Below are 44,711 nucleotides of genomic sequence, written 5' to 3'. Positions count from 1 at the left end.
CCCACCAAGTGGACGCCGTAGTCTTGGATAAGACGGGGACCCTGACCCAGGGCCAGCCCCAAGTGACCGATGTCCTGCCTCTGACAGGCTGGACGCCAGATCAGTTACTAGCCTTGGCGGCTGCAGCTGAAGTTAACTCTGAGCACCCACTAGGCCAGGCCATTGTGGCCGGTGCCCGTGAGCGGGAGCTGGTTTTGCCTGAAGTGACCAACTTCCAGTCCTTAACTGGATATGGGATTCGGGTCCTAAATGGCAAGAACTTCTATTTCTTAGGCAATCGACGCATGATGCAAGAAATTGGCCTGGACTTGAGCCGGGCAGAAGAGCTAGCCGCAACTTTGGCGGCTGGGGGTAAGACGCCAATTTATGTAGGTAATAGAGAAGAAATTATAGGCCTGATTGCGGTGGCCGATCCGCTCAAGGCGACCAGTCCGGAGGCTGTCCGCCGCCTCAAGGCCATGGGCTTGCAGGTCATTATGTTGACGGGCGACAATGCTAAGACGGCGCAGGCTTTGGCTGCAGAAGCTGGCATTGACCAAGTTATTAGCGACGTTCTGCCTGCGGACAAGGCCCAGGTAGTGGCTGATTTGCAGGCTAAGGGCCTCAAGGTAGCCATGGTAGGAGACGGCATCAATGACGCGCCTGCTCTGGCCCAGGCTGATGTGGGCTTGGCCATTGGCCGGGGGACGGACGTGGCCATTGAGTCGGCTGACATGGTCCTCATGGGATCTGACTTGACCAGCGTGGCGACCGCCATCAAGCTTAGTCAGGCCACCATCCGCAATATTAAAGAGAACCTATTCTGGGCATTTGCCTACAATGTGCTAGGCATCCCGGTAGCCATGGGAGTCTTGCACCTCTTTGGCGGGCCACTCCTCAACCCCATGTTGGCGGGCGCAGCCATGAGCTTCAGCTCCGTCTCAGTCATCCTTAATGCCTTGCGCCTACGTCGTTTCAAGGCATAGGGAGTATATGATGGAAAGAACTTATCTTGTAGAAGCCATGAAGTGTGCTGGCTGCGCCAAGAATATTGAGAACCTACTTAGCCAGGTAGCCGGCGTCCAAGCCGTAAGCACTGATCTGGCCAGCAAAAGCGTGACCATCACCGGTCAGGTAGACCAAGCCAGCTTGCAAGAAGCCTTGGCGCAAACTAAATATGTCCTGGCTACTAAGTAGTTGGGTTAAGGAAGAAGACTAGCTCTATGTTGGGGCTGGTCTTTTTTTCTTGGGTTTGATGGAGGAAGGGAGCCCGACCTTGGGAGCTAGTGGTCCACTCTGGAGAGTGGACCACTAGCTGGGATGAAAAGGCTGGGAAAGGGCCGGAAATCGGGGAAAGTGCCTGAGCCAGTGGACCACTTTGGAGAGTGGACCACTAGCTGGGGCGAAAAGGCCTGAAAAAGGCCGGAAACCGGAGGAAGAGGCGGAGCCAGTGGACCACTTTGGAGAGTGGACCACTAGCTGGGATGAAAAGCCCGGAAAATGGCTGGAAACCTGGGAAAGTGTCAGAGCCAGTGGACCACTTTGAAGAGTGGACCACTGGCTGGGGCGGCTTGCCTTTCTTGGCCTTACTTAGCCTATTCTTCTAATAACAAGACCTAGGTTTATATGATTCTCAATAAAAAGTGCATATTCCTTGCTTTACTATCTAAGAGGTCTATAATGGTAGATAGATAGGGAAATCCTATCAAAAAGTAAAGGAGTGTTTGATTATGTCAACCGTTCAACGTCTTAACGAAATCACAGCCAACTTAGGTGTTTTATATGCGAAATTGCATCAACACCACTTCTATGTAAAAGGCCAGGAATTCTACAAATTGCACGAACTTTTCGAAACGCAATATAACGAAGTTCACGAACAATTTGACGAAGTTGCAGAACGCATCCTGATGATTGGCGGCAAGCCAGTCTCAACTTTAGGTGAATTCTTAGCCTTGGCAACTATCAAGGAAGCACCATACACGACTGAAAAAACAGGCCGTCAAATGGTCGAAGAAACAGTTGCTGACTTCGAGCTTTTCCGCACTCAATTAGAAGCAGCTATCCATTCTGACATCGACGAAGTCAGCCAAGACCTCTTGATTGGTATGAAAGCTGTCTACGACAAGCACTTGTGGACCATGAAGTCTTACTTGGGCTAAAAAATATCAAATGAAGGAGTTGGGAGCCGTCTTCCGGCTCCTTTTTTTGCGCTTATTTTTGGCTAATGGCCCTATGATTTTTATCACTTTTATGTTAGTCTAAACGAGACCCAGTTCTCGGGACTGGATAAGTTTAGATTAAGATAATGAGGAAGTTCTATGTCACCTACCCATACACACCACAAATCCCAACCCATCCGCCAGACCCTAAGTTTGATTAGGCGCCATGCCTTGGTCCTACTGTCCATGGGGACGGCCCTGCAATTCCTAGTCAGTGGGCTAGGGGCCGGGCTGCTGGTCTATCTCTTCCGGCTGGCTCTGATAGCTGCCGACCAGACCAATCTGGATAAGAACAATATTAATCATCTGCTGGCTAACCCGCTCAGCATGGGCATTCTGCTGGTCCTGGGGGCGGTCTTTGCCTTGCTCTTCTACCTGGAACTGTCGGCCATAGCCTATGTGATTGATGCCTGTCGCCAGGGCAAACGCCTGTCCTATCGAGGCTTGCTGACCCATTCCCTGGGCCGGCTCAAATCCTTGACCGGGTTGGACTTTGTTAGTTTTTTTGGCTATTTGCTCATTACCTTGCCAGTCAGTGGCTTGGTCCTCGAGTCCAGTCTGACGGAGGGCATTTATGTGCCGGAATTCATTACGGGTGAATTGATGAAGACCCCCATGGGGACGGTTATGGTGGGGCTGGTTTTTCTAGTCCTATCCTATCTCAACCTGCGTCTGATTTACACGGTTCCCCTCATGGTCATTGGCGACCAGGCCTTCTCCCAATCGCTCAAAATGAGTTGGCAGGCCACGCGTCAGGGCAAGCGCAAGCTAGTGGGCGCCTTGTTGGGCTTTGAATTGGTGCTGGCCCTCGTCAGCTTCCTCGTCATGGCCCTTGGCATTGCCTTGGCCTTCCTCATTTATGCCAAGGGGGACAATCTCTGGTTCCAGGCCGGCGTCCTGACCCTCTATCGGGGCGTCAACTTCGCCTTTGGCCTCTTCACCAAGGTGGGCGTCATGTCCATTCTCCTGATTTTCCTGGGGCGGCCTTTGGAAAGTCAGCCTTACTTGCTAGCCCAGGCCAAGGGCAAACGTGGTTGGCGCTTCTACCTCTTGCTCGTCTTGCTGGGCGCCATGGCCTATGGCTCGGCGGCCTTTGAAGTCTTTAGCAGTGGACTTAACACTAAACAGCAGGTTGTGGCCCACCGGGGCTATGTGGCCGAGGGAGTGGAGAATACCATTCCAGCCCTGGAAGCGGCGGCTGCCCAAGGGGTAGACCAGGTGGAGATGGATATTCTGCTGACCAAGGATTTGCAGTTTGTGGTCATGCACGACTACAACCTCAAGCGCCTGGCCGGCCTTGACCGCCGGGTTCAAGACATGACCCTGGCGGAAGTGGAGGGCTTGACCGTGCACCAGGACGGCCTGGAGGCCACCATTCCTTCCTTTGACGCCTATGTCAAACGAGCCAAAGAACTGGGCGTCAAGCTCCTAGTCGAGCTCAAGCCTCACGGGGGCGAGCCTGACAATTACGCTCAAATCTTTATCGACAAGATGCGTCAGCTGGGTGTGGAGACCCAGTATAAGACCATGTCCTTAGACCTCAAGGTCATGGAAGAAATTGAGCGGCTAGCGCCAGAAATCGAGACCGGCTATGTTATTCCCATCCAGCTAGGAGGCTTTGGCGACAATCAGGTAGACTTCTTCGTCATCGAAGACTTCTCCTATCAGGACTACTTGGCTGACCAGGCCCACGACCAGGGCAAGGCCATCTATGTCTGGACCATTAATGACAATGAGAAAATCCGCAAATACCTGCAAAAACCGGTCGATGCCATCATTACGGACCAGCCGGATCAAGTGGCCAGCATCAGACAAAAACTCCAGTCCTTTGAGGGCAACTACTTGGACTACCTGCTCCAGTTGGCTACGGGTAACTAGCGGGACTGGCTCAGGCTAACTAGCTCGCTTGGCATGGACTCACTAGCTGGATTGACTCGGGCTAACTCTTTTCCTAGTTAAGCCAATTGAAGTACACCTAAAAGAGGCCCCAGGGCCTCTTTTTTTACAGGCTTAAGTCGGCCATTTGTAGGGAATTTGTTACAGACACTGGGGGGGTATTCATGTTACAATAAGGGGTGCAAGTATTGTATAGCCGATTAGGACCAAAGGAGGGAGGCAAGGGATGAAACGGATTGCCATATTAAACACAGGGGGAACCATCTCCATGAGCGAGGACCAGACCACTGGTAAGGTCTCGCCATCTTCCACCAATCCGCTCAGCCAGGAAGGCAATCTCTTCCGTTCCTTGGCTGACCTAACCATCATTGACTTCTTCCACCTGCCGTCACCCCATGTGACGCCCCAACATATGTTGGAGCTTAAGAACTGGATTGAAGCCCACCAGGCCGATTTCGACGGGGTGGTCATCACCCACGGGACTGACACCCTGGAAGAGACGGCCTATTTCCTGGAGTTGACTCTGAATCTGGACATCCCGGTCATCATTACCGGAGCCATGCGTTCCAGCAATGAGATGGGCTCGGATGGCCTAGCCAATTTGCGGTCGGCCATTGTCACTGCCGTTGCCGACCAGTCGCGGGGCAAGGGGGTCATGGTAGTCATGAACGAGGAAATTCACACGGCCACCTATGTGACCAAGACCCACACCACCAATGTGGCTACCTTCCAGACGCCAACCTTTGGCCCAAATGGGATTGTGTCTAAGAACCAGGTCCTCTACTTCCAGAAGTTGATTCATACCGAGCACTATGAGCTCCAAAGCCTAACCAAGCAAGTAGCCCTGCTCAAGGCTTACTCGGGCATGACGGCTGATTTGTTTGACCACATTGTGGACTCAGGCGCCTATGATGGTCTGGTCATTGAAGGCTTAGGGGCAGGTAACCTGCCACCTGCTAGCTTAGCTGGCCTTAAGAAGGTGCTGGCGGCTGGCCTGCCCGTGGTCATGGTGTCGCGGGCCTTCAACGGCATTACGGAAGATGTTTATGACTATGAAGGGGGCGGCAAGCAGCTGCGCCAAGCCGGGGTCATCTTCACTCAGGGCTTGAGCGGGGTCAAGGCTCGCATCAAGTTGCTGGTCTTGCTTAACAGCCAGACGCCGGTTAATATCGCCCAGGCCTTTCATTTAGGGGCAAAATAAGTGAAAAATTATCAAAAAAGGGATGCCAAGGCGCCGTTTTTTTGATAAACTAATAGGGACAGTTAGAATGAGTAGAAAGGTGACCCATATGAGTCAAGTAACCCATATTGGATTAAGCTTCTTCGGCTACAATCGTAGTCAGGTAGAACGCGTCATTGAATCCAAGGATCAGCGGATTAGTGAGCTAGAAAAGCAAGTCGCTGACATCCAAGCACAAGTGACCAAGCTGCAAGCAGACATGGTCAAATACCAGGACATGGAACAAGCCCTTAAGGACGGGATTGTGGATGCCCGCCGCACAGGTAACCAGATTGTCCAAGAATCGACGGAAGAGGCCCAACGTCTAGTCGATCAGACCAACCAACAAGTGGTCCAATACAAGGAAGAGTTCGCAGCCTACAGCCATGATTTGGTGGAAGGCGGGGCCCAACTTAAGGACCAGCTCAATGAGATGAAGGCCCAAATGATGACTATTTTGTCACAGTATGAAGCCATCCTCAAAGACACTGACTTTGATGCCCTCTATCCAGAGAAGGAAGTCAATCGCTTCAACATCCAGCTTCAGGAATATGTGGCCGATGACGGCTTTAGCCTCAAGGGTCGGGAAGATTTAAGCCACCTCTTACAAGACGGCAGCCTGACCGAAGAAGAGAAGCAAGAATTGAAGAAACTAATCCAGGAAGTGATGACGGTCGAGCCTAATCAAGAGGCGCCCCAATCGAACGCGTCATCAACATCTGCCAAAGATAAGCAAGACCAGGAGGACGACGCCTCCTCTCAGTTCCAAGCAGTCAAGAAAGTTGTCGGGTCTGATCAAGTCTATGAAGAAGCGCCCGTAGGGGAAGAGTCCTCTAGCTCAGCCAGCGATGCTGACCGCAAGCTCGTCCCTTTTAAACCCAAACACAACAAGAAGAAACGATCATAAGCCTCAAGTCCCGTGTCAACCAACCACGGGCTTTTGCTTACTAAGAAGGAGCCTAACATGAGTTTAACAAGTCAAGTAGCCAAGCGCCGGACCTTTGCCATTATTTCTCACCCGGACGCGGGGAAGACGACCATCACCGAGCAACTCCTGCTCTTCTCGGGAGCAATCCGGGAAGCCGGGACGGTCAAGGCCAAGGGGAAGCAGTCTAAGAAATTCGCCAAGTCCGACTGGATGGAAATCGAGAAGCAACGGGGGATCTCCGTCACTTCTTCGGTCATGCAGGTGGACTATGATGGCTATCAAGTCAATATTCTGGATACCCCAGGGCACGAGGACTTCTCGGAAGATACCTACCGGACCCTGATGGCGGTGGATGCCGCGGTCATGGTGGTGGACTCAGGTAAGGGGATTGAGCCTCAGACCAAGAAACTCTTCGAAGTCTGCTCCATGCGTGGTATACCAATCTTCACCTTCATGAACAAGTTGGACCGGGACGGTCGGGAGCCCCTGGAATTGGTGGCGGAGCTAGAAGAAGTCCTAGGCATTGATGCCTATCCTATGAACTGGCCAATGGGTATGGGGAAAAACTTATTTGGCCTCTACGACCTCTACAATAACCGGGTGGAATTACGCGGCCTAGACGGGGAAGAGGACAGCTATATTCCTCTAGATGAAGACGGGGAAGCCCAAGGCGACCATGCCTTCAAGCAATCCTCTATCTATTCTCAAGCCATGGAAGATGCCCAACTCTTGTTAGAAGCGGGGAATGCCTTCGACCGCGAACTCATCAACCGGGGTAAGTTGACGCCTGTCTTCTTCGGGTCAGCCCTAACAGGTTTCGGAGTCCAGACCTTCTTCGATGCCTTTGTGGATTTGGCGCCAGCGCCAGCGGCGGTAGAAGCCGAAGGAGAAGTGGTGGTTCAGCCAACCGATGAACGCTTTACTGGCTTTATCTTCAAGATTCAGGCCAACATGAACCCAGCCCACCGCGACCGGATCGCCTTTGTCCGCATCTGCTCCGGTAAATTCGAGCAGGGCATGAACGTGACCCTCAACCGGACCAAGCGGACCATTCGCATGGCCCACACCACGCAATTCATGGCCGATACCCGGGAAGAAGTGCAAGAAGCCGTTGCCGGGGACATTATTGGTCTCTATGATACAGGCAACCTACAGATTGGCGACACCCTCTACACGGGCAATGCCGGTCTGCAATTCAAGCCCCTGCCACAGTTTACGCCGGAACTCTTCATGAAGGTGACACCTAAGAACGTCATGAAGCAGAAGTCCTTCCACAAGGGGATTGAGCAGCTGGTCCAAGAAGGGGCCATCCAGCTCTACAAGACCTACCACACTGAAGAATACATTATCGGGGCGGTCGGTCAGCTGCAATTTGAAGTCTTCCAGTACCGCCTCCTGCATGAATACAATGCGGAAGTGGATATGACCCCAATTGGCAACAAGATTGCCCGTTGGATTGACGAGAAGGACCTCAACCCTAACATGTCTTCCAGCCGTAACCTCTTGGCTAAGGACCGCTTCGGTCAACCAGTCTTCTTGTTCGAGAACGCCTTTGCTGAAAATTGGTTCAAGGACAAGTATCCAGACATTGAATTGAAAAAATTACTCTAATCACTTGCTCATGGAAAGGAGCCAGGCCCATGAATACGCCAGTTACCCTCTTAGCAGACTTCTACAAACTCTCCCACCGGGAACAATACCCAGCCAAGACCGAATATGTCTACTCAGTCTTGACCCCACGTTCCAATGAACGGGCTCAATTTAGCCAACATGTGGTGGTCTTCGGAATCCAATACTATATCAAGGAATACTTGATCCGACGCTTCAACGAGGGCTTCTTCCAAAAGCCTAAGCGCCAAGTCATCGCCGACTATCAACGCTTCGTCAAGCATTCCTTAGGCTTGGACCCTGTCCCCGTGGCCCACTTGGAGGCCCTGCACGACCTGGGCTATTTGCCTATTAAAATCTCTGCCCTAGCTGAGGGGACTCGGGCGCCTATCAGGGTGCCAGTTTTGACTATCGAGAATACCCATCCGGACTTCTTCTGGTTGTCTAGCTATCTGGAAACCACCATGCTCAACACCCTCTGGTTGCCGATGACTAGCGCCACGGTAGCCGATGGCTACCGCCGGATTCTGGAGACTTTCAGTCTGCAAACCACAGGTGGGGTCGAGGGCGTGGACTTCCAAGCCCATGACTTCGGTATGCGGGGCATGAGTTCGGAAATGACTTCGACAGTGTCAGGCGCGGCTCATTTGCTCAGCTTCTTGGGCTCGGACACCATTCCAGCCGGTTGCTTCCATGAAGAATACTATGAGGCTGACTGTGAGAAGGCTCCGATTATTATGAGTATTCCGGCCACAGAGCACAGCGTCATGTGTGCCTATGGCGAGGATAGCGAGCAAGAACTCTTCCGCCACCTGCTAACGGATGTCTATCCTAAGGGCTTTGTCAGCGTGGTGAGTGATAGTTGGGACTTCTGGCGCGTGGTAGGGGAATACCTGCCAGCCCTTAAGTCAGTCATTCTGGAACGTGAGGGTCGCTTGGTCATCCGGCCTGACTCTGGCGTGCCAGAAGACATTCTCTGCGGGACGATCCAAGAATTTGGCAAGGGCCAAACGCCAGAAGAAAAAGGGCTAATTGAGTGCCTCTGGGATACCTTTGGCGGCCAGGTCAATGACTTGGGCTACAAGGTGCTGGATCCGCATATCGGGGCCATCTATGGCGACTCCATTACCCTGGAACGGGCCCAACTGATCTTAGAGCGCTTGGCAGCTAAGGGCTTTGCTAGCTCCAACGTGGTCTTCGGCATTGGCAGCCGGTCCTATCAATCCATGACCCGGGACTCCTTCGGCTTCGCCCTCAAGGCGACCTCAGTGGTCATCGACGGTCAAGAGAAGGCTATCTTCAAGGCGCCTAAGACCGACAAGGGTGGCACCAAGAAGTCACAAAAAGGCCGGGTGCGGGTTTACCGCAATGACCAAGGTCAGCTGACCTACGAAGACGGCCATACCCGCGAAAGTTTGGCAGGCTGCGACAACCTCTTGCTACCAGTCTTCGAGAACGGCCGCCTCTTGCGCCGGACTTGTCTAGAAGACATTCGTCAGCTGCTCAAAGAAAAATAATAGAAGCAAAAGAGACTGAAAGGCCTGCTTTCAGTCTCTTATTTTTTATTTAGATAAGAAAAAAACCGCCTGCTTATAGGCGGAGTTCTAACTCGACAAAGTTGTGGGCCTCTAGGATTTCGACATTGTCACGGTTGTTTTGCTGGAAGAGCTTGGCAATGGCAAAATCAATTTCCTTGGCGCGCACAGGGCGGTTCTTATTGATGACGATGATGTTCTTGTGGGTTGGGGCAGCTGAATAGAAGACGGTTGTGGGGCCTAGGGTGTAGACCTTAACAATGGATGCGTCCGAACATTCTAGCTGTTTAGTGACCAAGTCATAATGACTATTGGTGACGTCGATCATTTTCATACGAGACCCTCCTTTATTCTATTATAAGCCTTTTCAAACCAAAAATATAGGGGAATTTCTAGAAAAAAACCGCAAAGAGACATTTTCATGATAAAAAGCGACTAGGATGGGGCTAAATTAGGAAAGCGTTTAAAAAAAATTTCGCCTTTGGGTCATTTTTTCATGCTAGACGGTTGTTCTATCGGGAAAAAAATGTTATCCTAGTACGTGAAGAGATGTAATCGCCATTACATCCTCATCTTCTAAACTATTTTTTCAAAGGAGTTTTTTTGATATGGAAAAGAAAGAATTTCACGTTGTAGCTGAAACAGGGATTCACGCACGTCCAGCGACTTTGTTGGTACAAACTGCAAGCAAATTCTCTGCTGATTTAAACTTAGAATACAAAGGTAAATCTGTTAACTTGAAATCCATCATGGGTGTTATGTCATTAGGCGTAGGCCAAGGCGCTGACGTAACCATTACGGCAGAAGGTGCTGACGAAAAAGAAGCGCTTGAAGCAGTAACTGAAACTATGAAAAAAGAAGGCTTGGCTGAGTAATGACTTACTTAGCGGGTATTGCAGCGAGTGATGGGATTGCCATCGCTCCTGCTTATTTATTAACGGAGCCAGATTTGAGCTTTGAGCGAGTAGCCGTAGCAGACACTGACGCCGAAGTTGCGCGTTTGGATGCTGCCTTGGCTCAAGCCAAAGAAGAGATCACAGCCATTCGTGACTTGGCATTAGACGCTTTAGGCGAACACGAGGCACAGGTCTTTGAAGCTCACTTGTTGGTATTAGGAGACCCAGAATTAACTGACCAAATCAAAAATACTATCCGTAGCGAAAAGGTAAATGCGGAAGCAGCCTTGCGTGATGTAAGTGGCATGTTCATCCAATTGTTCAAATCAATGGAAGACAACCCATACATGCAAGAGCGTGCAGCCGACATCAAAGACGTATCTGAACGCGTACTTGCCGCCCTCTTAGGCGTTAAGTTACCAAGTCCAGCTACTATCTCTGAAGAAGCCATTGTCATTGCCCATGACTTGACTCCAAGTGACACGGCGCAATTGAACAAGAAATACGTTCGGGCCTTTGTAACAAATATTGGCGGACGCACGTCTCACTCAGCCATTATGGCGCGCTCTTTGGAAATTCCTGCCATTGTCGGGACCAAGGAAGTAACCCATGTGGTTAAGGATGGCGACTTATTAATCGTCGACGCCTTAGAAGGTAAAGTACTTGTTAACCCTAGCGAAGCGGAAGTAGCGGAATACCGCCAAAAAGCCCAAGCCTTCGCTGACCAAAAAGCAGAATGGGCAAAACTGGTCTCTGCACCATCCGTAACCAAAGACGGCAAACACGTGGAATTGGCTGCCAACATCGGGACGCCAAAAGACGTAGCCGGTGTCTTGGCTAACGGTGGGGAAGCAGTCGGTCTCTACCGGACTGAGTTCCTTTACATGGACTCTGCTGATTTCCCAACTGAAGATGAACAATACGAAGCTTACAAGGCTGTATTGGAATCAATGGCTGGCAAGCCAGTAGTGGTACGTACCATGGATATCGGTGGTGACAAAGAGTTACCATACTTGGAATTACCACACGAAATGAACCCATTCTTGGGTTACCGGGCTATCCGGATTTCCTTGGACCAACGCGACATGTTCAAGACCCAATTGCGGGCTCTTTTACGCGCGTCTGTTCACGGCAACTTACGGATTATGTTCCCAATGATCGCGACCTTGAGCGAATTCCGTTCAGCTAAGTCCTTCTACGAAGAAGTCAAGGCTGAATTAGTCGCTGAAGGCGTGGCAGTAGCTGACGGCATCCAAGTCGGGATCATGATTGAGATTCCTGCTGCGGCTGTCTTGGCTCATCAATTTGCTAAGGAAGTAGACTTCTTCTCTATCGGGACCAACGACTTGATCCAATACACCATGGCGGCGGACCGGATGAACGAGCAAGTCTCTTACCTCTACCAACCTTACAACCCGTCTATCTTGACCTTGATCAAGCACGTCATCGACGCATCGCATGCTGAAGGCAAATGGACTGGTATGTGTGGGGAAATGGCTGGGGACCAAACGGCTGTGCCACTCCTCTTAGGGATGGGCTTAGACGAGTTCTCTATGTCAGCGACTTCGATCTTGAAGACGCGCTCCCTCTTAACCAAGTTGGACTCTCAAGAAATGAAAGCCTTGGCTGACAAAGCCATCAAGGAGTGCACCACTGTTGATGAAGTAGAAGCCTTGGTAGCGGAAGCCGTTGCTAAAGCAACTGGCCAAGCATAATGCTCTAACTATTAGGAGACTAGGACGGCGGTCCTGGTCTCTTTTTGTGTGGGCTGGGAGACTGTGGACTTGGGAGCTGGCGAGGAGGGGAGGTTGGGACTCAAGTTAAGTAAAAGAGCCGACCGGGAAGAGGCGCTTGCGAGGTCTCGGTTTAGGACCAAGCTAGCCAATCTGCCAGCCAAGAAAAGGGGCCCGCCCAGGCCTGACAGACCTTGACAAAGCCCGCCCCATGCCGTAAAATAGATAGGTATTCGACTTGCGAATACAGCATGTCTCAGTAGCTCAGCTGGATAGAGCATTCGCCTTCTAAGCGAACGGTCGGGGGTTCGAATCCCTCCTGGGATGTAAAGGCAGTTTATACATGATTTTACCTATTCAAAAAGCCCGTTAAGACGGGCTTTTTGTCTGCAAGTGATATTGCATGTGTCACTTGGTGTGCACAAAAATTACACAGTATAAGAATGAAAGAAACGCCGCTAGCCAACAAAGTCTAGTGGCGTTTCTTTATTTTTCTTTAATCTCAAATTCATGGACTCTATTAAAGACTAGGCCTTTTGCTTTATCGTTATCCTTATATTGGACGGCGTGTACTTTATGCTTGCCAACATTTGTTTTTGTATCTGGAACATAGAGAGAACCATCCATACCCAAACCAACCTGTTTGCTATCAACTTCTATTCCGTCAATGTAGAAATAGGTGAGCAAAGCACCATCTAGATTCCGAGCTGAAACACCAATCTGTAACCAGTTGCCATCTTTATAAATATATACTGCCTGACCACTCTCAGTAGAACCAGATGCAGATGAAATATTGAACTCGCCACTTCCAATTGCTTCGTCAGGTAGTTGATATTCAATGATTTCTTTCTGACTAGCTGAAGAAGTTTTAGGTTTCGCGTTTTCTTCTGTTTTAACGAGCTCGAAGTGGTAGCCAGTCAATCTAGAGAGTAGATGATGACCAGAATAATCTAATACTAGGTCAACACTGACTATCAAGAAGCTAGCTACAAAAATGAATGCCAAATAATCTTTAAATTTCAAACTTAATATCCCTCCAAAATGACTTAAGTATAAGATGTGATTTCTTTATAAAAGTATACTGATATACTATCCCAATCTGATAAGACTTGGAAGAGGTGAAGGTTGATTCAGCAAAAATCCTAAAACATTCCGCAAGAATTTGCAATTTTAATCTATAGTAGGAGCATTAAAAGCCTACACTATAAATCGATGACAAAAAAAGAAGCCAGCTAACGCCGACTCCCATAAACCCGATAGAGCGGGCCAAGGGCGAACCTTGTTTCATACTTACAACTTAACATTAGAAGAAGTAGAAGTCAAGTTGGGTTAGCCAATCTAATTATTCGCCCTTAGCCGATTCTCATAGGCCAGCTTCATTAACATAGTATAGAGGGGGCCCATGTCATAGCGTTTGGGGAATTCCAGGGTCAGGGTCTGGCGGCTTTCGCTGTGGGCCTTGAGGCGGATGTTGTCCAGGTACTCAATGGTCAGTTCGCTGTCATCCAGCATGGCGCCAGCCGTTTCTAGCTCAACATTAATAATGTTCATGAGGAAGATGGTCTTATAGCGGGCCTTCTTGCCGGTGGTGCCTTGGTGGTCGACCAAGAGAATGCGGATATTGGTGAAGATGACCAGGTCCCTAATGAGGGCATAGCCCGCCTGGATTTCTTCCTGTTCGATTAAGAGGTGGCCGTAGTCCTTGGCTAAGCTGTCCTTGGAGACCTCACTCATATTGCCGGATAGGCCTTGGAATAAATTGCCTAATACCATACTAATCCCTCCTTATGGATTCTTAGCTCTAGTATAGCAGACCCGTGCGCTCCTTGCCCAAGAAAAGGCCCTAACTTTCAACTGGCCTCAATCTGTAGTACAATAGAAGCACGAAACTCAAGCACCAAATATGACCGCGCTACGGAGGGGGCGACAGACATGTTAGCATATGAAATATTGGGCCTAGAGGGTCCCACAGAGGATGAGGCGGTCCTAGAGGCAGCCTATCGCCAACGCTATGAGGAGTGGCAGGAGGATGCCCAGGCCCTGGCCCAGCTAGAGGCAGCCTATCAATGGGCCCTCAGCCAGCGGGGCGCTAGCCAGGACATCGCCAGCTTGTTTAATGACTTGGATGATTCGTCTGAGCAGTCAGGGACCGACTGGACCGACTTTGACCTGGAAGCCTGGATGGCGTCGGGTTTGTCGGGCCAATTCACCCAGCAGGTAGCTCATAATCGGCTGGCCCAGAACTTGGCCGGGCTTAAGCAGCAATTCAATGACTGGTCAGCTTGGCAGCAACTCCTAGTCGACCAAGCCAACAAGGACTGGCAGGTGCCCCAGGAAGACTTCCTACTGGCCCTACAAGCCCTGCCCCTGGAATCATTAGAAAATAAACGGGTGCTCTACACCCTCATCGGCTATGTTCCCAGCCTCAATGGCGACCCGGACCTGACCCATGCCCTTGGCCAGCGGGTCAATCAGCGCTGGCAGGAGCTGGTGGGCAAGTCTTGGTATCCAACCAATCGTGCTATGCTCCTAACGGGCTTGATTACGACCCTTGGCAGTCTGGCTTGCTTTGGCTTACAGATTTTAATCTGGTTAGGGATCATGATTTGGCCCCAAGCCTATGCCGTCTGGCTGCCCTTGGTGGCCAGCAACGCCTTAGTCTGCTACTGCTTTGAATTACAGTACAGTACGGTCAATAACTGGGGCCACTTCCCTCATTACTTGGATGGCCGGGGCTACCGTTATCTTGCCCTGTCCAGTCTGCCCCTGGCCGGTCTCTATCTGGGCACCCTGGTCTTGGGTGGCTTGGCGGTCTGGCAAGAGACTTGGCTGCCGGCCTTTGGCTGGACTTTTGGCCTGCTCATGGTACTAGTGGCGGTCCTGCTCTTGGCCCAACGAGGGCTGGGTATGGGAGCCTTTCGCTTTAAGAATCAGGTCTATGATGCGGGTCAACCCATCCTCTACCTGATTTTGGCCGGCCTGGTCCTAGTAACCCTGGTTGCCTGGTTCTTGCACATGAGCCAGCACAACTTTTCTATCTTTTTATTAAGTAGCTTCTATTTATATGTCAACGCCAAACTAGACCCGACCAAGAAGCCAGCAGGGCGCTACCTGATTAATCAGGTCAGCTACCTGATCAGCGTCTCGGCCTTGCTGGTGGCTTGGCGACTTTATCAAGGCGCCTTCTGGCAGGTGCCCAACATTATCTGGTGGCTCATGGCCCTGACCTTAGTTCCCTACCTTGTAGGGGCTTTGCTGGCCAGATTCTCATCGCGTGAAAAGGAGTAAGTATTATGACAGTTATCGGTATTGACTTAGGCACCACCAACAGTTTGGCGGTGGCCTATAGTGAAGGGCAAGTTCGCATGATTCCCAACAGTTTTGGGGAGTATCTGACTCCGAGTGTGGTCTACTATGACGGGTCCGAAATCCAAGTGGGTAAGATTGCCCGGGAGAAATTAGTGACCCATCCCCAAGACACCGCCCAACTCTTCAAGCTCCATATGGGGGCCAACCGCCAAATTACCTTGTCCAAACGGGCCTTCCAGCCGGAAGAATTGTCGGCCTGCGTCCTCAAACAGTTGGTGGCAGACGCCGAGGCCTTTCTAGGCCAGACGGTGACCGAGCTGGTCATTAGTGTGCCGGCTTACTTCAACGCGGAGCAACGCCAAGCCACTAAGAAGGCGGGCGAATTGCTAGGTCTCAAGGTAGAACGTCTCATTAATGAGCCGTCTGCAGCAGCCATTGCCTGTCACCAGGCAGATGAATTCGAGACCTTCGTGGTCTTCGACTTTGGGGGCGGGACCCTGGACGTGTCCGTGGTGGACTGCTTCGAAAATGTCATCTCCATTGCGGCTATTGCCGGGGATAACCACCTAGGCGGTAGCGACTTCGACCGATTGATTGCCCAATATGTTTGCCGCAAGGCTGGGACTAATTTTGAGGCTCTCAACCGCCGGACCCGCAACTCTTTGCTCTTGGCGGCAGAGCGGGTTAAGAAGCAATTGTCTGAATTTGAGTCAGTCAATATGCAGGTCCAACTGGAAGGCAAGTCCCATGAATATAAGATTACCAATGAATTATTGGCTGAAATCAGCCAGCCCCTCTTCAAACGCATGCGGGAAGTTATCCGCAAGGCCATTGTGGAAAGTAAGTTTGGCGCGGGCGAACTAGACCGCCTGATCTTGGTTGGGGGTTCTTCCTACATGCCAGTGGTCAATGACTACCTCAAGCGCCTACTTAACCTGCCAGTCGTTAGCGGTCAGAAGATGGACGAGTTAGTGGCCCTAGGTTTAGGTCAGTATATCGGTATCAAGACCCGGGCCCAAGAGGTTAAGGACTTGGTGGTGACCGACATTTGTCCTTTCTCCCTGTCTACTTCGGTTCACAACTATGTGGATGAGGACAAGGATTTGTCCGACGTCCTGATTGCGCGTAACTCCGTTCTGCCTAGCAGCAAGACCCAGATTTATTCGCCAGTCCGTAAGGATCAGCCAACTATTCGTTTCAAGGTCTACCAGGGGGAAGCCATGTATGCCAAGGACAATCTTTTCCTGGGCTCGGTTCAGTTGCCAGTGCCTAGCAATGTTGACGACCAGTCCTTTGCGGTCACTTATTCCTATGACATCAACTCTATCCTCTATGTGGAAATCAAGACCGTGGCCACCGACGAAGTCAAGACCTACAAGCTGGGCCCTAACAAGAGCCTGGTAGCGGTGGATGCCACTGATACCGCCCATAAGGAAATCAAGGAGCTAGCCCTACAATTGGCTAGCCAACCAGAGCGGGATGCCCTCTTTGAACGGGCCCTGCGTCTCTACCAAGAGTTGAGCTTGGAGCAACAGCAAGACTTACAACTGACTCTGATGCGCTTCTCCCGTCTCTTTGCCCGTTATCAGAACAACCTGCTTAAGAAGCGGCAGCTGCTGGATTCAACCAATGACTACCTAGACCACCTAGAGTGGGGCTTGGATGCCGGCATGGGCGATATCTTCCGGGATGTGGAGTCTGACTGGGATCAAGATTCGGATTGGGACCAAGAATTAGAAGCCGAGCTAGACCGGACCGTCATGGAATTCCTAAATGAGGATAGTGAAACTGAGGAAGGGGAGGATGCCCATGGCTAAGACGCCCTGGCAAGTCTTAGGGCTAAGCGGGCCAACTGCGGATAAGAAAGCCATTAAGCGGGCCTATGCCCAACAAGTTAAGCTCTACCATCCAGAGGAGCATCCGGAAGAATTCCAGGCCCTGCAGGCAGCCTATCAAGAGGCGCTCAAGCGGGCGACCGACTTAGCTGCCCAAGAAAGCGGGGGAGTGGGGGCGGATTTTGCGGGTGGCAGGCCGGCAGCCAGTGCCCCTAGACCTGACAGTCAGCCTTCTGACGCTGGCGACCAGTCAGCAAGCAGCGGCCCAAGCGCCACTAGCAAAGGCAGCCACCAGCCCGCTCATGCCAGCGAGCAGTCTAAGGCCAAGCCGTCAGCCCAGCAGCCTAGCCAGTCGGCTGACCAAAAGCCTAGCCAGTCGGCCGGCCAAAAGCCTGGCCAGTCGCCCGGCCCAAGTGGCCAGACCAAGTCCCAGTGGCAAGCACCTAAGCAAACAGAGCCTAGCTCTGAAACCAGCTTAGATTGGTCGGATGCCAATCAGGGGCCTGAGGACAGCACCAGTAGCCAGTCCCTGTCCTGGTCAGCACCGCAAGACCAGGAGCCAGTCAGCCAGGCCCATTTAAGCTGGCAGGACCAGCCAGAGGACAGTCGCCAGTCAGGTAGCCTCAACTGGCAGGACCAGCCAGAGGACAGTCGTCAGTCGGGCAGCCTTAACTGGCAAGACCTAGCTGAAGAAGGCCGCCAAACAGGCAGCCTTAACTGGCAAGACCAAGCCGAGGAAGGCCGCCAGTCGGGTAGCCTTAATTGGCAGGACCAAGCCGAGGACAGCCGCCAGTCGGGCAGCCTTAACTGGGATGACAGCCAGTCCGATAGTTCTTTGGGGGACTTGGACGAGTTAGAGGCTGACGACCCCATTTTCTCTGAATTGGAAGAGCCCGAGCAGGGCCTTTTCCGCCAGGAGGAGTTGGAGCAGGAGCCAGAGCCTGCGGACTACCAGCCGTCCATGGACTTCAACCTGGACTATCAAGTTGACATTCAGCAGCTTTTGGCTCCGCTCAGAGGCTTCCTGGATGACCAGGACCTAGAAGACTTGCTGACCAACCAAGCCCTTATGGCGCAAATTCGTCAGCATGGCCAGAAAGAAGCATTAGACCGGGCCCTGACCCGCCTAGTCCTGACCCAGAATCGTCACAAGCGCAAGAGGGTCAAGCAACTGGCCCAGCAATATGGCCTGACCCATTTGCTTAAGAAGAGCAAGCAGGGCTTCCGCCTGCCTTATTGGCCTATGTGGCGCTTGGGGTTGGCGGGGCTTGCCTTTTTACTGGCAGCTATCTTCGGACGCTTTACCGGCTCGGGCCCTAGCCATCCTATTCCGCCACGAAAGCCAGCGGTCGATGTCGGCAAGTTGGCCGTCATTAGCTATGACCCTATTTCCATTCCGAGTTTTATCCTGGACTTGTCCGGCCTAGATCAAATGGGGGAGAGTGGCCGTCTTGAAGGCCCGGAGGGCAATCAGACCCTTTTGATTGGGGAAGAAGAGCGCCTGACCGGCATTAAGCAGTCTTGGTCTGTGACTCGGACTGCCACCCTCTATCAGACCCAGTCCGGTTATGCCCTCCACCTACGGGCCAAGGACAAGCTCATTGATTTCAAGGACTACCAGGCCATGCGCCAGGTGAAAGCCTTCAATGACCAGGGGACCCAGAAACCGGCCCTAGTCGGTCAAGACAAGTCCAGCCAGCAATGGTACCTAGTGGACCTATCTTCGGGTCAGGTCTTAGCTGCCATTAGTGGGACAGCGCCTGAGCAGGGTGACACCAGCATGGGCGTCCACTACAGCCAGCAGGGAGACCTGGTTAAGGCCAAGTGGGAGCGCCTGCCCCAATAAGTTTTTAACCTTTATAGCTAGCAAGCCAGTCTTGCTGGCTTTTTTGTATGGAGCTAGTGGTCCACTCTGGAAAGTGGACCACTAGCTCAGACCAAACCTGCGAATTCCCCTAGTTTCCGGCAAAATCAAAGGAGCTAGTGGCCCAGTCGAGAAAGTGGACCACTAGCTCAGTCAAAATTGGCGAATTCCCCTGGTTTCCGGCAAAAACAAAGGAGCCAGTGGTCCACTCGAGAAAGTGGACCACTAGCTCACGGCAAACCGTCGCTTTGCCCTGGTTTCCGACAAAAACAGAGGAGCTAGTGGTCCACTCTGGAAAGTGGACCACTAGCTCAGTCAAAACCGGCGATTTTCTCTGGTTTCCGGCAAAAACAGAGGAGCCAGTGGACCACTCGAGAAAGTGGGCCACTAGCTCAGACCAAACCGGCACTTTCCCCTTGTTTTCCTGCAAAAACAAAGGAGCTAGTGGTCCACTCGAGAAAGTGTACCACTAGCTCACGCCAAACCTGCGAATTCCCCCGATTTCCGGCAAAAACAAAGGAGCCAGTGGACCACTCGAGAAAGTGGGCCACTAGCTCAGACCAAACCGGCGAATTCCCCTGGTTTCCGGCAAAAACAGAGGAGCCAGTGGACCACTCTGGCAAGTGGACCACTGGCTCACGCCAAAACGGTGAATTTCCCTAGTTTCCGGCAAAAACAAAGGAGCCAGTGGACCACTCGGGAAAGTGGACCACTAGCTCCTCTTATTTTGATGACTATCTGCAAGTCACAAGCCCTTAAGCCCGGCCCAGCCCCAAGGTAAGGGCTTTTCAGTCACTTTCTTTCGCCAAGGCAACAAGAAGATGACAAAAAAACCTTGCAAACGCGACCATGCCTGATTTATCAAGGATATCGCTCCATAAAGCCTATCAGGGCCTAGCACATGTGTTGACAGATGGGCAGACTTTCGATAAACTTTGATTATCAAATAGTTTGATGTTCAAAATAAGTTAAAGGAGTGATAGTGAGTGGACCATTCGACCATTTTTGAAATGAACGAATTTTTGGTCTCTATCTTTAATGAAATTCTGTTAATTGAAGAAACTTCGCTCAAGATGAGTGAGTTTTCGGATTTATCAATCAAGGAAATGCATACGATTGAAGCTATTGGTTTGGGCGGCAACTTGAGCTCTTCGGAGGTGGCTAAGAAAATTGCCATCACCATGGGGACCCTGTCAGTGTCCATCCAAAACTTAGTAAAAAAAGGCTATGTTGAGCGTGTGTCTTCACCCAGCGATCGCCGGGTGGTGCTACTCAAGCTAACTAAGCGGGGTAAATTACTCTATCGGATGCACCGTAAGTTCCACTTGAACATGGTAGCCGAGACCCTAAATGGTATGGAGCCTGAAGAGGCAGCCACCCTAGTTAAGGGCCTACGTAATTTACATCGTTTCTTGGACAACGCTAAACAACGATTAGGAGAGTAAGATGAGTCGTATTATTGCAACAGGTGCTTATTTACCTGGACAAGCCTGGTCCAACGACCACTTAATCAATGCTTATCAACTAGAATCCAGTGACGAGTGGATTGTCCAACGGACAGGGATTCACCAACGTTACTTCGCAGCTGAGCACGAAACCGTCGCGATGATGGCGAGTGAGGCGGCCAAGCAATTATTGAAGAATTTATCCCCTGACATTGTCAGCCAAATTCGTCATATTGTCGTCGCAACCATGTCGGCTAAGGCTGCGACCCCATCAATTGCCTGCCAAGTGCAAGCCATGATTGGGGCCGAAGGGGCTTGGGGCTTTGACCTCAACGGCGCCTGTTCTGGTTTTGTAATGGCGATGGAAGTAGCCAACCGCCTGGCAGCTAGCCAGACCCAAGGTTACACCCTGGTCATCGGTGCTGAGAAGATGAGTCAGATTGTGGATCTGACAGACCGTACCACTGCCGTCTTGTTCGGTGATGGGGCAGGGGCTGTCCTGATTCAACACGATGGTCAAGAACTCAGCGGCTATGCTAGTCAAGTCTTTGCCCAAGGAACAGGGGGCGCGGCCATTGAGGTCCATGAAGCGTCCGATGGTCAGTGGGCTATGCAGATGCAAGGGCGTGACGTCTTCAATTTCGTCAAACGAACCGTCATCAAAACCCTAGCAAACTTTATTGAGCAGAATGATTTTGATATTGACTATTTGATTTGTCACCAAGCGAACCAACGCTTGTTAAATCTGATTGCGGACAAGTTGTCCCTAGAAGAAAGCAAGGTGCCTGCCAATATTGCCCAAGCGGCCAATACCTCAGCAGGCTCTATCCCAATTCTCCTAGACCAACTGGTTCGTGACGGGCGATTGCGACTGGATGGAACGCAGTCCATTATCCTAAGTGGCTTCGGTGCTGGCTTAGCCTGGGGTCACCTACACCTTTCCATCTAAGAATCAAAAAATATTATCTATTTAATGGAGGATCATTATTATGACATTTGAAAAAGTACAAGCGATTATTGCTAACCAATTAGGGATCGACGAAGCAGAAGTACAATTAACCACTGACTTCGAAAACGACTTGAAAGCTGACAGCTTAGACGTATTCCAAATCATCAGCGAAATCGAAGATGAATTAGACATCACGATCGACACTGACCAAAACTTGAAGACTGTTCAAGACTTAGTAAACTACATCGACTCTTTATAATCTATTTTTCTTAAAGTTAGGACTGAAGGTATGAAAACAGCTATTACGGAGTTATTAAACATTGAATATCCAATTGTTCAAGGCGCAATGGCTTGGGTAGCAGACGCTGATTTAGCAAGCGCGGTATCAAATGCAGGCGGCTTAGGGGTGATCGGGACTGGTCACGACAACGTGGACACAGTTCGCGCTAAGGTAGAGGCAATGTTTGCCAAAACCGACAAACCTTTCGCTGTCAATGTAATGTTATTGAACCCACATGTGGAAGAAGTGGTAGACTACTTAATCGCATCTGGCGTCAAAATCATTACCACTGGTGCAGGTAACCCAAGTAAGTACATGCAGCGCTTCGAAGAAGCGGGCATTAGCCTGATTCCAGTAGTAGCGTCTGTGGCCTTGGCCAAACGTATGGAACGCATCGGAGCCAAAGCAGTGGTCGTCGAAGGTATGGAAGCAGGGGGCCACATCGGCAAACTGACCACCATGGCCTTGGTCCCACAAGTGGTGGATGCCGTTAATATCCCAGTCATCGCTGCCGGCGGGATTGGGGACGGACGTGCCATGGCAGCAGCCTTCATGTTGGGGGCTTCCGCGGTTCAAGTGGGGACTCGCTTTGTCGTGGCGCATGAGTCTAACGCTCATGACAACTTCAAGCAAGCCATCATTAAGGCCAAAGACATCGAAACCGTCGTGACCGGTCAAATTACCGGCCACCCAGTACGGGTCTTGCGTAACGCCTTAACCACCGAATACCTGCAAGCGGAAAAAGAAGAAACCAGCAAGGCAGAGCCAGACTTTGAACGATTGAACAAAATCGGTAAAGGCGCCCTCCGCCGTGCGGTAGTCGAAGGTGACGTTAAGACAGGTTCCCTTATGGCCGGCCAGATTGCTGGTTTGGTCTCTAAGGAACAATCCTGTCACGACATCATCCAAGAATACTTGGCAGAATGCCGTCAGACCATTCAAGCCAAACTTGACATGGTCAATCAATAATTGATATTTCCTTTCCTGCTGGCCGGCACCCCCTAGCTGGTCAGTAGGCGAACCAAAGAGCTTGCTCTGACTTTATCCCTCTTAGGAGTGAGCTCTGGCCTTCGGGCCTTTTATATTATGAACGCAAACAAAACGAACGATAACTGAGGATAGGAGTCAGTGTATGAAACTAGCACTTATCTTTAATGGCCAAGGTGCCCACTATGCGGGCATGGGAATGGACTTCGACCGTCAATTTCCCCAAGCCAGCGCTGTCTATGAGCAGGCAGAAGCGGTGACCGGTTGGCCCTTAAGAGAATGGATCCAACAAGAACCTGAACGCTTCGGCCAGACCCGCTATGCCCAAGTCGCCATTACGTCGACCAGCCTAGCCATCTACCGTAGCATCCAAGACTTGTTACCTCCTGTAAGCTATATGGCCGGATTGAGCCTAGGTGAATATTCCGCCCTGGTTGCCAGTGGTGCCCTAGACCAAGCCAGCGCCTTTGCCTTATTGCAGGAACGTGGCGAACTCATGTCCAGACAATGCCAAGCCCTAGCCAGCGACAGTCCATGCCAAATGGCGGCGGTTATGGGTGTGCCTTATGAAGAATGTCAAGCCTTGGTAGCCCAAGTGGCCGATCAAGAGCCGCTCTACATTGCCAATATCAACTCTTCAGCCCAAATCATCGTGGCTGGGACCATTGCGGCGGTTGAGCGCTTCAAGGAAATCGCCAAAGCTGCCGGCTACAAGAAAGTCATCCCCCTCAAAGTCGAAGGACCTTTCCATAGTCCCTTGATGGCCAATGCCCAAGAAGCCATGGCCCAAGCCCTGGAGAAAGTGACCTTTAAGCAAGGGGACGTGCCCGTCATCAGTAACACCACGCTAGACCTTCATCAGCCTGAAAGCCTCTCCCAAGTACTTGTTCGACATCTTGTTGAGCCAGTTTACTGGAAGCAAACCATTGATAAATTGGTTGAAGAAGGTGTGACTCACCTAGTTCAAATCGGTCCCGGCAATACCTTAGCTGGCCTGCTCAAACGCGAAGGCCTGCCCCTCAAGGTACAAGTCCTGGACAAAGTCGAAGACCTCGACGCCCTCAAAAACTTTTTAACGGAGGAAGAATAAATGACCTTAACCTGTTTGATTACGGGCAGCTCCCGCGGGATTGGCTTAGCCATTGCCCACCACTTAGCGGCTAAAGGCCACCGTGTCATCTTGAACAGCCGTAGTCCCATTGCCCCTGAAATCTTAGCCCAATTTGACGGCTATGAGCAACCAGTCTTACAAGCGACTGGCGACATCAGCCAATTCGACGTGGCCAAGCAATTAGTGGACGACCTCTATGACCAAGGCGTCCAAGTAGACGTATTGGTCAACAATGCCGGTATTACCCGCGATGGTTTGGTTATGCGCATGAGCGAAGAAGACTTCAACGCCGTCATCCAAACCAACTTGAACGGCTGCTTCAACATGTGCCGTCACTTGACCCCACGTCTCTTGAAGCAAAAGGGCGGCCGCATTATCAACATGACTTCCGTTGTAGGGGTTATGGGGAATGCGGGCCAGGTCAACTATGCTGCCTCTAAGGCTGGTATGATTGGGTTGACCAAGTCCCTAGCCCGCGAAGTGGCTAGCCGTGGCATCACCGTCAATGCCATCGCCCCAGGCTTTATCGAAACTGACATGACCGATCAATTATCTGATCGCGTCAAGGAAGCCATGTTAGGCCAAATCCCACTCAAACGCTTTGGCCAAGTGGAACATATCGCTAAAACAGTCGACTTCTTAATCGACAATGACTACATCACAGGCCAAGTCATCGAAGTCAACGGTGGCTTGCACATCTAAGGTCTGATTCCTAGACCCGCACTACAGGAGGTAATTATGCAACGAGTTGTCGTAACAGGTTTGGGGACTGTCTCCCCAATTGGTAACAATGTCGCCGCATTCTGGGACAGCATGCGCCATGACAAGGGCGGTATCGCGCCTATCACTAAATTCGACCACAGTGGCTCTAGCGTCTCTGTGGCCGCTGAAGTCAAAGACTTCGACCCAAGCCCAGTCTTAGACCGTCGGGAAACCCAACGGATGGACTTCTTCTCCCAATATGCCGTAGTAGCATCAGTAGAAGCCGTCAAAGACTCAGGCTACCAGATTGAAGACAATGCCCACCGGGTAGGGGTCTTAGTCAGCTCTGGGATCGGGGGCTTAATCGAAATCGAAAAAGGCATCCGTAAGATGATTGAGAAGGGCGCTAAACGTATTCCGCCACTCTTCGTGCCACTGACCATCGGGAACATGGCCTCTGGTAATATTTCCATGAAGTTAGGCATCAAGGGCCCAAGCTTGGACATCGTGACAGCCTGTGCCTCTGCCACTAACTCTATCGGGGAAGCCTTCCTCAAGATCAAGACAGGCCTCTTAGATGCCTGCTTGGCAGGTGGGGCAGAAGCTACCATCTGTGAAATCGGGATTGGTGGCTTCGCAGCCTTGACAGCCCTGTCCACCAACCAAGACCCAGCCACTGCTTCCCGTCCTTTTGACAAGGACCGCGATGGCTTCGTTATGGGTGAAGGGGCCGGTGTCCTCTTCCTGGAATCCCTGGAGTCTGCCCAAGCTCGTGGCGCCCACATCTATGCTGAATTAGTGGGTTACGGGGCTAACTCAGACGCCTACCACATGACTGCTCCAACCCCAGACGGGTCTGGCGCCGGTGAATGTATCAAGCAAGCCTTGGCTATGGCCGGGCTTAGCGCTGAAGACGTGGACTACATCAATGCCCACGGGACCAGCACCCCAACCAATGACAAGGGCGAAACCCAAGCCATCAAGTATGCTTTGGGCGATGCAGCTTACAAAGTGGCTGTATCCAGCTCTAAGGGCCACTTCGGTCACCTCTTAGGTGGTGCCGGTGGGGTAGAAGCCATTGTCTGCGTTAAGGCCTTGGAAGAAGGTTTCGTACCAGCGACCCTCGGTCTAGAAAATCCAGAAGAAGGCTGTGACCTGGACTATGTCCCAGGCCATGGACGCCAACAAGACATCCAAGTTGCCCTGTCTAACTCCCTGGGCTTTGGCGGTCACAATGCGGTCCTCGCCTTCAAACGATGGGATGGTAAGTAAGCATGCAATATGAAGAACTCGTCAAATTAATCGACAAACTCGACCAGTCTAGCCTGGCCTACTTCGAATTCACCAATGACAATGAGCGTCTGCTCCTGGCTAAGGAAGTGCCACAAGTGGCAGCGCCAGCCCCAGTCGTGGTGACCGATGTAACCGAATCTGCTGCCCTAACAGCCCCAGCTAGCCTGGCGTCCCCAGCCCCTGTGGCGGCGCCTGAAGTGGTAGAAGCGCCTGCTGCTCCTGCGCCAGCACCAGAAGCCGCTGGTAAGGAGGTGCCAGCCCCTATGGTAGGGGTGGTTTACCTGCAAGCCAACCCTGATGCGGATCCTTACGTGCAAGTAGGCGACAGCGTCAAGAAGGGCCAAGTCCTCTGCTTGATTGAAGCCATGAAGCTCATGAATGAGATTGTGGCCCCTCAAGACGGCGTGGTCTCTGCTATCTTAGTTGAAAATGAAAACATCGTGGAATACGGCCAAGCCCTCTTCCGCATTAGCTAATCTGATTGAAACATCACCCCCAAAGAAAAGAGGAATAAACATGACTTTATTAACTGCTCAACAAGTAATGGACATTATCCCTAACCGTTACCCAATCTTCTTCATCGACGCTGTGGATGAGTTGATTCCAGGTGAAAAAATCGTCTGCCGTAAGAACGTGACCATCAACGAACAAGTCTTCCAAGGTCACTTCCCAGGCGAGCCTGTTTTACCAGGTGTCTTCATCTGTGAAGCTTTAGCTCAAGCCGGTTCTATCCCACTCTTGCAAATGGAAGGCTTCCAAGGCAAGACCGCTTACCTAGGTGGCTTGAACAAGGTAAAATTCCGTCAAAAGGTAGTACCTGGTGACGTGCTTCGTCTCCAAGTAGACATCGTCAAATTGCGTAAGAACGCAGGGATTGGTTACGGCCAAGCCTTCGTTGGCGACAAAAAAGTTGCGGAAGCAGAAATGACCTTCATTATCGGAGCAAAATAATATGTTTAAAAAAGTGTTAGTCGCCAACCGTGGTGAGATTGCAGTCCGAATCATTCGGGCCCTGCGCGAAATGAATATTACGTCGGTGGCGGTCTATAGCGAGGCAGACCGGGAGGCCCTTCATACCCAATTAGCGGATGAAGCCATCTGTATCGGGCCTGCCAAGGGCTTAGACTCCTACGCCAACCCAGTGGCCATTCTGTCCGCTGCCATGGTGACGGGGGCTGACGCCATCCACCCAGGCTACGGCTTCTTATCCGAGCGTAGCGATTTCGTTGCCCTCTGTGAAGAGGTCAATATCAAATTCATTGGCCCTAAGAGCCACATTATCGAAGCCATGGGGAACAAGCAAAATGCCCGCAACACCATGAAGGCAGCCGGCGTGCCTATCACGCCAGGTTCCGACGGCTTGGTGCATAGCTTAGAAGAAGCCCATGCCATCGCCCAAAAGATTGGCTTCCCCTTGATTATCAAGGCAGCCGACGGTGGGGGCGGTAAGGGTATGCGCCGGGTGGAAGATCCTAAGGATTTTGAAGCCCTCTTCCTCCAAGCCCAGAACGAAACCCAGTCGGTCTACGGTAACCAAGATCTCTACATCGAGAAAATCATCTACCCAGCCCGCCATATCGAAGTCCAACTTCTGGGCGACGAGCATGGCCATGTCATCCACCTGGGTGAACGGGACTGCTCCCTGCAACGTAATAACCAGAAGGTTATTGAGTTTGCGCCCGCTGTCTGCCTAGATGAGGACACTCGTCAGGCCATCTGTGGGGCAGCCGTTAAGGCCGCTTCGGCCATTGGCTACACCAATGCCGGGACCATCGAGTTCCTCTTGGCTGACAATGGCGAATTCTACTTCATGGAAATGAACACCCGTCTGCAAGTGGAGCATCCGGTAACCGAGATGATTACCGGGGTGGACATCGTCCAAGAACAGATTAAAATCGCCATGGGTCAACCCCTCTCTTATCAACAAGAGGACATTGTCTTGTCAGGGTTTGCCATTGAGTGCCGCTTGAATGCGGAAGACCCGCTCCACCAATTCCGTCCGGCTGCTGGCCATATCAAGCAGCTAGTCCTACCGTCTGGCGGTATGGGCTTGCGGGTGGAGTCTGGAATCTATCCTCAATACACCTTGCCACCTTTCTATGATTCCATGATTGCTAAAATCATTGTCCACCAACCTAATCGTGAGGCGGCCTTCCGACTCATGGAACGGGCCCTCTATGAAGTGGCCGTGGATGGACTGGTAACCAACGTGGAACTGCTAGAAGCCATGGTGGCGGATTCCCACATCCAAGCGGATGATTACCACACCAAGTGGTTAGAAGAAAGCTTCATGCCAGCCTGGCTGGACTTCCAGAAAGAGGCTGAAGCAACAGAGGAGGCCTAGTAAATGGCATTATTTCGTCGTAATAAAACCATTCAATTGAATGCGGACGCCGTAGCAAAATATTCGGATAAGGTCGCTCAAATCCCAGATGATTTGATGGCTCGTTGTCCTAAGTGCCACAAGGTCTACTTCACCAAGCAGAAGCCTGAGGACTACTGCTGCATGCACTGCCACCACCATTTGCCATTTCCGGCTATGGAACGGATTGACTGGTTAGTGGATGAGGGCAGCTTCCAAGAAATCAACGCTGATCTCTGGAATGATAATCCCCTAGGTTTTCCTAAGTATTCTGAAAAATTAGCCAAGCTGCAGGAAGCGACGGGTCTTAAGGAGGCCATCGTGACTGGGACAGGCCGCCTGGACGGCCATGACTTGGCCCTAGGCGTCATGGATAGCCGCTTCGTCATGGCTTCCATGGGGACGGCCGTGGGGGAGAAGCTGGTTCGGCTCTTTGACCTGGCCACCGCCCAAGGCCTGCCGGTTGTGCTCTATATCGCCTCAGGTGGGGCCCGCATGCAGGAAGGCATTCTGTCCCTCATGCAAATGGCCAAGGTCAGCCAAGCCGTAGCCCGTCATTCGGCGGCCGGCGGCTTCTACTGTGCCGTCTTGACCCATCCGACGACCGGTGGGGTCACGGCCAGCTTCGCCATGCAGGGTGACGTCATCTTGGCTGAGCCGGATGCGACGGTCGGCTTTGCCGGCAAACGGGTAATCGAGCAGACCCTGCGCAAGCCTTTGCCTGATGATTTCCAGGCGGCTGAGACCGTCCTAGGCTATGGCTTTATCGACCAAATCGTGCCCCGCGACCGCCAAAAGCGGATGCTGGCGCAACTCTTGACCATTCACGAGGGAGGGAAGGCTGAATGAAGGCTTATCAAATTGTCCAAAAAGCCCGCGACATTAAGCGTATCTCCACCTCGGATGTGATTGGGGCCCTCTGTGGCGACGACTTCATCGAGTGCCATGGCGACCGCATTATGGGCGATGACGCGGCCATTATTGGCGGCGTAGGCATGGTGGACGACCAGCCCATGACCATCATCGGCATTCAAAAGGGCAAGACCACCAAGGAAAACATCAAGCGCAACTTCGGTTCAGCCAGTCCTGCTGGCTACCGCAAGGCCCAACGCCTTATGAAGCAGGCCGAGAAATTTGGCCGGCCTATCCTGACCCTCATTAACACGGCCGGCGCCTTCTGTTCGCCTGAGTCCGAGGAAAATGGGATTGGGGAAGCCATTGCCTCTTCCTTGTTGCTTATGAGTGAACTGACCGTACCGACCATCGCCATTATTCTGGGCGAGGGCGGGAGCGGCGGTGCCATTGCCCTGGCCCTAGCCGACCAAGTCTGGATGCTGGAGAACGCTATTTACTCGATCTTGTCGCCTGAAGGCTTCGCTTCGATTTTATGGAAAGACGCCAAACAAGCCGGCAAGGCCGCCGACATGATGAAATTAACGGCGACTGAACTCTTGGACTTGAAGGTCATCGACCGCATCGTGCCTGAGACCTACAACTCCAAGCCCGTGGAAAATGACGTCCTCTTAGAGCGCCTCAGCCACTTGATTAAGCGCGAATTCAAAAAACTAGGCCAAAAAACGGCCCAAGAGCGCCTGGCCCAACGCCAAGACCGCTTCAAGCAATTTTAAGAATTGTGACAGCCCGGGCCTAGCCCGGGCTTTTTGTGTGGAGAGGGGCGGCGGGAGCTGGGGAGCTTTCTGTGGAAGAGCCCCAAGCCCCCAAAAAGGCAGAAAGTAGTCTAGGAAAGGCGGAAATTATTCCGGAAGAAGGCCGAAACAGGGCCAAAAGCCTGGAAAAGGCGCGAGCCAGTGGTCCACTTTGAAGAGTGGACCACTAGCTCCCTAGGAAGAGGCCGAAACTGGGTCAAAAGCCCGAAAAATGTGTGAGCCAGTGGCCCACTCTGGGGAGTGGACCACTGGCTCCCCGTGAAGGATCCGAAACAGGTCCAAAAGCCTGGAAAAGGCGCGATCCAGTGGCCCACTCTGGAGAGTGGACCACTAGCTCCCTGGGAAGGGTCCGAAACAGGGTCAAAAGTCTGGAAAAGATGTGAGCCAGTGGCCCACTTTAGAGAGTGGACCACTAGCTGCCTAGGAAAGGTCCGAAACAGGGTCAAAAGCCTGGAAAAGCCGCGAGCCAGTGGCCTACTTTGGAGAGTGGACCACTAGCTCCCTGGGAAAGGGCCGCAACTAGGTCAAAAGCCCGAAAAGGCGCGAGCCAGTGGCCCACTTTGGAGAGTGGACCACTAGCTCACAAGGAAGAGGCCGAAACAGGGCCAAAAGTCCGGAAAAGACGTGAGCCAGTGGCCCACTCTGTCGAGTGGACCACTGGCTCGCTGGGAGAGGGCTGAAACCTTGTAAGAATCCCCCTTTCCACTATAGCTGAGCCCTATAACCCGTCATAGAAACTAAATGATTGACTATTGGCGGCAAAAGGGCTAGAATATTCTCATGATGATTAGAATGAAAACCCAATAGGAGGTTCTTTAATGAAATTAAAAGCATTGAAACGTTCCGCCCTTGTGGCGACTTTATTGGCTAGCTTTGTGGCTGGCCCTGTGACAAGCTTTGCCCAACCAGCTGGCGTTGACGCCTCTGTAGAGCAAAAGCTCAGCATCGCAACCCAAGGGGAGCTGGCTACTTTGGACAGCGCCCTCTACAATGACGTGCCAAGTTCCGACATGATCGGTCAGGTCTTCGAAGGTCTTTACCGGGTTAAGAACGGGACCGAAGTGGAGTTTGGCCAAGCTGAATCAGTCAAAGTTTCTGACGACGGCTTGACCTACACCTTTACCTTGCGCGACGGCCTCAAATGGAGCGACGGCAGCCCGGTGACGGCGGCCGACTTCGAGTACAGCTACCAACGTCTGGCCGATCCTAAGTCTGGTGCCAGCGTCCAATCGGTTGACGTCTTCAAGAACGCAGCCGCAGTCCGCAAAGGTGAAAAAGAAGTCTCCGAATTAGGGGTCAAAGCCTTAGACGACAAGACACTTGAAGTGACCTTAGAATACCCAGCGCCATACTTGCCAAAACTCTTGTCTGGTAGCCGCTACATGCCTGTCAGCAAGGCGGTTCACAGCGCCAAGGCCGACAAGTACGGGACCAGCGCTGACAATGTGGTCACCAACGGTCCTTTCACCATTCAAGACTGGAACGGGACCAACCTGGAGTGGAAATTGGTCAAGAACGACAACTACTGGGATGCGGCCAACGTTTACCTTAAGGATGTCCAAGTTCAAGTCATCAAAGAAAACTCCACTGGTGCCGACCTCTTCGATGCTGGCCAGTTGGACTACACCACTTTGACTGATCAATTTGTCCAAGAATACACTGGGGCGGATGATTTCCATACTGCTTCTAAGGCCACCATCGGTTACCTCAGCTTCAACACCCAACGGGAAGCGACCGCTAATGCCGACTTACGTCGCGCCATTGCCCAAGCTTTCGACAAGCAAGTCTACGCAGACTCCGTCATCCAAGACGGCTCCAAGGTCCTCAACAACCAAGTGCCTAAGGACTTCGACGTCAACGAGGCAGGCGAGGACTACCAAACAGCGGCTGGCCCAATGTTAGAGTATAACTTGGAAGCAGCCCAAGCTGACTGGGCTAAGGCCAAAGCAGCCCTAGGCAAGGACACCATTGAATTGCAATTACTGACTTCTGACGTTGGCTTGTCCAAGCGGACCGCTGAGTTCTTGCAGGCCCAATTAGAAGCCAACTTGCCAGGTCTCAAGTTGACCATTTCCAGCGTACCCCTCAAGAACCGTCTAGAGTTCCAACGTCAATCTGACTTTGACATCTTCTACGGGACTTGGGCGCCAGACTATCAAGATGCCCTTAACTTTATTGAGCAGTACAAGACTGGCGGCGGCATTAATTTCGCGAAATATTCCAATGCAGAATACGACAAACTAGTGGAGCAAGCCCGCAACGAATACGCCAAGGACCCAGCTAAGCGTCGCCAAGCCTTAATCCAAGCCGAAGTCATCGGTATTAAGCAAGACGCAGTCGCTGCGCCAATCTATCAATCTGCTACTTCTTACCTACTCAAAGCCCGCGTGAAAAACTTCGAAGTCATGCCATTCGGCCGTACCATCAACCTACGTCCGGTCTACGTGACAGAGTAATAAGGAAAAGAAAGCAGAGAAAAGCCCGCACTCCGGTGCGGGCTTTTTGTGTGGCGTGGGAGGGGTTTGGGGATGGGGCAGAAGCTAGGACAGGGCGGAACATGGGCCATAAGCTAGGGAAAGCCGCGAGCTTCCAGGAAAAGGGCAGAAAATGGGTCAAAAGCCGGAAAAGGTGAGAGCTAGTGGTCCACTCTCTAAAGTGGACCACTAGCTCCCTGGGAAAGGGCCGAAACTAGGCCAAAAGTCCCGAAAAGTAGTGAGCCAGTGGTCCACTCATTCTAGTGGACCACTAGCTCCCTGGGAAAGTGCGGAAACCGGGTCAAAAGCCTTTTAAAGCCGCGAGCCAGTGGACCACTCTTTCGAGTGGACCACTAGCTCCCTGAAAAGAGGGCCGAAACTGGGTCAAAAGCCCGAAAAGTCGTGAGCCAGTGGACCACTCCGTCGAGTGGCCCACTAGCTCCCCGGGAAAGTGCGGAAACTAGGTCAAAAGCCCGGAAAGGCGCGAGCTATTAGACCACTAGCTCCCTTTGCCTGCGGACTAATGAATCTGCACGGGCTGGTCAGGATTTTCTAGCAAGTCATGCAGCTTGAGGTGGGGCTGGGCGATGGCGTAGGGCACGTTGGCGCCGTGACCGTGGGCTTGCTGCTGAGCATAATGGGCCAGCAGCTTGGTCACAAGCTTGGGATTGGCGTCCTCTCCCAGAAAATCCAGCACCGCCCTCCTTGTGATGGCCTGGTCAGGATGCAAGAGGGCAAACTCATAGAGGGCCCGCAAGTAGCAACGCGACTTGTTTTCACTGAAAGCACAAGCGGGGCAGCTGCACTTATAGCGCGATTGTTCTAGCGGCCCCCAGCCACATTTCCCACAAAGCAACCCCCGCCGCAGCAACTGCTCTTCGACCGGTGCCAGTTGACGCGGCCGGTGCGGGTTTTGGAATTGCCAGGGGCTGAGCGCCCTGAAGTAGAGGGACTGGCTGGCCAGAGGCGGTATGCTAGCTAGCTGTCCGAGCAGGTCCAGCCACTGGGCGTAGGTCAGAAAATGGGCCGGCGTCCCCTCTAGGGCGAGTTGGTCGTCTGTGAAAATGAGCAGGGCCCGGATAGGAATAGGTGGCAGATGGCAACTTTCGATAAATTGACGCAAGTCCTCAACATGATTTTCAATTTGATTGACTAAATTGTGGTGGTAGGGTCGATCATTTAGCAAACTTTTTTTGCCTAGGTAGCGGAAGGAGCCCGAGTAGTGCTTGACCTCCAGCAGCAACAAGCAATCCGGCAAGACCAAGACCCCATCCAACTGGCTGCCCCGAGTCGCCGGCCCCTCCCGGCTAGGTAGCCAGACATCCTGCAGATAAATCGAGCTCAAGCCGGCCGCCTGGATACTGGCGTCCAGCCGACACTCCCCCTCGTAACCTTTTCGCAGACGGGCCAGCCTTCGTTGGTCCGAATCATTCAGTTCAAAACGCTGACTAAGCAGCTGATAAAAGTAGAAATCCCAAGTCGGCGGTCGCATGCCGCATTCTCCTTTCGGTGTGAAAATGTATCTTCATATATAAATACCCGAAAAGGGGCCTTTTTGCACGAAAGCTCGAGATAAAAAGTTGATGAGAAGCTAGGAAAAGGGCAGGAAGCCGGATTAAAAGGCTAGGAGAGAGGCGGAAACTAAGGCAAAGTTGCCGCAAAGTCGCGAGCCAGTGGTCCACTCCGTCGAGTGGACCACTAGCTCCCTGGAAAAGTGCGGAAACTAGGCCGAAAGCCCCGCAAAGCCGTGAGCCAGTGGTCCACTCCGTCGAGTGGACCACTAGCTCCTGGGAAAAGTGCCGAAACTGGGTCAAAAGCCCAAAAAGCCGCAAGCCAGTGGTCCACTCTTTCGAGTGGACCACTAGCTCCCTGGAAAAGTGCGGAAACTGGGTCAAAAGCCCCGAAAAGCCGTGAGCCAGTGGTCCACTCCGTCGAGTGGACCACTAGCTCCCTGGAAAAGTGCGGAAACTGGGTCAAAAGCCCGAAAAGCCGTGAGCCAGTGGACCACTCCGTCGAGTGGACCACTGGCTCCCTAAGAACAAGGCAGCAACCAAAAAGCCCCCCCAGCACCACACCAAAAAAGTTACAGCCAGGTTACAATCCCCGCCCTAGATAACAAACTTGCGTCAGCTTGGGGCGGGATCCTTTAAAGCTGATTAACATCTGGGGCATTTTCCCCACAGGAGCGTCTAATTAGGGTATGATAAATACGTGACACGAGGTGGAGGGTCTCTGGCCACGCCAAGTTTGGCGGCTTTTCCTAGCTTAATAGGTCTAGGTCAGCAAGTCTGGCTTATTCCTGGTCAGGCAAGTCCGGCTTTCCGGAGCTCAAGCCCGGCTTTCAGAAGTTCAAGCCAAGCTTTCCGAAGTTTCAGCAAGCCAAGCTTCCAGGAGCTCACGCAAGTCCAGCGCCTACCCACTAAAAGAATTTAACGTCTGCGCCCGAGGGCGTGTGCGATGTATAAAGGAGATATCTATATGAAGAAGACACTTAAAGTGGTGACTGCCTTAACCGTGTTAGGTTTCGCAGCACAACAAGCAACTGCCTTAGCCGTAGATTATTCTGATGCGTCTGTTACCGGCTGGGTTCAACGGACGGTTGAACATGTCCGCAACTCTGTAACCAACTCACAATACTATGTGGTACAGTGGGGCGACACCTTATGGACCATTTCTCAGGCCTTAGATGTGCCAACAGAATCTTTAGTCGGTCTTAACGGCATTGCCAACCCAGACTTGATTATTGCAGGGTCTGTTATCTACTATAACCCAAGCGCTAACACCGTGACCTTAGACGACCGTCAAGGGAACGTGGAAACCGTTCAAGCGGATACCCACCAACAAGTGGCTGCTGAAACTGTTCCACAAGAAGTTTTAGCGGAAGCAAGCCAACAACCAGTTGACTTGTCACCTGTAACTCAAGTTCATCAAGCGCCAACGGCTTCTGCCGCTGCTTTCCAAGAAGCACAAGCCGCAGCTGCGGCGCAAGCCCAAGCGCAAGCTCAACCAGTTGCTGAGCCTGCCAGCGCCCAAGAGCAAGCAAGCCAATCTTCTGAGTCTCAATTCCAAGCTGCTAGCGAAGTCAACGCGCCAGTTTCAGTTGAAGAAAGCTCAAGCCCTGTTGCGGAATCTACAGCTCCTGTAGCTGAAAGCCCAGCGCCAGTTGAAGAAGCGTCAGCGACGCCAGCTGCACCAGCAGTCGAGGAATCTTCTGAGCAAGCTGCCCCAGCTGCCGAAGAAAGCAAGACCGAAGAAACTACAAGCAACAGCTCAAGCTCAGGCTACCAAGGGATCCAATCCGCAGCCAAAGAATGGATTGCGCAGAAGGAATCCGGTGGTGACTACAACGCAGTCAACCCATCAGGTCGTTACATCGGCCGTTACCAATTAACTGCTGAGTACTTGAACGGTGACTACTCCATTGAGAACCAAGAACGCGTCGCTGACGAATACGTTAAGAACCGTTACGGTTCTTGGGAAGCAGCCAAAGTCTTCTGGGAAGCCAACGGCTGGTACTAAGAAATGCAAGAGAGACGGGAAGTTTAGCTTCCCGTCTTTTTTTGTGCAAAAGAATAGCCAGTTTTCCTAAGCTAAGTAGGAAATAACCTGGCTAATGTCTTATGATTGTTGATAGAGATGATGGTTCTCAAATTGATAGACTTTTTGGCAAAGGCGCTGAATATCCGCCTGATAATGTGAAGCCATTAAAATGGTAATACCGCGGGCGGCCAAGTCTTCAACTACTTGATAAATTTGTTGGAGACCTTCTTTATCTAGACCATTAAAGGGCTCATCTAGGATGACTAGGTCAGGCGCTTCCATGATGGCCTGGGCTATGCCGAGGCGCTGTCTCATACCGAGAGAATAGGTGCTAACTTTTTTATGGCGTGCTTGGTAGAGACCAACACTTTGGAGGACCGCTTCTACTTGTGCGCGGTCAATGGTTCGACGAATGGCCGCTAGTTGTTCAAGATTGGCTTGTCCACTGAGATAGGGGATGAAGCCCGGTTTTTCTAGGAGAATGCCGACATTTTGGGCAATTTCTACATCACGGCCAATCACTTGATTGGCAATTTGAATCTGCCCAGCTTGAATCTTTTGAAGACCCACAATGCACTTAAAGAGAACCGTTTTGCCACAGCCATTATGTCCCACTAATCCAACAATCTGACCAGGTTCTGCAGTTAAGCAAACATCTTCAAAAACCAGGTCATTTTTGAATCGCTTGGTGACCTTGTCTAAGGATAGAAATGCTGTCATGATATACCTCCTAGTATTGAATACGGTAATGGCGGGAGAGGAAATAGGCCAAGAGGCCAGCTAGAAAAATAGCAAAGCCAGCAAGACAAAGTCCAATATAGCTAAGCGAAGGAAGGGCCGCGTTCTGCTCATTGGCGATATTCGATAACCCAACCCAAGAAAGAACTGTTATGCGATAAAAGTCAAATTCTTGAATATAGCCCCCTAGTAGCTGCACACTGATTAAAGTAGAGACGAAGAAGCTCCCTAAACGATCTTGGATAAGATTGAGTAGAAAGGCTCCTAAGGCGAAGAGACTTGTGATTGGCAGGAGCACTAGTAATTGTCGCCAAATGGCGGTCCAAGGATTCAATTGTGACTGAATATAGTAATCATACTTAAGTGTCAATTCAAAAGGCAGACCAAATTGTGGCTGTTGACCTAAGCTCCCTAAAATCTTACCCCAACGAGAGTCAAAACGTAGGTGTCCTACTAACATGACTTCTAAGAAGAGAAGATAGCATAAGAGAAAGACCAAGAGGCTTATGACAATCGCCACAAGATAAGCTAATAGCCAAACCCGCTTGCCAGTTCGTAAAATCAGTTGCATTTGCTGTTCACTGCGATCTGGCAGGGGCGCGAAGAGTAGTGCCAGGGCAACAAATAAAACCATAATGCGAAAACTATTGGACAAGAAAAAAACGAAAAAGCCAAGGTGTATGGTCTCGTGAAAATGGTTAGCCATTGCTCGAAGGCCCAGTAATTCAGGGAGGCTGAAGCCAATAACTAATAGTAAGGAAATAAGAAAACGGCTAGAGATAATGGTGCGTCTAACTTGTTGAAGACATAAATTCCAAAACATTTAATCCTACCTCCTTCCTAGATAGCAAATTGGTAGCGTCCGATTATTCGCTTCTTAAGTGCTCGGTGTAGCAGATAATAAGCGAGTAGGATGTAGAGGATTAAATAAGCCAACTGATGGGCCAAAACAGGTAGCAGCTGATTATTGTACATTCCTTTCAAGGCAGTAATCTCAGGAGTAAAAATGTTAAGAGGATTCACCATATACCAAACAAGCTTCATGCGGAAGAGCGCATAAAACAAGAGGGGACTAATAGTCAAGAAGAGAATATTATCTGTGAACATAGCCAGCCCCATGACCACTAAGAGCGTGCAAGAAGTAGTTGCCCATTGCAGAAAATATGGAATCAAATAGTAGAAACCAACCCAAGGGCTTCCAAGTAGATGAGCTCCAGGGTATTGGGTGAGAAGTTGACTTAAGATTCGCCCATCGGTCGAAGCGATAGGAACGAAGCAAGCAAAAAAAGCCAAAGACAAGATGTAACCCAAGCCTACAACAGCACCTGTCATTAGCAGGGCTTCAGCTACTAGAATGGCGAGACTCCGCCAAGAAGATTTGCGAACTAGCCATAGCGAGAGATAGCTACTATCAAGTTGATAAAAGAATGTGCGAATCACTGGAAATAGCGCGATGACTTGAAGAATAGAGCGAGCATCGGTTGCCCGATAGGTTCGATTGAGGAAATACAGGGCTGGCATGCCCCCCCCTCGCTGATACTCGCTATAAAGTGGCATGCAGAGAAAGTAGGCATAGAGCCCTACTGCAAGCCAAAAGTCCCAACGCCTAAAGATAGAGCTAGTTAGACGTAAAACGAGTTTCATCGTAGCAACTCCTTCTCTGTTTGCGGGCTGAAGTAGAGGTTCATATCAAAGAGTTCTGTATCATTTTGTTCAGATTCTGTGACACGTATATGGACAATCCAAACCGGTTCAATGCGCATCTTGCGGCTATGGGGTTCTGCCTCAGTAACAATCGGCGCGTAGCCTAAAGAGATCTTGTCGATGTGAACGGGATTGGTGACAATCTGGTCAGCAAACTTGTCCTTGATTAGGTCGATAATTTTAGCCGGTTTGAAGGTTAAGGACTCTTCTGAGTCTTGGAGTTGATAATGGGAGAGAATGTAGGAATCAAGCATATCTTCCTGGTTGAAGATAAAACGATAACTCTCGCCGAGGACATAGTTGCCGGCATCCGGGTTACCAATGATTTCATCATTACTTAAAAAATGTGTGCCCTTAATGGCGCGCGTGGCGGTCACATAGTAGAGATCTTGAAATTCATAACCATCTGGGAGTTTGACCGGGTCTTCTTTGTTCTCTTCAGCTTGATTGTACTCAGCTATATGCTCTTGGAAACTACGCTTGGTTAAACGGTGTATTTGAACATTTTCTAATTCGATGTCAAGATTATAGCTGGCAATGAATTGCTTGATTCGATCCATAACTTCTTCATCGGTCAAACTTAAGGAGAAATTCTTGTCAGGGTGCTGACTTTGATATTCGAGAGCACCTGTTGCAATATTGCTTAGATTTGAGATTGGGAGCTTGCTATAAATGATGCTAGTTGACTGCATAAAAGGGTTAAAACTGACATTAATCTGATGCTTGTCTTGAGTCGTGTAGGCAACACCTGATGCCCCATTAGCTATTTGGTATTCTTCTTTGTCAACAATCTTGTAATGAGCTTGAATAGCTGCCTCAAGCTTTTCTCTAGCAGAGTCCATGGTGACAGGATAGGTTGCTAATTCAACTGAGTCATTGGCTTGTAGCTGTTCCATGACCTGATCATCGATTGTAACGTTTGTCATTAGTTCATGAGCAGAGACACCGCTCATAGGCCAAGCCAGGATGAGAAGTGCCAACATTATGGATTTTAAGTGTTTCATAGTAGCCTCCTATTATAGTAATGAGTGCCCAAGTCAAGGGCATAGAGCGTCCTGTTTATACGAAAGAGCCTGTTTTCCCATTTTAGAAAGGCCTTTCATCTATAGTATAGACCATCGGTATTCTCTAGGTCAATCATTAGAATCTGGATAAATAATCATCTTAATTGGCAAATAACTAAAAGAATCATATTTTTATAATTGTTTGTTTCATGAAAATAACCATTCTACCTAAAAGTAAGAAGAGCTTCAAAGTGTCTATAAATCAAAAGTTATTGATAAATATTTGGATATGAGCTTTCTTAAAAAAATATTTGTCCTGACATATATTTTTGTCATTGGCTTCAAAAAAGTGTATACTAGTAAGTGAATCAAGGGGGTAAGGTGATGAAGGAAGTTATCGCTCATCTTATTAAGACTAAACGCCAAGCTCAGGGGATGACACAACGTGCTTTGGCTCAGGGGATTTGCACCCAGGCGGTTATCAGTAAGATTGAAAAGGGCACCGTGATGCCATCAGTTGAATTATTTGCTAAACTATGTAGCCGATTGGCTTTAAGCCAAGAGGAAATCAATCAACTATTTCATGTGCGGAATTTAGCCCAACAAACCATCTTCAACCAAGAGATGCGACGAATTTTGGAGCAGCGAGATTATAAGGCCTTAGAGGTGGTCCTAAACCGTCTCGACCCGACGCAATTAGCAGGGGATGATGTCTATTATTATCAGTGGTTACAGGCAGTTAATGATTATTCCTTAAGTCAGGATGTTGAAAGCTACCGTTCACGCTTGATGAAGCTTTTGGATCAAGTGGCGGGGCTCCCGGCACTCTATTGCCAAGTGCTAGCAAGCATGGGCTTATTGAATATGGATTTAGAGGCCTATCAAGCAGCGCGTTCTTACTATGAAACGATACTGGTTCGATTGGATAGCCTAGAAGATTGTCGTTTCAAAATGCGAGTCTATTATCGTTTAGCAGAGATTTGCTTAGCCATGAATGATCAGGAGGCAGCCTATCACTATTATTCTGAGGCTTTGGAAGTAGCCAAAGCGGCGGAATCCTTCTATCTCTTAGGTCTAACTTATCTTGGTTTGACAAAACTCTTAGAAAATCAAGCCATGATAGAGGAGGCAAGAACTGCTTGTCAAAAGGCACTTCAAGTCTTTGAATTGGAAGGGGCAGAATCCGGCGCCAATCAGGCGCGTTGGGTCCTCAATCGACTCAAGAACCAAAATTAAAAATAGAATAGTTAGCTCAGCGCAATTTATAGGGACGGAACTAAGCTTCCGTCCTTATTTTAGTATGGAGATTACAGTGTTGGATGAGATGTAAGCGGCTAGCAAATTGGATTGAAAGGTCCAAAAAAAGATTGAAATACGCACAATCTAGCTCATGTGGTTAACAAAAGTTAACAAGTTGTGCGATTTTACCGGAAATAATTAAAATCATCTTGAAAATTCGTGAAGATGGGAATATGATGTAGTTGTAAACCTTTTCTTAAAGGTAATATAAGTCAGAAAGGAGGGATTACAATGGCAGACTATCGTGCTAACAGCGATGAGGATTATGATGCTGGCTTCTTGATTCAACTGATTGAGGCAGATTATGGTAGCCAGAAGGAACGGGCCCAACGTTATGGGATTGACCGCTCCCTCTTGAACCGGATTATCTGCGGCCACTATAAGCCGCGGCGACGCGTGGCCTTGCGTTTGGCCCTGGGTCTCAATCTGGATAATGACGCCTTCGTTCGTATCTTCTACCACCAACTATGGTTGCGTGAGCATCCTGAAGCGGCAGAAGACAGCAGTCAAGGCTGACCCCATCATTTCAGAGAAGATATCGAGCCGTGACCCGGTGGCCACGTCCTCAACTAGCCAAGCGGCTGGCGCTCGATAGCAAGCACAGTTGTCACCTATAGGGGGAATTCATATGACAACAAATGTTAATAAAAACACAAACAAAGCAAATTCTCTGTCACCACAAGATGTCCAAACGGTCCTAGCGGCCCTCATGAAATTGGCCAGCGACCGTCCCGCTCTAGAGAGCCGGCCGGAACCTGTCATTCTACCGGCCGTCGCCGAAGGCCTGGCCTCTATTCGCCGTCAGTGCCTGAGGGACTGGTTGGGCGGACCTCAAGCCCCAGCCTATCTCAATGAAGGGCTGCGCTACCGACTCTTCCACCAGGCCCAACGCGACTTCAAACTCCAGTTCGAGGTCAGTCGCTTCGACATGATTCGCCAAGGCGACAAGCAAGCCGCCCTGGATTTTTGGGCCAAATGGCAACCTTCTAGCGCCCTGCGTCAGGCCATTCAAGCCTGCAATGAGAGAGAGGGGCAGGACCTATGAGCCTCAAACGCGTCGTCGACACCCGCTTCTGGAATCAAGTAGACGTGATGGAACGTTATTCCTCCCAGGACAAGCTCTTTGCCTTATATCTCATGACCTGTCCGCGGTCCACGCAACTGGGCATCTATTCCCTGCCCAAGCGGGTCATTGCCTTCGATATGAGTCTGGACGATGATCAGGTGGGACAACTCCTGGCTCGCTTTCAAGACGATTATCAGGTCATTGCCTATTCCGACCAGACCCAGGAAGTGGCCATTCTGGACTTTCTCACTTATAGCCTAGTCAAAGGCGGCCAGCCGGTCGAGCGCCTGTTACGCAATCAGGCCGAAGATGTCCGTGATAGCCAACTCCTAGTCAAGGTCTTCCAGCACCTAGCCAGCTATTATGAGCACAGCCACCGCCTAATCGACCAACTGTCCCAGGAGGTCCTAGCCACCGAACTGAAGCGCCGCCAGGAGTTAGGCAGTGAGGGGGAAGGGGTGACTAGTTTGAGCCAGGGGACGCAGGGGGCTTCAAGCCGCCTAGGCTCTAGTGACCTCCATAATCAAGATCCTAATCAGAAAGACAATCAGATTCATAAACAGAATCAGAGTCATAATCACAATCAGAATCAGAATCATAATTCAGCGTCCAAGCTGGACTCTGATTCGGAGGGCAAATTAGATGCTAGGGAGTTGGGGGAGAGCTCGGCAAAAGGGGTGGTTAGTGATTGGGCAGCCAGTTCAGCTACTTCCTCCAGTACATCAACTTCCAACCAAACGCACACCACTTCTTCCAGCGCCACCAGCTCCCAACCCTTTGGCCAGGCCATCAGCCTACCAGACCAGAGCTTCAGCCAGACCCTAGCCCGGGCCCAGTCCCTAATCAGTCAAACAGGCCAGTCCCAGACGGGCGTCAGCCAGCAGACCATGGACCAATTTGTCCGGGTGGAGCGCGACATGGCCAAGCTACGGCCCTTCTACGAGCGCTACTTTGGTCCCATGACCGGGGCGGAAAGCCTGCAATTTCGGAACTGGCTGGATAAGATTGGTTACTGGCCCGTCATTGAAGCCATCGAGCAGGCCCATCGACGCCAGGCCAAGAAGCCCTTTGCCTATATTAGCACCATCTGCCAGCAGGCCAGCAAGGCCTAGCGCACCCTCGGCATCCACTATGAGGAGGGGAAATCAGGTCCCGTCGCTCCAAGCCGACGGACCTTTCCAGACAAAAGATAACAAAACAACCGCCTGCGTCAACAAGCGGTTGTTCAGTCGAACTAGTGGGGTCAGTCTTATTTTAACACAGGACGCGCCCCAATAGGTGACTGATTAAGCACAAATATCATGGCGCCTGACCAGCCTTGCCCAGGCTTGGCCTCATCCCTTAGGGTGAATTTGGATGGGGAGTGTGGCTGACTGGCGAGCGCCCCAAGAGGTGAAACCATGCTGACACAAGACCAGACGCTGGATCAAACAGCGCTCGTCGAACAGTATGGTGGGGTCATACACTATGTATTACATTCGCAAGGTTACTACCGCGGCCATCCCGACTATGAGGACTTCTATCAGGAACTCTACCTTAAGCTTCGGGACCTGGCCCACAAGTTTCAGGGCAATCTCCTAGAAGAGCAGAATCGCAGTCGCTTCGTTGGCTATGTCAAGCCGGCCCTGCGCTACTATCTCTGGGATTTGGCCCAGGCCGCCAGCCGCCGGCGCAGTCGCGAGCCCTTAGGTCTATTGGCAAATGGCGGCGGGGCTGAGCCCGATTCAGAACTGGTGGCTGATCTGCTGGCCCAGGATTTGAAGCGGAGCGAGACGGGCGCCTGGCAAGCCCAGCAGGGCGGGACCCAGGAGTCTAGTCAGGGGGCGGATGCCTTCCTGGCTGCTGCTCGGTCGCGCTTGTCCGATAAAGAGGCAGACTTTCTGACTTTCTTGTTAGATCCTCGCCTGACCGACACCGCCAAAGCCCGCCAACTCGGCATCAGCCTCAGCTCCTACGACGACCGCCGCACCCGCCTAGCCACCAAGCTCTGGGATTTGAAGGTTTTGTTGAAAGGGGAGGGGTAGGGCTGGCCCTAAATAGCCAGAGCTAGTGGTCCACTCTCCAAAGTGGACCACTGGCTCACGACTTTTTGGGGCTTTTGCCTGATTTCTGCCTTTTTCCGGGAAGCCAGTGGACCACTCTTGAAAGTAGACCACTGGCTCACGCCTTTTTTGGGCTTTTGCCTGATTTCTGCCTTTTTCCGAGAAGCCAGTGGACCACTCTCCAAAGTGGACTACTAGCTCGCGACTTTTTGGGGCAATTGCCCGATTTCCGCCTTTTTCCGGGAAGCTAGTGGACCACTCTCCAAAGTGGACCACTGACGCGCGACTTTTTTGGGCATTTGCCTGATTTCTGCCTTTTTCTGGGTAGCTAGTGGACCACTCTTGAAAGTGGACCACTAGCTCACGCCATATCGGGGCAAAAGCCCGGATTTCAGCCCTATTCCGGGTAGCCAGTGGACCACTCTTGAAAGTGGACCACTGGCTCATGCTTTTTCGGGGCATTTACCCGGTTTCTGCCTTTTTCCAGGAAGCTAGTGGACCACTCTAAAAAGTGGACCACTAGCTCACGCTTTTTCGGGGTAATTGCCTGATTTCCGCCTTTTTCAAGGCAGCCAGTGGACCACTCTTCAAAGTGGACCACTGGCTCACGCCTTTTCGGAGCTTTTGCCTGATTTCCGCCTTTTTCTGGGAAGCCAGTGGACCACTCTTCAAAGTGGACCACTAGCTCGCGACTTTTTGGGGCAATTGCCTGATTTCTGCCTTTTCCCGGGAAGCTAGTGGTTCACTCTCCAAAGTGGACCACTGGCTCACGCTTTTTCGGGGCAAAAGCCCGGTTTCTGCCTTTTTCTAGGTAGCTAGTGGACCACTCTTTAAAGTGGACCACTGGCTCGCTTCATTTCGGGACATTTACCGATTTTCTGCCTTTTTCCGGGAAGCCAGTGGTCCACTTTCCAAAGTGGACCACTAGCTCGCGCTTTTTCGGAGGTTTTGCCCGGGATTCCGCCATTTTCCGGGTAGCTAGTGGACCACTCTCCAGAGTGGACCACTAGCTCACGCATTTTCGGGG

40 protein-coding genes and 1 tRNA gene are annotated in these 44,711 nt (G+C 51.2%); 33 read left to right on the top strand and 8 right to left on the bottom strand.

Going from position 1 to position 44,711, the window contains the following annotated elements:
* The 8 genes from RWO08_RS08790 to RWO08_RS08755 form a co-directional block, all read left to right on the top strand.
* Window positions 1-965: HAD-IC family P-type ATPase (locus RWO08_RS08790; protein WP_314211835.1), on the top strand; the 965-nt coding region annotated here is incomplete at its 5' end.
* Window positions 966-975: 10 nt separating this feature from the next.
* The gene (locus tag RWO08_RS08785; protein WP_291454683.1) at window positions 976-1,176 is read left to right on the top strand and encodes a heavy-metal-associated domain-containing protein; all 201 of its coding nucleotides are present in this window, start codon (window positions 976-978) and stop codon (window positions 1,174-1,176) included.
* Window positions 1,177-1,709: 533 nt separating this feature from the next.
* Entirely contained in the window at window positions 1,710-2,138 is a 429-nt protein-coding gene (locus tag RWO08_RS08780; RefSeq protein ID WP_291427442.1) for a DNA starvation/stationary phase protection protein, read from the top strand.
* Between the two features lie 159 nt (window positions 2,139-2,297).
* On the top strand, window positions 2,298-4,076 hold the full coding sequence (locus RWO08_RS08775; RefSeq protein WP_314211834.1) for a glycerophosphodiester phosphodiesterase: 1,779 nt from the start codon (window positions 2,298-2,300) through the stop codon (window positions 4,074-4,076).
* 244 nt (window positions 4,077-4,320) lie between these two features.
* A complete protein-coding gene (locus RWO08_RS08770) occupies window positions 4,321-5,295 on the top strand; it encodes an asparaginase (protein ID WP_314211833.1) in 975 nt (324 codons plus the stop codon).
* Between the two features lie 88 nt (window positions 5,296-5,383).
* Complete coding sequence (locus RWO08_RS08765) at window positions 5,384-6,220, top strand: DivIVA domain-containing protein (RefSeq protein ID WP_314211832.1); 837 nt, start codon at window positions 5,384-5,386, stop codon at window positions 6,218-6,220.
* A 57-nt stretch (window positions 6,221-6,277) separates the two neighbouring features.
* Window positions 6,278-7,852, top strand: a complete 1,575-nt coding sequence (locus RWO08_RS08760) for a peptide chain release factor 3 (protein WP_314211831.1) — start codon at window positions 6,278-6,280, stop codon at window positions 7,850-7,852.
* A gap of 29 nt (window positions 7,853-7,881) precedes the next feature.
* A complete protein-coding gene (locus RWO08_RS08755) occupies window positions 7,882-9,366 on the top strand; it encodes a nicotinate phosphoribosyltransferase (RefSeq protein ID WP_314211830.1) in 1,485 nt (494 codons plus the stop codon).
* A 73-nt stretch (window positions 9,367-9,439) separates the two neighbouring features.
* Here RWO08_RS08755 and RWO08_RS08750 read toward each other — a convergent pair whose 3' ends face one another.
* Entirely contained in the window at window positions 9,440-9,718 is a 279-nt protein-coding gene (locus RWO08_RS08750; RefSeq protein ID WP_035364153.1) for a DUF1827 family protein, read from the bottom strand.
* Window positions 9,719-9,992: 274 nt separating this feature from the next.
* Between RWO08_RS08750 and RWO08_RS08745 the strand changes: the two genes are divergently transcribed.
* From RWO08_RS08745 to RWO08_RS08735, 3 genes are all read left to right on the top strand, one after another.
* Window positions 9,993-10,259 (top strand): phosphocarrier protein HPr, encoded by a 267-nt coding sequence (locus RWO08_RS08745; protein WP_023391747.1) that lies wholly within the window; start codon window positions 9,993-9,995, stop codon window positions 10,257-10,259.
* The gene (ptsP, locus tag RWO08_RS08740) at window positions 10,259-11,995 is read left to right on the top strand and encodes a phosphoenolpyruvate--protein phosphotransferase (RefSeq protein WP_314211829.1); all 1,737 of its coding nucleotides are present in this window, start codon (window positions 10,259-10,261) and stop codon (window positions 11,993-11,995) included. Before RWO08_RS08745 ends, ptsP begins: the two co-directional genes overlap by 1 nt.
* Window positions 11,996-12,266: 271 nt before the next feature.
* Window positions 12,267-12,340: transfer RNA gene (locus RWO08_RS08735), tRNA-Arg, on the top strand.
* A 159-nt stretch (window positions 12,341-12,499) separates the two neighbouring features.
* Here the strand turns inward: RWO08_RS08735 and RWO08_RS08730 are convergent.
* Window positions 12,500-13,036, bottom strand: coding sequence for a hypothetical protein (locus RWO08_RS08730; RefSeq protein ID WP_314211828.1), 537 nt, complete (start codon window positions 13,034-13,036; stop codon window positions 12,500-12,502).
* Between the two features lie 315 nt (window positions 13,037-13,351).
* Complete coding sequence (locus tag RWO08_RS08725) at window positions 13,352-13,786, bottom strand: PH domain-containing protein (RefSeq protein WP_314211827.1); 435 nt, start codon at window positions 13,784-13,786, stop codon at window positions 13,352-13,354.
* A 159-nt stretch (window positions 13,787-13,945) separates the two neighbouring features.
* Between RWO08_RS08725 and RWO08_RS08720 the strand changes: the two genes are divergently transcribed.
* From RWO08_RS08720 to RWO08_RS08645, 16 genes are all read left to right on the top strand, one after another.
* Window positions 13,946-15,301: a hypothetical protein gene (locus RWO08_RS08720; RefSeq protein WP_314211826.1), complete on the top strand. Its 1,356-nt coding sequence runs from the start codon at window positions 13,946-13,948 to the stop codon at window positions 15,299-15,301.
* A gap of 5 nt (window positions 15,302-15,306) precedes the next feature.
* Window positions 15,307-17,139: a molecular chaperone HscC gene (locus RWO08_RS08715; protein ID WP_303825412.1), complete on the top strand. Its 1,833-nt coding sequence runs from the start codon at window positions 15,307-15,309 to the stop codon at window positions 17,137-17,139.
* The gene (locus RWO08_RS08710) at window positions 17,132-19,003 is read left to right on the top strand and encodes a DnaJ domain-containing protein (protein WP_314211825.1); all 1,872 of its coding nucleotides are present in this window, start codon (window positions 17,132-17,134) and stop codon (window positions 19,001-19,003) included. The genes RWO08_RS08715 and RWO08_RS08710 overlap by 8 nt, the downstream gene beginning before the upstream one ends.
* A gap of 1,028 nt (window positions 19,004-20,031) precedes the next feature.
* Window positions 20,032-20,466, top strand: a complete 435-nt coding sequence (locus RWO08_RS08705) for a MarR family winged helix-turn-helix transcriptional regulator (RefSeq protein WP_291431598.1) — start codon at window positions 20,032-20,034, stop codon at window positions 20,464-20,466.
* A 1-nt stretch (window position 20,467) separates the two neighbouring features.
* Window positions 20,468-21,415, top strand: coding sequence for a beta-ketoacyl-ACP synthase 3 (locus tag RWO08_RS08700; RefSeq protein ID WP_314211824.1), 948 nt, complete (start codon window positions 20,468-20,470; stop codon window positions 21,413-21,415).
* 40 nt (window positions 21,416-21,455) lie between these two features.
* Complete coding sequence (locus RWO08_RS08695; protein ID WP_023391761.1) at window positions 21,456-21,674, top strand: acyl carrier protein; 219 nt, start codon at window positions 21,456-21,458, stop codon at window positions 21,672-21,674.
* A 30-nt stretch (window positions 21,675-21,704) separates the two neighbouring features.
* Window positions 21,705-22,664: an enoyl-[acyl-carrier-protein] reductase FabK gene (gene fabK / locus RWO08_RS08690; RefSeq protein WP_298077227.1), complete on the top strand. Its 960-nt coding sequence runs from the start codon at window positions 21,705-21,707 to the stop codon at window positions 22,662-22,664.
* Window positions 22,665-22,827: 163 nt separating this feature from the next.
* Window positions 22,828-23,772, top strand: coding sequence for an ACP S-malonyltransferase (locus tag RWO08_RS08685; protein WP_314197383.1), 945 nt, complete (start codon window positions 22,828-22,830; stop codon window positions 23,770-23,772).
* Window positions 23,773-24,495: a 3-oxoacyl-[acyl-carrier-protein] reductase gene (gene fabG, locus RWO08_RS08680; RefSeq protein WP_314211823.1), complete on the top strand. Its 723-nt coding sequence runs from the start codon at window positions 23,773-23,775 to the stop codon at window positions 24,493-24,495. It abuts the gene before it with no gap.
* A gap of 36 nt (window positions 24,496-24,531) precedes the next feature.
* Complete coding sequence (gene fabF, locus RWO08_RS08675; protein ID WP_314050716.1) at window positions 24,532-25,767, top strand: beta-ketoacyl-ACP synthase II; 1,236 nt, start codon at window positions 24,532-24,534, stop codon at window positions 25,765-25,767.
* Between the two features lie 2 nt (window positions 25,768-25,769).
* Window positions 25,770-26,264 (top strand): acetyl-CoA carboxylase biotin carboxyl carrier protein, encoded by a 495-nt coding sequence (accB, locus tag RWO08_RS08670; protein ID WP_314211822.1) that lies wholly within the window; start codon window positions 25,770-25,772, stop codon window positions 26,262-26,264.
* A gap of 40 nt (window positions 26,265-26,304) precedes the next feature.
* Window positions 26,305-26,739, top strand: coding sequence for a 3-hydroxyacyl-ACP dehydratase FabZ (gene fabZ, locus RWO08_RS08665; RefSeq protein WP_070755848.1), 435 nt, complete (start codon window positions 26,305-26,307; stop codon window positions 26,737-26,739).
* A gap of 1 nt (window position 26,740) precedes the next feature.
* A complete protein-coding gene (accC, locus tag RWO08_RS08660; protein ID WP_291427511.1) occupies window positions 26,741-28,132 on the top strand; it encodes an acetyl-CoA carboxylase biotin carboxylase subunit in 1,392 nt (463 codons plus the stop codon).
* Window positions 28,133-28,135: 3 nt separating this feature from the next.
* On the top strand, window positions 28,136-28,999 hold the full coding sequence (gene accD / locus RWO08_RS08655) for an acetyl-CoA carboxylase, carboxyltransferase subunit beta (RefSeq protein ID WP_314211821.1): 864 nt from the start codon (window positions 28,136-28,138) through the stop codon (window positions 28,997-28,999).
* Window positions 28,996-29,778: a carboxyltransferase subunit alpha gene (accA, locus tag RWO08_RS08650; RefSeq protein ID WP_291431585.1), complete on the top strand. Its 783-nt coding sequence runs from the start codon at window positions 28,996-28,998 to the stop codon at window positions 29,776-29,778. Before accD ends, accA begins: the two co-directional genes overlap by 4 nt.
* Window positions 29,779-30,635: 857 nt before the next feature.
* A complete protein-coding gene (locus RWO08_RS08645) occupies window positions 30,636-32,273 on the top strand; it encodes a peptide ABC transporter substrate-binding protein (protein ID WP_314211820.1) in 1,638 nt (545 codons plus the stop codon).
* A gap of 538 nt (window positions 32,274-32,811) precedes the next feature.
* Here RWO08_RS08645 and RWO08_RS08640 read toward each other — a convergent pair.
* Window positions 32,812-33,783, bottom strand: coding sequence for a nuclease-related domain-containing protein (locus tag RWO08_RS08640; protein ID WP_314211819.1), 972 nt, complete (start codon window positions 33,781-33,783; stop codon window positions 32,812-32,814).
* Between the two features lie 986 nt (window positions 33,784-34,769).
* On the opposite strand from RWO08_RS08640, the gene RWO08_RS08635 reads away from it, so the two are divergent.
* Entirely contained in the window at window positions 34,770-35,810 is a 1,041-nt protein-coding gene (locus RWO08_RS08635) for a LysM peptidoglycan-binding domain-containing protein (RefSeq protein ID WP_314211818.1), read from the top strand.
* A gap of 99 nt (window positions 35,811-35,909) precedes the next feature.
* Here RWO08_RS08635 and RWO08_RS08630 read toward each other — a convergent pair whose 3' ends face one another.
* From RWO08_RS08630 to RWO08_RS08615, 4 genes are all read right to left on the bottom strand, one after another.
* Window positions 35,910-36,551 (bottom strand): ATP-binding cassette domain-containing protein, encoded by a 642-nt coding sequence (locus tag RWO08_RS08630; protein WP_311466775.1) that lies wholly within the window; start codon window positions 36,549-36,551, stop codon window positions 35,910-35,912.
* A gap of 10 nt (window positions 36,552-36,561) precedes the next feature.
* Window positions 36,562-37,203 carry a hypothetical protein gene (locus tag RWO08_RS08625; RefSeq protein WP_314211817.1) on the bottom strand — a complete coding sequence of 214 codons (642 nt, stop codon included), beginning with the start codon at window positions 37,201-37,203 and terminating at the stop codon, window positions 36,562-36,564.
* A gap of 206 nt (window positions 37,204-37,409) precedes the next feature.
* Entirely contained in the window at window positions 37,410-38,213 is an 804-nt protein-coding gene (locus RWO08_RS08620) for a hypothetical protein (RefSeq protein WP_314211816.1), read from the bottom strand.
* Window positions 38,210-39,277: a hypothetical protein gene (locus RWO08_RS08615; protein WP_314211815.1), complete on the bottom strand. Its 1,068-nt coding sequence runs from the start codon at window positions 39,275-39,277 to the stop codon at window positions 38,210-38,212. The genes RWO08_RS08620 and RWO08_RS08615 overlap by 4 nt, the downstream gene beginning before the upstream one ends.
* A gap of 384 nt (window positions 39,278-39,661) precedes the next feature.
* On the opposite strand from RWO08_RS08615, the gene RWO08_RS08610 reads away from it, so the two are divergent.
* From RWO08_RS08610 to RWO08_RS08590, 5 genes are all read left to right on the top strand, one after another.
* Entirely contained in the window at window positions 39,662-40,513 is an 852-nt protein-coding gene (locus tag RWO08_RS08610) for a helix-turn-helix transcriptional regulator (protein WP_314211814.1), read from the top strand.
* A gap of 294 nt (window positions 40,514-40,807) precedes the next feature.
* Window positions 40,808-41,092 carry a helix-turn-helix transcriptional regulator gene (locus tag RWO08_RS08605; protein WP_070755143.1) on the top strand — a complete coding sequence of 95 codons (285 nt, stop codon included), beginning with the start codon at window positions 40,808-40,810 and terminating at the stop codon, window positions 41,090-41,092.
* Between the two features lie 112 nt (window positions 41,093-41,204).
* Window positions 41,205-41,621 (top strand): ORF6C domain-containing protein, encoded by a 417-nt coding sequence (locus RWO08_RS08600; protein ID WP_311469029.1) that lies wholly within the window; start codon window positions 41,205-41,207, stop codon window positions 41,619-41,621.
* Window positions 41,618-42,754 (top strand): hypothetical protein, encoded by a 1,137-nt coding sequence (locus tag RWO08_RS08595; RefSeq protein WP_314211813.1) that lies wholly within the window; start codon window positions 41,618-41,620, stop codon window positions 42,752-42,754. Before RWO08_RS08600 ends, RWO08_RS08595 begins: the two co-directional genes overlap by 4 nt.
* A gap of 288 nt (window positions 42,755-43,042) precedes the next feature.
* The gene (locus RWO08_RS08590; protein WP_314211812.1) at window positions 43,043-43,666 is read left to right on the top strand and encodes a hypothetical protein; all 624 of its coding nucleotides are present in this window, start codon (window positions 43,043-43,045) and stop codon (window positions 43,664-43,666) included.
* Window positions 43,667-44,711: the final 1,045 nt, after the last annotated feature.

This window comes from uncultured Abiotrophia sp. (genome assembly GCF_963520105.1).
Taxonomy (GTDB): Bacteria; Bacillota; Bacilli; order Lactobacillales; family Aerococcaceae; genus Abiotrophia.
This window is presented reverse-complemented; position numbering and strand designations above follow the sequence as displayed.

Bases quoted from the DNA above. Each gene is read 5' to 3' on its own strand.
- RWO08_RS08625 (WP_314211817.1), bottom strand. From the start codon at position 37,203: ATGGTTTTATTTGTTGCCCTGGCACTACTCTTCGCGCCCCTGCCAGAT.
- RWO08_RS08640 (WP_314211819.1), bottom strand. From the start codon at position 33,783: ATGCGACCGCCGACTTGGGATTTCTACTTTTATCAGCTGCTTAGTCAG.
- RWO08_RS08780 (WP_291427442.1), top strand. From the start codon at position 1,710: ATGTCAACCGTTCAACGTCTTAACGAAATCACAGCCAACTTAGGTGTT.
- RWO08_RS08750 (WP_035364153.1), bottom strand. From the start codon at position 9,718: ATGAAAATGATCGACGTCACCAATAGTCATTATGACTTGGTCACTAAA.
- fabF (WP_314050716.1), top strand. From the start codon at position 24,532: ATGCAACGAGTTGTCGTAACAGGTTTGGGGACTGTCTCCCCAATTGGT.
- RWO08_RS08615 (WP_314211815.1), bottom strand. From the start codon at position 39,277: ATGAAACACTTAAAATCCATAATGTTGGCACTTCTCATCCTGGCTTGG.
- RWO08_RS08785 (WP_291454683.1), top strand. From the start codon at position 976: ATGGAAAGAACTTATCTTGTAGAAGCCATGAAGTGTGCTGGCTGCGCC.
- RWO08_RS08770 (WP_314211833.1), top strand. From the start codon at position 4,321: ATGAAACGGATTGCCATATTAAACACAGGGGGAACCATCTCCATGAGC.
- RWO08_RS08775 (WP_314211834.1), top strand. From the start codon at position 2,298: ATGTCACCTACCCATACACACCACAAATCCCAACCCATCCGCCAGACC.
- accD (WP_314211821.1), top strand. From the start codon at position 28,136: ATGGCATTATTTCGTCGTAATAAAACCATTCAATTGAATGCGGACGCC.
- RWO08_RS08605 (WP_070755143.1), top strand. From the start codon at position 40,808: ATGGCAGACTATCGTGCTAACAGCGATGAGGATTATGATGCTGGCTTC.
- RWO08_RS08620 (WP_314211816.1), bottom strand. From the start codon at position 38,213: ATGAAACTCGTTTTACGTCTAACTAGCTCTATCTTTAGGCGTTGGGAC.
- RWO08_RS08765 (WP_314211832.1), top strand. From the start codon at position 5,384: ATGAGTCAAGTAACCCATATTGGATTAAGCTTCTTCGGCTACAATCGT.
- RWO08_RS08755 (WP_314211830.1), top strand. From the start codon at position 7,882: ATGAATACGCCAGTTACCCTCTTAGCAGACTTCTACAAACTCTCCCAC.
- RWO08_RS08695 (WP_023391761.1), top strand. From the start codon at position 21,456: ATGACATTTGAAAAAGTACAAGCGATTATTGCTAACCAATTAGGGATC.
- fabZ (WP_070755848.1), top strand. From the start codon at position 26,305: ATGACTTTATTAACTGCTCAACAAGTAATGGACATTATCCCTAACCGT.
- RWO08_RS08710 (WP_314211825.1), top strand. From the start codon at position 17,132: ATGGCTAAGACGCCCTGGCAAGTCTTAGGGCTAAGCGGGCCAACTGCG.
- RWO08_RS08745 (WP_023391747.1), top strand. From the start codon at position 9,993: ATGGAAAAGAAAGAATTTCACGTTGTAGCTGAAACAGGGATTCACGCA.
- RWO08_RS08720 (WP_314211826.1), top strand. From the start codon at position 13,946: ATGTTAGCATATGAAATATTGGGCCTAGAGGGTCCCACAGAGGATGAG.
- accC (WP_291427511.1), top strand. From the start codon at position 26,741: ATGTTTAAAAAAGTGTTAGTCGCCAACCGTGGTGAGATTGCAGTCCGA.
- RWO08_RS08760 (WP_314211831.1), top strand. From the start codon at position 6,278: ATGAGTTTAACAAGTCAAGTAGCCAAGCGCCGGACCTTTGCCATTATT.
- RWO08_RS08630 (WP_311466775.1), bottom strand. From the start codon at position 36,551: ATGACAGCATTTCTATCCTTAGACAAGGTCACCAAGCGATTCAAAAAT.
- accB (WP_314211822.1), top strand. From the start codon at position 25,770: ATGCAATATGAAGAACTCGTCAAATTAATCGACAAACTCGACCAGTCT.
- RWO08_RS08715 (WP_303825412.1), top strand. From the start codon at position 15,307: ATGACAGTTATCGGTATTGACTTAGGCACCACCAACAGTTTGGCGGTG.
- ptsP (WP_314211829.1), top strand. From the start codon at position 10,259: ATGACTTACTTAGCGGGTATTGCAGCGAGTGATGGGATTGCCATCGCT.
- RWO08_RS08685 (WP_314197383.1), top strand. From the start codon at position 22,828: ATGAAACTAGCACTTATCTTTAATGGCCAAGGTGCCCACTATGCGGGC.
- RWO08_RS08635 (WP_314211818.1), top strand. From the start codon at position 34,770: ATGAAGAAGACACTTAAAGTGGTGACTGCCTTAACCGTGTTAGGTTTC.
- RWO08_RS08705 (WP_291431598.1), top strand. From the start codon at position 20,032: ATGAACGAATTTTTGGTCTCTATCTTTAATGAAATTCTGTTAATTGAA.
- RWO08_RS08590 (WP_314211812.1), top strand. From the start codon at position 43,043: ATGCTGACACAAGACCAGACGCTGGATCAAACAGCGCTCGTCGAACAG.
- fabG (WP_314211823.1), top strand. From the start codon at position 23,773: ATGACCTTAACCTGTTTGATTACGGGCAGCTCCCGCGGGATTGGCTTA.
- RWO08_RS08700 (WP_314211824.1), top strand. From the start codon at position 20,468: ATGAGTCGTATTATTGCAACAGGTGCTTATTTACCTGGACAAGCCTGG.
- fabK (WP_298077227.1), top strand. From the start codon at position 21,705: ATGAAAACAGCTATTACGGAGTTATTAAACATTGAATATCCAATTGTT.
- RWO08_RS08725 (WP_314211827.1), bottom strand. From the start codon at position 13,786: ATGGTATTAGGCAATTTATTCCAAGGCCTATCCGGCAATATGAGTGAG.
- accA (WP_291431585.1), top strand. From the start codon at position 28,996: ATGAAGGCTTATCAAATTGTCCAAAAAGCCCGCGACATTAAGCGTATC.
- RWO08_RS08610 (WP_314211814.1), top strand. From the start codon at position 39,662: ATGAAGGAAGTTATCGCTCATCTTATTAAGACTAAACGCCAAGCTCAG.
- RWO08_RS08600 (WP_311469029.1), top strand. From the start codon at position 41,205: ATGACAACAAATGTTAATAAAAACACAAACAAAGCAAATTCTCTGTCA.
- RWO08_RS08595 (WP_314211813.1), top strand. From the start codon at position 41,618: ATGAGCCTCAAACGCGTCGTCGACACCCGCTTCTGGAATCAAGTAGAC.
- RWO08_RS08645 (WP_314211820.1), top strand. From the start codon at position 30,636: ATGAAATTAAAAGCATTGAAACGTTCCGCCCTTGTGGCGACTTTATTG.